This window comes from Micromonospora sp. A200 (assembly GCF_029893845.1).
Taxonomy (GTDB): domain Bacteria; phylum Actinomycetota; class Actinomycetes; order Mycobacteriales; family Micromonosporaceae; genus Micromonospora; species Micromonospora purpureochromogenes.
Genome location: NZ_JARXXY010000037.1, coordinates 1 through 57,671, shown reverse-complemented (window position 1 = coordinate 57,671; position 57,671 = coordinate 1). Strand labels below are relative to the sequence as shown.

Annotated in this window: 49 protein-coding genes; 19 read left to right on the top strand and 30 right to left on the bottom strand. The window is 71.7% G+C overall.

All coding sequences use genetic code 11. From position 1 onward, the window contains the following. Positions 1 to 52: 52 nt before the first annotated feature. The 6 genes from M2302_RS27355 to M2302_RS27330 all read left to right on the top strand — a co-directional run bounded on the left by M2302_RS27355 (position 53) and on the right by M2302_RS27330 (position 5,295). Entirely contained in the window at positions 53 to 409 is a 357-nt protein-coding gene (locus M2302_RS27355; protein ID WP_280840708.1) for a hypothetical protein, read from the top strand. 52 nt (positions 410 to 461) lie between these two features. Beyond that, positions 462 to 965: a hypothetical protein gene (locus tag M2302_RS27350; RefSeq protein WP_280840707.1), complete on the top strand. Its 504-nt coding sequence runs from the start codon at positions 462 to 464 to the stop codon at positions 963 to 965. A 163-nt stretch (positions 966 to 1,128) separates the two neighbouring features. Next, a complete protein-coding gene (locus M2302_RS27345; protein WP_280840706.1) occupies positions 1,129 to 1,530 on the top strand; it encodes a tyrosine-type recombinase/integrase in 402 nt (133 codons plus the stop codon). Positions 1,531 to 1,914: 384 nt separating this feature from the next. After that, a complete protein-coding gene (locus M2302_RS27340; RefSeq protein WP_280840705.1) occupies positions 1,915 to 3,195 on the top strand; it encodes a low temperature requirement protein A in 1,281 nt (426 codons plus the stop codon). 455 nt (positions 3,196 to 3,650) lie between these two features. After that, a complete protein-coding gene (locus M2302_RS27335) occupies positions 3,651 to 3,974 on the top strand; it encodes a hypothetical protein (protein WP_280840704.1) in 324 nt (107 codons plus the stop codon). A gap of 517 nt (positions 3,975 to 4,491) precedes the next feature. Beyond that, positions 4,492 to 5,295: an HAD-IB family hydrolase gene (locus M2302_RS27330; RefSeq protein ID WP_280840703.1), complete on the top strand. Its 804-nt coding sequence runs from the start codon at positions 4,492 to 4,494 to the stop codon at positions 5,293 to 5,295. 157 nt (positions 5,296 to 5,452) lie between these two features. Here the strand turns inward: M2302_RS27330 and M2302_RS27325 are convergent, their stop codons facing one another. Next, positions 5,453 to 6,199: an oxidoreductase gene (locus M2302_RS27325; protein WP_280840702.1), complete on the bottom strand. Its 747-nt coding sequence runs from the start codon at positions 6,197 to 6,199 to the stop codon at positions 5,453 to 5,455. A gap of 213 nt (positions 6,200 to 6,412) precedes the next feature. Here M2302_RS27325 and acs point away from each other — a divergent pair, with 213 nt between their 5' ends. The 5 genes from acs (at position 6,413) to M2302_RS27300 (ending at position 17,430) form a co-directional block, all read left to right on the top strand. Continuing rightward, the gene (acs, locus tag M2302_RS27320; protein ID WP_280840701.1) at positions 6,413 to 8,377 is read left to right on the top strand and encodes an acetate--CoA ligase; all 1,965 of its coding nucleotides are present in this window, start codon (positions 6,413 to 6,415) and stop codon (positions 8,375 to 8,377) included. 270 nt (positions 8,378 to 8,647) lie between these two features. Then, on the top strand, positions 8,648 to 11,431 hold the full coding sequence (locus tag M2302_RS27315) for an immune inhibitor A domain-containing protein (protein ID WP_280840700.1): 2,784 nt from the start codon (positions 8,648 to 8,650) through the stop codon (positions 11,429 to 11,431). 371 nt (positions 11,432 to 11,802) lie between these two features. Further along, positions 11,803 to 14,109 carry an immune inhibitor A domain-containing protein gene (locus M2302_RS27310; protein WP_280840699.1) on the top strand — a complete coding sequence of 769 codons (2,307 nt, stop codon included), beginning with the start codon at positions 11,803 to 11,805 and terminating at the stop codon, positions 14,107 to 14,109. Positions 14,110 to 14,427: 318 nt separating this feature from the next. Further along, entirely contained in the window at positions 14,428 to 16,815 is a 2,388-nt protein-coding gene (locus M2302_RS27305) for an immune inhibitor A domain-containing protein (RefSeq protein ID WP_280840716.1), read from the top strand. Positions 16,816 to 17,019: 204 nt separating this feature from the next. Further along, the gene (locus M2302_RS27300; RefSeq protein WP_280840698.1) at positions 17,020 to 17,430 is read left to right on the top strand and encodes a hypothetical protein; all 411 of its coding nucleotides are present in this window, start codon (positions 17,020 to 17,022) and stop codon (positions 17,428 to 17,430) included. Positions 17,431 to 17,440: 10 nt separating this feature from the next. Here the strand turns inward: M2302_RS27300 and M2302_RS27295 are convergent, their stop codons facing one another. From M2302_RS27295 to M2302_RS27285, 3 genes are read right to left on the bottom strand one after another with little or no spacing between them, the layout of a single operon-like run. Then, positions 17,441 to 18,016, bottom strand: a complete 576-nt coding sequence (locus M2302_RS27295) for a TIGR03086 family metal-binding protein (protein WP_280840697.1) — start codon at positions 18,014 to 18,016, stop codon at positions 17,441 to 17,443. Further along, entirely contained in the window at positions 18,003 to 18,470 is a 468-nt protein-coding gene (locus tag M2302_RS27290; protein ID WP_280840696.1) for an SRPBCC family protein, read from the bottom strand. The genes M2302_RS27295 and M2302_RS27290 overlap by 14 nt, the downstream gene beginning before the upstream one ends. After that, positions 18,467 to 18,814, bottom strand: coding sequence for a metalloregulator ArsR/SmtB family transcription factor (locus M2302_RS27285; protein ID WP_280840695.1), 348 nt, complete (start codon positions 18,812 to 18,814; stop codon positions 18,467 to 18,469). Before M2302_RS27285 ends, M2302_RS27290 begins: the two co-directional genes overlap by 4 nt. 171 nt (positions 18,815 to 18,985) lie before the next feature. Between M2302_RS27285 and M2302_RS27280 the strand changes: the two genes are divergently transcribed. Continuing rightward, complete coding sequence (locus M2302_RS27280; RefSeq protein ID WP_280840694.1) at positions 18,986 to 19,918, top strand: alpha/beta hydrolase; 933 nt, start codon at positions 18,986 to 18,988, stop codon at positions 19,916 to 19,918. A 16-nt stretch (positions 19,919 to 19,934) separates the two neighbouring features. Here the strand turns inward: M2302_RS27280 and M2302_RS27275 are convergent, their stop codons facing one another. Both M2302_RS27275 and M2302_RS27270 read right to left on the bottom strand, forming a co-directional pair. Next, complete coding sequence (locus M2302_RS27275; protein ID WP_154940315.1) at positions 19,935 to 20,300, bottom strand: hypothetical protein; 366 nt, start codon at positions 20,298 to 20,300, stop codon at positions 19,935 to 19,937. Next, on the bottom strand, positions 20,297 to 23,599 hold the full coding sequence (locus M2302_RS27270) for an SseB family protein (RefSeq protein WP_280840693.1): 3,303 nt from the start codon (positions 23,597 to 23,599) through the stop codon (positions 20,297 to 20,299). Before M2302_RS27270 ends, M2302_RS27275 begins: the two co-directional genes overlap by 4 nt. A gap of 140 nt (positions 23,600 to 23,739) precedes the next feature. Between M2302_RS27270 and mycP the strand changes: the two genes are divergently transcribed. Then, complete coding sequence (gene mycP / locus M2302_RS27265) at positions 23,740 to 24,963, top strand: type VII secretion-associated serine protease mycosin (RefSeq protein ID WP_280840692.1); 1,224 nt, start codon at positions 23,740 to 23,742, stop codon at positions 24,961 to 24,963. A gap of 68 nt (positions 24,964 to 25,031) precedes the next feature. Here mycP and M2302_RS27260 read toward each other — a convergent pair whose 3' ends face one another. Both M2302_RS27260 and M2302_RS27255 read right to left on the bottom strand, forming a co-directional pair. Next, positions 25,032 to 25,325 (bottom strand): WXG100 family type VII secretion target, encoded by a 294-nt coding sequence (locus tag M2302_RS27260; protein WP_280840691.1) that lies wholly within the window; start codon positions 25,323 to 25,325, stop codon positions 25,032 to 25,034. Positions 25,326 to 25,350: 25 nt separating this feature from the next. Next, positions 25,351 to 25,668, bottom strand: coding sequence for a WXG100 family type VII secretion target (locus M2302_RS27255; RefSeq protein WP_280840690.1), 318 nt, complete (start codon positions 25,666 to 25,668; stop codon positions 25,351 to 25,353). Positions 25,669 to 25,933: 265 nt separating this feature from the next. On the opposite strand from M2302_RS27255, the gene eccE reads away from it, so the two are divergent. From eccE to rarD, 4 genes are all read left to right on the top strand, one after another. Further along, the gene (gene eccE / locus M2302_RS27250; RefSeq protein WP_280840689.1) at positions 25,934 to 27,751 is read left to right on the top strand and encodes a type VII secretion protein EccE; all 1,818 of its coding nucleotides are present in this window, start codon (positions 25,934 to 25,936) and stop codon (positions 27,749 to 27,751) included. Between the two features lie 55 nt (positions 27,752 to 27,806). Continuing rightward, positions 27,807 to 28,193 carry a phage holin family protein gene (locus M2302_RS27245; protein ID WP_280840688.1) on the top strand — a complete coding sequence of 129 codons (387 nt, stop codon included), beginning with the start codon at positions 27,807 to 27,809 and terminating at the stop codon, positions 28,191 to 28,193. A 112-nt stretch (positions 28,194 to 28,305) separates the two neighbouring features. Continuing rightward, positions 28,306 to 28,791: a GNAT family N-acetyltransferase gene (locus M2302_RS27240; RefSeq protein WP_280840687.1), complete on the top strand. Its 486-nt coding sequence runs from the start codon at positions 28,306 to 28,308 to the stop codon at positions 28,789 to 28,791. After that, positions 28,788 to 29,711: an EamA family transporter RarD gene (rarD, locus tag M2302_RS27235; protein ID WP_280840686.1), complete on the top strand. Its 924-nt coding sequence runs from the start codon at positions 28,788 to 28,790 to the stop codon at positions 29,709 to 29,711. Before M2302_RS27240 ends, rarD begins: the two co-directional genes overlap by 4 nt. A gap of 7 nt (positions 29,712 to 29,718) precedes the next feature. On the opposite strand, the gene M2302_RS27230 is transcribed toward rarD, so the two are convergent. Together M2302_RS27230 and M2302_RS27225 are read right to left on the bottom strand one after the other, a co-directional pair. Beyond that, positions 29,719 to 30,417: a zf-HC2 domain-containing protein gene (locus M2302_RS27230; protein ID WP_280840685.1), complete on the bottom strand. Its 699-nt coding sequence runs from the start codon at positions 30,415 to 30,417 to the stop codon at positions 29,719 to 29,721. Next, entirely contained in the window at positions 30,414 to 30,908 is a 495-nt protein-coding gene (locus M2302_RS27225; RefSeq protein ID WP_280840715.1) for a sigma-70 family RNA polymerase sigma factor, read from the bottom strand. Before M2302_RS27225 ends, M2302_RS27230 begins: the two co-directional genes overlap by 4 nt. Before the next feature lie 234 nt (positions 30,909 to 31,142). Between M2302_RS27225 and M2302_RS27220 the strand changes: the two genes are divergently transcribed. Beyond that, positions 31,143 to 33,263 (top strand): PhoX family phosphatase, encoded by a 2,121-nt coding sequence (locus M2302_RS27220; RefSeq protein ID WP_280840684.1) that lies wholly within the window; start codon positions 31,143 to 31,145, stop codon positions 33,261 to 33,263. A gap of 208 nt (positions 33,264 to 33,471) precedes the next feature. On the opposite strand, the gene M2302_RS27215 is transcribed toward M2302_RS27220, so the two are convergent. After that, positions 33,472 to 34,254: an IclR family transcriptional regulator C-terminal domain-containing protein gene (locus M2302_RS27215; RefSeq protein ID WP_280840683.1), complete on the bottom strand. Its 783-nt coding sequence runs from the start codon at positions 34,252 to 34,254 to the stop codon at positions 33,472 to 33,474. 156 nt (positions 34,255 to 34,410) lie between these two features. Between M2302_RS27215 and M2302_RS27210 the strand changes: the two genes are divergently transcribed. Further along, positions 34,411 to 35,595 (top strand): MFS transporter, encoded by a 1,185-nt coding sequence (locus tag M2302_RS27210; protein ID WP_280840682.1) that lies wholly within the window; start codon positions 34,411 to 34,413, stop codon positions 35,593 to 35,595. Between the two features lie 90 nt (positions 35,596 to 35,685). Here the strand turns inward: M2302_RS27210 and M2302_RS27205 are convergent, their stop codons facing one another. The 19 genes from M2302_RS27205 to M2302_RS27115 all read right to left on the bottom strand — a co-directional run bounded on the left by M2302_RS27205 (position 35,686) and on the right by M2302_RS27115 (position 57,046). Next, positions 35,686 to 36,771 (bottom strand): polyprenyl synthetase family protein, encoded by a 1,086-nt coding sequence (locus M2302_RS27205; RefSeq protein ID WP_280840681.1) that lies wholly within the window; start codon positions 36,769 to 36,771, stop codon positions 35,686 to 35,688. Positions 36,772 to 36,862: 91 nt separating this feature from the next. Further along, positions 36,863 to 38,416, bottom strand: a complete 1,554-nt coding sequence (nuoN, locus tag M2302_RS27200; protein WP_210778789.1) for an NADH-quinone oxidoreductase subunit NuoN — start codon at positions 38,414 to 38,416, stop codon at positions 36,863 to 36,865. After that, the gene (locus M2302_RS27195; protein WP_154940345.1) at positions 38,413 to 39,945 is read right to left on the bottom strand and encodes an NADH-quinone oxidoreductase subunit M; all 1,533 of its coding nucleotides are present in this window, start codon (positions 39,943 to 39,945) and stop codon (positions 38,413 to 38,415) included. Before M2302_RS27195 ends, nuoN begins: the two co-directional genes overlap by 4 nt. 64 nt (positions 39,946 to 40,009) lie before the next feature. Then, positions 40,010 to 41,968, bottom strand: coding sequence for an NADH-quinone oxidoreductase subunit L (gene nuoL / locus M2302_RS27190; protein WP_280840680.1), 1,959 nt, complete (start codon positions 41,966 to 41,968; stop codon positions 40,010 to 40,012). Between the two features lie 11 nt (positions 41,969 to 41,979). Further along, complete coding sequence (gene nuoK / locus M2302_RS27185) at positions 41,980 to 42,279, bottom strand: NADH-quinone oxidoreductase subunit NuoK (protein ID WP_088959269.1); 300 nt, start codon at positions 42,277 to 42,279, stop codon at positions 41,980 to 41,982. Further along, positions 42,276 to 43,046 carry an NADH-quinone oxidoreductase subunit J gene (locus tag M2302_RS27180; protein WP_280840679.1) on the bottom strand — a complete coding sequence of 257 codons (771 nt, stop codon included), beginning with the start codon at positions 43,044 to 43,046 and terminating at the stop codon, positions 42,276 to 42,278. The genes nuoK and M2302_RS27180 overlap by 4 nt, the downstream gene beginning before the upstream one ends. Continuing rightward, the gene (gene nuoI / locus M2302_RS27175) at positions 43,043 to 43,699 is read right to left on the bottom strand and encodes an NADH-quinone oxidoreductase subunit NuoI (RefSeq protein WP_280840678.1); all 657 of its coding nucleotides are present in this window, start codon (positions 43,697 to 43,699) and stop codon (positions 43,043 to 43,045) included. Before nuoI ends, M2302_RS27180 begins: the two co-directional genes overlap by 4 nt. A gap of 1 nt (position 43,700) precedes the next feature. Next, positions 43,701 to 45,047 (bottom strand): NADH-quinone oxidoreductase subunit NuoH, encoded by a 1,347-nt coding sequence (gene nuoH / locus M2302_RS27170; protein WP_280840677.1) that lies wholly within the window; start codon positions 45,045 to 45,047, stop codon positions 43,701 to 43,703. Further along, a complete protein-coding gene (locus M2302_RS27165) occupies positions 45,044 to 47,560 on the bottom strand; it encodes an NADH-quinone oxidoreductase subunit G (RefSeq protein ID WP_280840676.1) in 2,517 nt (838 codons plus the stop codon). The genes nuoH and M2302_RS27165 overlap by 4 nt, the downstream gene beginning before the upstream one ends. Then, a complete protein-coding gene (gene nuoF, locus M2302_RS27160) occupies positions 47,560 to 48,876 on the bottom strand; it encodes an NADH-quinone oxidoreductase subunit NuoF (protein ID WP_280840675.1) in 1,317 nt (438 codons plus the stop codon). The genes M2302_RS27165 and nuoF overlap by 1 nt, the downstream gene beginning before the upstream one ends. Continuing rightward, positions 48,873 to 50,021, bottom strand: a complete 1,149-nt coding sequence (gene nuoE, locus M2302_RS27155) for an NADH-quinone oxidoreductase subunit NuoE (RefSeq protein ID WP_280840674.1) — start codon at positions 50,019 to 50,021, stop codon at positions 48,873 to 48,875. Before nuoE ends, nuoF begins: the two co-directional genes overlap by 4 nt. Further along, positions 50,018 to 51,343: an NADH-quinone oxidoreductase subunit D gene (locus M2302_RS27150; protein ID WP_280840673.1), complete on the bottom strand. Its 1,326-nt coding sequence runs from the start codon at positions 51,341 to 51,343 to the stop codon at positions 50,018 to 50,020. The genes nuoE and M2302_RS27150 overlap by 4 nt, the downstream gene beginning before the upstream one ends. Further along, the gene (locus M2302_RS27145; RefSeq protein WP_280840672.1) at positions 51,340 to 52,077 is read right to left on the bottom strand and encodes an NADH-quinone oxidoreductase subunit C; all 738 of its coding nucleotides are present in this window, start codon (positions 52,075 to 52,077) and stop codon (positions 51,340 to 51,342) included. The genes M2302_RS27150 and M2302_RS27145 overlap by 4 nt, the downstream gene beginning before the upstream one ends. After that, positions 52,074 to 52,751: an NADH-quinone oxidoreductase subunit B gene (locus tag M2302_RS27140; RefSeq protein WP_088959278.1), complete on the bottom strand. Its 678-nt coding sequence runs from the start codon at positions 52,749 to 52,751 to the stop codon at positions 52,074 to 52,076. The genes M2302_RS27145 and M2302_RS27140 overlap by 4 nt, the downstream gene beginning before the upstream one ends. Before the next feature lie 14 nt (positions 52,752 to 52,765). Beyond that, complete coding sequence (locus M2302_RS27135) at positions 52,766 to 53,131, bottom strand: NADH-quinone oxidoreductase subunit A (RefSeq protein ID WP_088959279.1); 366 nt, start codon at positions 53,129 to 53,131, stop codon at positions 52,766 to 52,768. Positions 53,132 to 53,264: 133 nt separating this feature from the next. Further along, the gene (locus tag M2302_RS27130) at positions 53,265 to 54,542 is read right to left on the bottom strand and encodes a geranylgeranyl reductase family protein (protein ID WP_280840671.1); all 1,278 of its coding nucleotides are present in this window, start codon (positions 54,540 to 54,542) and stop codon (positions 53,265 to 53,267) included. Positions 54,543 to 54,676: 134 nt separating this feature from the next. Further along, positions 54,677 to 54,901 carry a hypothetical protein gene (locus M2302_RS27125; protein WP_179802745.1) on the bottom strand — a complete coding sequence of 75 codons (225 nt, stop codon included), beginning with the start codon at positions 54,899 to 54,901 and terminating at the stop codon, positions 54,677 to 54,679. 87 nt (positions 54,902 to 54,988) lie between these two features. Further along, positions 54,989 to 55,699 carry a demethylmenaquinone methyltransferase gene (locus tag M2302_RS27120; protein WP_280840670.1) on the bottom strand — a complete coding sequence of 237 codons (711 nt, stop codon included), beginning with the start codon at positions 55,697 to 55,699 and terminating at the stop codon, positions 54,989 to 54,991. A gap of 111 nt (positions 55,700 to 55,810) precedes the next feature. Continuing rightward, positions 55,811 to 57,046: an LPXTG cell wall anchor domain-containing protein gene (locus M2302_RS27115; RefSeq protein ID WP_280840669.1), complete on the bottom strand. Its 1,236-nt coding sequence runs from the start codon at positions 57,044 to 57,046 to the stop codon at positions 55,811 to 55,813. Between the last annotated feature and the right edge of the window lie 625 nt (positions 57,047 to 57,671).

Sequence of the window (57,671 nt, the reverse complement as noted above, 5' to 3'; positions counted from 1 at the left end):
GTGTCCCAGACAGCCGCGCCGACAAAGGGTGAGACCTGGCAGGATCAGCCCGGTGATGACTTCCGCCGGGTTGCTGCGCTGCGAGGCGATCGCATGGGTCGACGAAGACTGGCCGGGGTGGGTCCGTGTGCGGCTGGTCGACGCCGACGGACGAAGCTGGTCCTTCGTCGACAAGGTCCCGATCTTCTTCACGGATGACGGCATCCTTCCTGGCGCTTCTCTCCCCCGGCCGGCGTTCGTGCGGTGCTACGTCGTCGGCCAGCAGGAGGACGAGGTCCTGGTCGTTAGCACTGATCCAGACCACGTGGAAGCTGAGGACGGAACCACCCAGTTCCGGGTCCGCCCGAATCAGCTGGAGCGGACGAGCCGGGCTGATCAACTTGAACTCTCAGCTTGGAGATCCGAATGATCCACTCCTCGCTGCCCGGGCTGCTCCTGCGGGTCCTGCTGTGAGGCGCCGAGTGGTAGGCACCATCGCCCTGATCGCACTGTCTGTTGCCCAGGCCGGCTGCTCCGAACCGTTCAACTGCCCAGCGCCGGAGGTGACGGTTGACGCGTCCGTTCACACCGAAACCGTGCCAATCGAGCGGGAGCTGCAGCCGCTCGGCGGGGTGCTGGAGGTCCACTGGTGGGAGTGGACTGCGAGCGGCCGCTGCGACTTCAACATCGGCGACCTCATCCTGCTGCGGGAGGGCGTGGCCCGGCTTGCGCCCGCCGACGCCGCCAGGCTGACCCTGCTGACGACATCCGACGCCGCGGAACTCCCCGATCCAGACTCCCGGCTGTCGTCCTGGCTGCCGTCGGCACCGGCCTGGCGTAGCGGGACGGGCCTGGATTGGCGTGAGGGTGAGGAAGGCTCTTTCGTGTCAGCCTCGTATTGGCTGGACCCGGCCAGCGGCGTCGTCTACTTCCTGTCCGACGCCGACCACGACCCGGCGGCCACTCCGACCGCCTCACCCTCCTGACGCCGTCGCGGCGACCCGCCTTGACGACTGCAGCATCGTCCTGAAACCGGCCGGCCTTGAGAAGCCGGGCCGAAACCTAGGTAGAACGTCAACCATCTTCCGTGACCGGGGCGGTCGCCCACTGCGTCGGTCGAACTTCCGCCGCCGGGTCTGGCTGCCCTCGTTGGTCCGCGCCGGGCTGCTCGGCCCGGTCGTCAACACCGGTCCGCACCGGTACCACGCGGTCTGGCCCGATCGGGAGGGCGTCGAGTGGTCGGCAGAGTTCACCACCGAGCGGGAGGCCGTCGCCTGCGTGGCGGCCGAGGCCGTCGGCGGGATGCGGTTCCACGACGTGCGGCGCGCCTACGCCACGTGGCTGGTCACGGACGGCGTCCCGATCAACCTGGTGCAGCGAGTCATGGGGCACGAGCAGGCGTCGACGACGTTGGATCGTTATACGCACACGCCGGCCGGCTATGCCGCTCGGATCTTGGATGCCTTCACGCTGCCTGCTGACGATCTGCTGACTCCGGACCGGGCAACACCCTCTGAGAGCGCGTTGGATGAGGGCGAGGAGGGCCTGTGAGCTGGGCTGGAGCGCTGATCCGAATAGGGACGACCCCCGTCGGGGGGATGCGGACCGAAGTTGTCGGCTGCTGCGGACTGGTAGCGGCTCGTGTCGGGGAGCAGGTGCGGCTTGCCGTCGGTCGACTGGAACCCTGAACCCCTCGCGGCGGCTCAGCTTCGTTTCGAATCGGGCGGATCGGCGCTCTGGCCTGCGTCGGCTCTTCCGCTGCCTTACAGCAGTTGACAGCCCTTGCCGGCGTCAGTTGTGCCCGGCTTGTGTCCGATGATTTAGCCAATCCCTGACGCGCCGTCCAGGATCCGGCCTCGGCTGCGCCCCCTCAAGGTAGAGCGTGTTTTGCGGGTTCTGCGGTTGTTCGGTTCGTGCGGACTGAAGACTGGCTCGGTGACCGAGGGTGGGGCCGGTGGCCGGCGGGATGAAGGGGGAGGGCGGAATCCGGATCCGCCCGGCCAAGACGTGGCGAGGACTGAGAGCGCCGCGCGAGACCACCGCCGGGCGAACTTCCTGGAGTTGTTCTTCGATCTGGTGCTGGTCTTCGCGTTGTCGGGTGTCGTCTCGCGGGTGGCGCCGGACCTGTCCTCAGAGGCCGTCGCCCAGCGGTGGGCGGGGCTGCTTTATATCCTGGTGCTGGTCCTGCCGATCATGTGGCTGTGGACGACGACCGCCTACATCACGAGCCGCTTCGACCCGCGCCGGCCAGCAGTCCAAGCGATAGTGCTGCTCACCGCGTTAGGCGTGGTGTTCATGGCGTCGTCGTTGCCGTACGCGTTCTTCGAGCGCGGCTACGCGTTTGCCGTACCGTACGTGGTCCTTCAGGTGGGACGACCGTTGGTCCTCATCACGCTCGTGCGGGATCGTGCGCAACGAGCCCTCTACGCACGGTCGGCGATCTGGTTCACCGTATCGGCCGTGCCGTGGCTGGCCGGCATCCTCGTTCAGGACGTGGGCCGGGTAGGTCTGTGGTCACTGGCCATCACGATCGATCTTCTGTCGGCCCGCTCCGCCTGGCCGGTACCCGGCATGGACCGGCAACTTGAGAGCGCTTGGGAACCCACCAAGACTCATCACCTCGCCGACCGGTACGAGCAACTCCTGTTGATCGCACTCGGCGAGAGCGTGCTGTCTCTCGGGATCGCCTACACGGACACGCCGGTGTCACTGGCCTCGACACTGGCGCTGCTAGTCGGCTTCGCCACCACCGTGCTCCTGTGGCGGATCTACTACTACCGGGCCGGGCAGGTGCTCCCCGAAGCCGTCGATTTAGCCGGCGACCAGCTCAGAGCCGGCCAGAACACCGGACGCGCCCACATCCTGATGGTCCTGGGCATCGTGCTCGTGGCGACCGGCTACGAAACCGTCCTGGCCCACCCGGGCGGCCCCGTGCGGCCAGCCTGGCTGGTCGCGATCCTCGGCGGGCCGATCGTCTACGTCGTCGGCCGGATCGTATTGGAACGCGTGGTCTTCAACCGGCTAGCCCGGCGCAGACTCATTGGCATCGCGGCCCTGGTCGCCGCGGCACTGCCGCTGGCCTTCACCACACCGCTGATCGCGGCCACAGGCGCCCTCGCAATCATTCTCGGCATGGCCCTGGCCGACGCCCGACAGGCCTGGGGCCGACCACCAGAAGCCCCATCACCAGCCGGTACCCAGCCGGAGAGCACCTGATTCCGCAAAGCCGCAACGACATCACTCTGGTGGCTCTTCGCCCTCAGCGCCGCCAGGTACGTCGTCCAGGACGTCAGCAACCAGTCAACGGGCTACTGCCCAGATCCCGATTGCTGGCCGGCGGTCGCCGCAGCACTCGATGGTCTGGGCATACCGCATCCCGGCGGCTTCACCGAGGCAGTGACCTTCCGACGCTGCACAGCCTGCGGGGAGCGCAACATCGTGCGAGACGACGACTTCGTGTGCGCCCTCTGCGACGGCGTCCTGCCCCCGAACTGGAACTTCGAGTCGACCTGATTGCCAAGATCCTCTAGCTCGGAATGTCACCCGTCATCCGACACTGATCCGTCACGCATCAACTGGATCCGACACGCCGGCAGGCGGCCTGTCCGTACCCCGGAGGGCGGACGAGGTTTGGCTGACCCGAGGGCGGGCAGGCGGGGGACGTGCGCCCCATGGACATGCACAGGGAAAAGGCCGTCGCGGAGTTCTGGGAAGGGATGCGGGAGGTGGCCGCTGCTGCCACGCGGCACGGGGACGACGATCTTTTCAAGGCGCTCCGCAAGATCGGCAGGGCGGTCGTCCTCCGAGGCGTTCAGATCCCGGGTGGCGGGCTGTTCGTCCCATGCCCGGTGTGCAACTCCGTGCCCGGCCAGAGCTGCATCAACGTGCCTGGGCACCCTCTGGACGGCGAGCTTCACCCGGAGCGGGTAGAGCTGGCCGAGAAGGCGATTGCTGGAGAAGTGCAGATTCCTGAACACGAATTGCCGACCCCCTGAGCACGAGGCTCACGGCGGATGCGGCGCTCTCAACGGCAGGCGTCTGCCCGGACGTGGCCCCCGCACCACGGTGGGAGGTCGGCTGCCCAGACCCGCCAGCCGCTGGCGTCTCGCCGCGTCTGGAACCGCCACTGGTGGGCTGCGCCGCTGAGGTTCGTGTTGTGACCTGCGCCGGAGCATTCACCCCGAATAGGGACGACCCCCGTCGGGGGGAGACGGGGGTCGTCGGGAGGTTCGGCTCCGGGGGGGTTGAGCCGAACCACTCAGCGGTCACGGGGGGTGCAACCGCCGAGGGCCTGCGAGTTGTCCGAGATATGAATACTCGTCGTGAGGACAAGCATGCCCGAGCAGAGTGTTCACGTCGAGTGGTGTCGACCCCACTCAGGGCGAAAATGTGACCACAGCGTGTGATTGCCGTCACGTAGAGCAGGGGTTGCCACGGCTGGCCCGCAGGTCGGAGGGGCTGGTGACCCCGGGCACCCGCCGACCTTAGACCATCGGGCTAGACTTTCGCGCCGTGGGCCGAAGTGCCGCTTTCTTCGATCTGGACAAGACCGTCATCGCCAAGTCGAGCGCCCTGGCGTTCGGTCGGCCGTTCTACCGGGACGGGCTGATCACTCGGCGTGACGTCGTCAAGTCGGCGTACGCGCAGCTGATGTTCCGGCTGGGCGGCACCGACGAGCAGACCATGGCCCGGACCAGGGACTATCTCGCCACGCTCTGTAAGGGCTGGCAGGTGGAACAGGTCCGTCAGATCGTCGCGGAGACGCTGCACGAGCTGATCAACCCCTACGTGTACGCCGAGGCCGCCGCCCTCATCGAGGAGCACCAGGCCGCCGGCCGGGACGTCGTGCTGGTCTCCGCCTCCGGCGAGGAGATGGTCCGCCCCATCGGTGAGCTGCTGGGCGTGACCGACGTGATCGCCACCCGGATGACGGTCGAGGGCGGCCGCTACAGCGGCGAGGTGGAGTTCTACGCCGCCGGCCCGAGCAAGGTCGACGCGGTCAGCGAGCTGGCCACCGCCCGGGGCTACGACCTGGCCGACTCGTACGCCTACTCCGACTCGTACAGCGACCGGCCGTTGCTGGAGTGCGTCGGCCACCCCACGGTGGTCAATCCGGACCGGGCGCTGCGCAAGCTCGCGGTGGAGAACGCCTGGCCGGTGCTGGAGTTCCGGCACCCGATCCCGCTGGGCCGGCGGCTGCGGGAGCGCCCGGGCGTGCCGGTGGCCGCAGCGGCGCTCGGCGTCGGCGTGGGAGTGGCCATCGGCATCGCCTGGTACGGCCGGCACCGCCGCGCCAAGGCCACCCCCGTCGCCTGAGCACACCCGCCGGCCCGAGCGCGGCCAGGGAGGCGGCAGGGACCGCCCAGCGGAGCAGGCAGGGAGGCGGCAGGGACCGCCGATCGGAGCGGGCAGGAAGGCGGCGAGGACGCCGGCAGGGGCGACAGGGCCCCCGCACGGGTCAGCCCAGAAGGGGTCAGGCGGCGGCGAGGATCTCGTCGCCGATGACGGTGAGCTGGTCGGCGCCCACCTCGACGGCCGACATGTAGTGCCGCAGCCAGGAGCGCAGCCCGTCCGGCGTGCCGGTGGCGAAGGCGCCGGCCGCGCCGACGTACTCCGGCTCCCGCTCCCGGTGCCCGACGTCGACGGCGACCAGCCCGCGCGGGTCGAAGCCGCGGGACATCAGCACCAGCCGGGCGGCGGCGCGGGCCACCACGCCGGACGGGCCGGCGAACGGACGCAGGTTCAGCAGCTCGCCGTGCACGACGGCGGCCAGCACCAGCGGGGGGACCTTGGTGCCCCCGGCGACCAGCCCGGCGAGGCCGTCCAGCCGCGCGCCGACCACCGGGTCGACCACCGGACGGCCCAGTTCGTCCTCGGTCACCACGTTGCGGGCGGCGAGCACGTGCAGCTTGGCCAGCGCCTGCCGGGGCGCCTTGGGCCAGAGCTCGGTCAGTCCGGGCAGCGCCCCGGCCACCCGCAGCGCCCCCTGGAGCACCGGCTCGGTCACCGTGCCGGCGCGGACCGTCTCGCGCTCGTGGGCGTACCCCTCCAAGGCGGCGCTGGCCACCGCGGACCTCAGGCTGGCCTCGGCCGCGACCTGACCGCCGTGCCGGCGCAGCGCGCGGTGCCGCATCGCCTCGTCGACCCGCTCGCGGGCCCGCTCGACGGCGGGGGCGATGTCGGCGAGCGCGAGCAGCGGGGCGAGCGGGTCCGTGGTCACCCCGCCACGCTAGCGACCCGGCGGCCCTCACCGGCCGCCACCCGCCGGGAACGCGACCCGCGCCACCGCCCCGCGCCGGGCAGCGGAAGCCGCCGGGCGCGCGGTGCGGGCCGCTCGGCGCGTACCGGCCGGACGAGTTGTCGCGGCCTTCCGGGCCCACGACTACCCTCAGCCGGGTAGGAGACGCAGGTCACCCGACGAAGGAGTCACCGCATGAGCGAGGCATTGGCCAACCTGCTGAACGAGACGCGCCAGTTCCCGCCGCCGGCCGCACTCGCCGCGGAGGCCAACGTCACCGCCGACGCGTACGCGGAGGCCGCCGAGGACCGGCTGGCCTTCTGGGAGCGCCAGGCCGGGCGGCTGGCCTGGGCGAAGCAGTGGGACCAGGTGCTCGACTGGTCGAACCCGCCCTTCGCGAAGTGGTTCGTCGGCGGCCGGCTCAACGTGGCGTACAACTGCCTGGACCGGCACGTGGAGGCGGGTCGGGGCGACAAGGTGGCGATCCACTGGGAGGGCGAGCCGGGTGACAGCCGCACCCTCACCTACGCGGACCTGCACAAGTTGACCTGCCAGGCGGCGAACGCGCTGACCGAGCTCGGCGTGACCGCCGGCGACCGGGTGGCGATCTACCTGCCGATGATCCCGGAGGCCGCGGTCGCGATGCTGGCCTGCGCCCGGATCGGCGCGACGCACAGCGTGGTCTTCGGCGGCTTCTCCGCCGACGCGCTGACCAACCGGATCCAGGACGCCAGCGCCAAGGTGGTGATCACGGCCGACGGTGGCTACCGGCGGGGCAAGCCGTCGGCGCTGAAGCCGACGGTGGACGAGGCGGTGGCGAACTGCCCGTCGATCGAGCACGTGCTGGTGGTCCGCCGCACCGGCGAGGACGTCGCCTGGTCGGCGAAGGACCACTGGTGGCACGAGACGGTGGAGACCGCGCCGGCGGAGCACACGGCGGAGGCGTTCGACGCCGAGCACCCGCTGTTCATCCTCTACACCAGCGGCACCACGGCCCGGCCGAAGGGCATCCTGCACACCACCGGCGGCTACCTGACCCAGACGGCCTGGACGGCGCACGCGGTGTTCGACCTGAAGCCGGAGACGGACGTCTACTGGTGCACCGCCGACATCGGCTGGGTCACCGGGCACTCCTACATCGTGTACGGGCCGCTGGCCAACGGCGCCACCCAGGTGATGTACGAGGGCACCCCGGACACCCCGCACAAGGGCCGGTTCTGGGAGATCGTCGACAAGTACCGGGTCACCATCCTCTACACCGCGCCGACGCTGATCCGCACCATGATGAAGTGGGGCGAGGACATCCCGGCCGGCTTCGAGCTGTCCTCGCTGCGCCTGCTCGGCAGCGTCGGCGAGCCGATCAACCCCGAGGCCTGGATGTGGTACAGGCAGCACGTCGGCCGGGGTGAGCTGCCCATCGTGGACACCTGGTGGCAGACCGAGACCGGCGCGATCATGATCTCGCCGCTGCCCGGCGTCACCGCGGCCAAGCCGGGCTCCGCGATGACCCCGCTGCCGGGCATCAGCGCCGACGTGGTGGACGACCAGGGCAGGTCGGTGCCGAACGGCGGCGGCGGCTACCTGGTGCTGCGCGAGCCGTGGCCGTCGATGCTGCGCACCATCTGGGGTGACGACAACCGGTTCATCGAGACGTACTGGAGCCGGTTCGAGGGCATGTACTTCGCCGGTGACGGGGCGAAGAAGGACGACGACGGACACATCTGGCTGCTCGGCCGGGTCGACGACGTGATGCTGGTGTCCGGGCACAACATCTCCACCACCGAGGTGGAGTCGGCGCTGGTGTCGCACCCCTCGGTCGCCGAGGCGGCGGTCGTCGGCGCCACCGACCCGACCACCGGCCAGGCGATCGTCGCGTTCGCCATCCCGCGCGGCACGACGGACACCGCCGGCGAGGCGGGCGAGAAGCTCATCACCGAGCTGCGCAACCACGTGGCGAAGACGCTCGGGCCGATCGCCAAGCCCCGGCAGATCATGCTGGTGCCGGAGCTGCCGAAGACCCGCTCCGGCAAGATCATGCGCCGGCTGCTGCGGGACGTGGCGGAGCACCGTTCGCTGGGCGACGTCACCACGCTCCAGGACTCCTCGGTGATGGAGCTGATCTCCTCGGGGATGGGCGGCGGCAAGTCCGACGAGGACTGACGGCAGGCGTACCCGATCGGTGGGTGACGGTCCGCGCGGACCGTCACCCACCGTCGTTTTCTGACGGGTACGTCGCGCGGCGTGCCGTCGGCGTCACATCGGTCGGTCGGATGAGGCAAGAGAAGCTGAACGGCCACAGGAGACCTCCAGCACTGTCGTTCATTGTCTTTCTGATTTAGTTTCACGCAGGTCAGGTCGGTTCGATGGACATCACATCGATACAGTGCGCCGGCCGACTCCTCCCTCCCCATGCCCGAGAATTGGAGCGGCATGAACACATCTCCCCAATCCGGGTCGCGTCGACGCCTACTCGTCGCGCTGCCCGCCATCGCCCTCGCGGCCACGTCACTGACCGTGACGGGGACTGCGGCGGCCCAGACGTCCAGCCCCGCCAGGGCCACCATCGGGGCGGACGAGTTCTACATCAACTACTCCGAGCCGGCCGTCCAGCCGGACAGCGACGGCCGCGAGGTCAAGGGCAAGGGTGGCATCCACGCCCCGGCGGTCGAGCAGGCGCGGACCTACGACCGCAAGTTCGCTCGCGGTAACCCCGTCACGGCGCGGCAGCTGGCGAAGACCGAGGCCGAGGCGATCAAGACGGGCAAGAACCCGCGGCAGATCAAGCAGGCCAAGGGCACCCAGACCGCCAAACTGTTGACCCTGCTGGTGGAGTTCAACGACCAGGCGAACGACGACTTCACCGATGTCATGGTCCCCAAGACGGTCTTCGAGGACCGGAGCTGTGTCCTCGGCACCGCGCAGAACGGGCCGAAGCACAACAACATCCCGGACCCGGGCAGCCTGCCGCACGAGGACAACAACTCGATGTGGGTGCCGGACTTCTCCCCTGAGCACTTCGACAAGATGCTCTACACCAAGGAGGGGATCACCGAGCGGGTCCGCAAGGACCTGACCGGGCCGGACGGCAAGCCGGGCGTCGACATCGCCGGGCGCACCATGCACAACATGTACCTGGAGATGTCCAAGGGCGCGTACACGGTGGACGGGCAGGCCAGCCCGTGGATCACCGTGCCGCACTCCGAGGGCTGGTACGCGGCCTCGCGCTGCTTCCAGGACGAGAACGGCAACTGGGTCGCCGGGCGTCAGCAGTCGATGAACGGTCACCCGGACAACCCGCAGGGCGCGGGCCGGCTCGCCACCGACGCGGTCGACACGCTCGCGAAGATGGACCCTGACTTCCCGTGGGCCGACTACGACATCGAGGACCAGGGCGACCGGGACGGTGACGGCAACGTCTTCGAGCCGGACGGCGTGATCGATCACCTGGTGCTGGTGCACGCCGGCCAGGGCAAGTCCCGCGGCGGCGGCGCCGAGGGCGTCTACGCGGTCTGGGCGCACTCCTCGTCGGTTCCGGGCGGCTACCGGATCCCGGGCACCGACCTGCAGGTCTCGAACTACATCGTGCAGCCCGAGGATGCCGGTGTCGGCGTCTTCGCCCACGAGTTCGGTCACGACCTGGGCCTGCCGGACCTCTACGACACCTCCGGCAACGCCGACTCGGACGTCGACTTCTGGGACCTGATGGCCTCCGGCTCGCACTCCGGTGAGATCTTCCAGGCGCTGCCGACGCACATGGGCCTGTGGGACAAGTGGGTTCTCGGCTGGGCCGACCCGCTGAACGTCAACCCGGGTGCCGACCCGCATGACGTGCAGCTGGGCCAGACCTCGCGGACGCCGGTCGGCACCAAGGACGGCATCAAGATCAACCTGCCGAACAAGGTGATCACGCTGGCCACGCCGCACAGCGGCGCGAACATGTGGTACACCGGCGCCGACCAGGACTGGGCCGACATCAAGCTGACGCGTTCGGTGGCGGTGCCGGCGGCGGCCGACGCGAAGTTCTGGATGTGGAACAACTACGTCATCGAGGAGGACTGGGACTACGGCTTCGTCGAGGTCTCCACCGACGGTGGCACGACCTGGGCCGAGCAGAAGGTCTACGACTCCACCGGCGCGCTGGTCACCACCAACGATGGCTACGCCGACCCGAACGGCCGGATGGTGGACTTCGGCAACAAGAAGTACGGCCTGACCGGTGACAGCCACGGCTGGCGGCACGACTACGTCGACCTGTCGGCGTACGCCGGGCAGACGGTGCAGCTGCGGCTGCGCCAGGCGACCGACGAGGCGTTCCTGGAGCGCGGCTGGTTCGCCGACGACTTCTCGGTGACCGCCGGTGGCGCCACCACCTGGAGCGACAACGTCGAGGGCGGGGCAAACGGCTGGACCCAGACCGGCGGCACCTTCGTCGACACCACCGGCCCGGGCTGGCGGATCGACGGCGGCACCTCGAACCAGGCGCACTACTACCTGGCCGAGTGGCGCAACTTCGACGGCTTCGACAACGGCCTGAAGTACGCGTACGACACGGTCTACTCGCGCGACGCCTGGAAGGTCGACAAGCTCTCCTACAACGCGCCGGGCATGCTGGTCTGGTACCGGGACACCGCGCTGGGCAACGTCAACCACGTCACCGCGCAGCTGACCTCGCTGCCCAGCTACGGCGCCAAGGGCGGCCTGCTGATCGTGGACTCGCACTTCGACCCGTACCGCCGGCAGGGTGAGGCGGCCGTCAAGGACCCGTCGACGCTGGACAACCTGCCCAGCCGTCCGCAGTCCGCCAACGCGGCCTTCTCGCTCAAGCCCACGTACGGCTTCAAGGAGTGCCTGGAGGCGGCGAACGAGCCGTACAGCGAGTATTGCACCACCTTCGGTGCCCAGCCGGCGGTGCCGGGCTTCACGGACGCCAAGGGCTGGTACCCGGGCATCGAGGTGCGGGGCGGCTCGCTCTTCGCCCGGGACAACGACGCCTCCGTGGTGATCCCGTCGAAGGGCAACCTGCCCTACACCACCCGGATCACCAACCCGGACGGCAGCCCGGCCACGGGGCTGTACGGCACGAACCTCGGGTTCACCGTGCTGGGCTCGGGCAACCCGGGTGACCAGGGTGCCGCCTACGGCGTCACCATCACCATCAAGCGGACGGCGAAGGACAACTCGTACGCCACGGTCCACGTGACCCCGGCGAACTGATCCGTCCCGATTCGTCCGACGGGACACACGGTGGGGCCCGCCCGGAGCACACTGCTCCGGACGGGCCCCGCTCTCTTACGCCCTCCTACATCTCCCGGCAATCGGTGTGACATTTTCGCGACCACCAGCGCTCCATGTTGGGGACTCCATAACCGCCGTCACTCTAAGTGATCGTGGCCGAACCGTAACGAAAGTTGACGGTTGATTTGCGGGCTGGTTGGTGTCGATTTGACCTGGAATGATGGGCGCTTCTCGGCGTAATTGCCCCGTGACAACTGCGTGAACCTCTGTCATGGTGAGTGACGCATGACATGACAGAGACGGCTCTGGTTGTCCCCGTCATGTAACAGTTCCACAAAGGAGGAGGACCTTTGAGGAGACGAGTCACAGCCGGTCTGGCCTCGGCCGCGGCCGCGCTGCTGGCAGCCGGCGTCGTCACGGCCCCGGCGTCCGCCGCCCCGGCGGCGGAGCCCACCCCCGGCGCCGACAAGGCGAAGCACGGCAAGGACAGCCTCCCGGATCCGAAGGCGGATCAGCAGCGGGAGGTCCGCAAGCAGGCCATCGCGGACCTGCTCTCCGGCAAGGCCAAGCTTCAGACGCGCAACGGCTCGAAGGTCATCCAGGTCAAGGACGACCTGTTCGTTGAGTACCAGCAGGCGCCGAAGACGGACCCGATCTTCACGATGCTGGTCGAGTTCGGCGACAAGACGGATCCCCGGACCGGTGGAGTTGCCGGCCCGGTCCGTAACCAGATCCCCCAGCCGGACCGCAACTGGGACGGCGGCGCCACCGACGACAACAGCACGCTGTGGCGGTCCGACTTCAACCGGGCCCACTTCCAGGACATGATGTTCGGTCCTGGCGAGTCGATGCGGGACTTCTACTTCCAGCAGTCCGGCGGGCGCTACACCGTCAGCGGTGACGTGAGCGACTGGGTCAAGGTTCCCTACAACGAGGCGCGGTACGGCAGCAACGCCATCTCCGAGGCCGACGGGTACTGGAACTTCGTCAAGGACACCGCCACCTCCTGGTACAACGCCCAGGTCGCGGCGGGCAAGACGCAGGCCCAGATCAAGGAGTACCTGGCCCAGTTCGACATCTGGGACCGGTACGACTTCGACGGCGACGGCAACTTCAACGAGGCCGACGGCTACATCGACCACTTCCAGGCGGTGCACGCCGGTGAGGGCGAAGAGGCCGGCGGCGGCGCCGAGGGCGAGGACGCCATCTGGTCGCACCGGTGGGCCGCCTTCCCGAACCTCGCGGGTTCCGCGGGTCCGGCGGGCAACCTCTCCGGTGGTGTGCAGATCGGTGACACCGGCATGTGGATCCGGGACTACACCACGGAGCCGGAGAACGGCGGTCTGGGCGTGTTCGCCCACGAGTACGGCCACGACCTCGGTCTGCCGGACCTGTACGACACCGCCGGCGGCGACAACGGCGTCGGCTTCTGGAGCCTGATGTCCTCCGGATCGTGGCTGAGCCGCGGCAAGGACGACATCGGGTCGACCCCGGGCTACATGGACCCGTGGTCGAAGCTGTTCCTCGGCTGGCTGAACCACGAAACCGTCGAGTACGGCAAGGGCAGCACCCAGGTGACGCTCGGGCCGGCCGGCGACAGCAACGGGCCGAAGGCCCAGGCTGTGGTGGTCAACCTGCCGGCGCAGACCCAGACCACCTCGTACAACACCCCGTTCGCGGGTGCGAACGAGTGGTGGGGCGGCAGCGCGGACGACCTGAACACCACGCTGACCCGTCAGCTGGACCTGACCGGTGCGACCTCCGCGTCGATCACCGCGAAGGCCTGGTACGACATCGAAGAGGACTACGACTACCTCTACGCCGAGGTGTCCACCAACGGTGGCGCCACCTGGGCCCCGCTGAGCAACTCGCTCATCGACTCCGGCGAGACCGGCGTCGACGGCTCTACCAGCGGCAACTGGGTCGACCTGACCTACGACCTGTCCGCGTACGCCGGGCAGACCGTGCAGTTCCGCTACCGCTACCAGACCGACGGCGGCGTGCACCTCGCCGGCGCGTTCCTGGACAACGTGTCGCTGGTCAAGAACGGCTCCGCCGCCTGGACCGACGACGCGGAGACGCTGGACGCCGCGTGGACGGCCAAGGGCTTCACCCGGATGACCGGCTCGGTGACCGACACGTACCCCCGCTTCTACATCGCGGAGAACCGTACCTACTTCGGGTACGACGACACGCTGCGGACCGGTGGGTACAACTACGGCTTCACCAACACCCGCCCGAACTGGGTGGAGCGCTTCTCCAACCACCAGGGCATGCTGGTCTGGTACGTGAACTACGCGTACGGCGACAACAACACCTCGGAGCACCCGGGCTACGGCCTGAACCTCCCGGTGGACGTTCGCCCCGACAAGATCAACGTCGGCGGCCAGGGCACCATCAGCAACCGTCGCAACGGCTTCGACGCGACGTTCAGCCTGTACGCCAAGCCGGCACAGACCTTCCACCGCAACGGTGTGGCGGTCACGCTGCCGGAACTCGCCCCGAACCCGATCTTCAGTGACAAGGGCATCGGCAAGTACTGGACCTCGGGCAACGCGTGGAACTCGGTCAAGGTGGCCGGCACCGGCACCACGATCCAGATCCTGGAGCAGGGCACCAACCCGACCGACGACATGGTCGTGAAGGTCAGCAACTGACCAATGTGTTAACAGTGGGGCCGGTGGCGGTGACGCCACCGGCCCCCTTGTTTGCACCCGCCGCAATCTGATCGAAATCTGTCACTATGATCAACCGCTAGCGCATTCGTCCTGCTCATCGCATTGATGAACCGCACCGGTGTGACGGTGAAAAGCATTCCCAACAAAATCTTGCAACAAATCGACGCGTCCGTCTTCCCACGCGTCGCAGGAGTGTCTATCTTCACCATCAGTCCCACTAGTGGGACGACTTCACCGGCCCGTACCCCCGTTGGGCCGGTTCCCTCACACCGGAGGTACCACGTGCGCAAAGTCGCAGTGGGTCTGCTCGGGCTTTCGCTGACGGCAACAGGACTGGTGGCGGGCACGTCCGCCAGCGCCGCGCCGACGCCGAAGTTGCCGGCGGCCGCCCCGTCGGTCGCCGAGCCTGCCCATGTCGACCACGATCTGCCCAACCCGCTGGAGGACAAGCGGCGGGCGCTGCGCCAGGAGGGCCTGAGCGAGGTCCTTTCCGGCAAGGCCAAGGCACAGAGGATCAACGGCAGCACGGTCGTCAAGGTCGGCAAGACCCAGGCCGAGGGGCAGGCCGCCCGCACGGCCACGGCCGCCAGCCTGACGCAGGACCAGTATGTCGAGCTCTCCAGGGAGCGGACCGACAAGATCTTCGTGATCCTGGCGGAGTTCGGCAACGATCGGCACCCGAACTACCCGGACCAGGACACCGACCCGGACACCGCAGGTCCGACCCGGTTCGACGGGCCGCTGCACAACGAGATTCCGGCCCCCAACCGGGCGGTGGACAACTCCACCGTCTGGCAGGCCGACTACAGCGCTGACTACTTCCGCAAGATGTACTTCGGGACAGGTCAGGGCGACGAGTCGCTGAAGCAGTACTACGAGGCCCAGTCCTCGGGTCGCTACAGCGTCGAGGGTGAGGTCACCAACTGGGTCAAGGTCAAGTACAACGAGGCCCGGTACGGCCGCTCCGGCGGGCAGCCCTGTGCCTCGAACGTCTGCACCAACACCTGGGCGCTGGTCCGGGACGCCGCCAACCAGTGGGTCGCCGACCAGAAGGCGCAGGGGCGCTCCGACGCGGAGATCGCCGCCGACGTCAAGGCGATGGACGAGTGGGACCGCTACGACTTCGACGCCGACGGCAACTTCAACGAGTCGGACGGCTACATCGACCACTTCCAGATCGTCCACTCCGGCGGCGACGAGGCCGACGGTGACCCGTACCAGGGTGAGGACGCCATCTGGAGCCACCGCTGGTACGCCTTCGCCTCCGACCAGGGCAACACCGGCCCGGCCAACTTCCCGGCCGGCGGTACCCAGATCGGCAACACGGGCGTGTGGATCGGTGACTACACCATCCAGCCGGAGAACGGCGGCCGGAGCGTCTTCTACCACGAGTACGGCCACGACCTCGGTCTGCCGGACGACTACAACGTCACCAGTGGTGGGGACAACAACAACGAGCACTGGACCCTGATGGCCCAGAGCCGGCTCGGCGCCAAGAACGACGGTGGCATCGGCGAGCGGGGCGGCGACCTCGGCGCCTGGAACAAGCTCCAGCTCGGCTGGCTCGACTACGAGGTGATCGTGGCCGGCCAGCAGCGCACCCTGGAACTCGGGCCGCAGGAGTACAACACCGCCAAGGCCCAGGGCGCCGTCGTGGTGCTGCCGCAGCGGGAGTACACCTTCCAGAACGGCAAGCCGTTCGAGGGCACCAAGCAGTTCTTCTCGGGCAACGACGACGACCTGAACACCACGATGACGCGGACCATCGACCTCACGGGGAAGACCAGCGCCGCGCTGTCGATGAAGGGTCGCTACAACATCGAAGAGGACTTCGACTACGCCTTCTTCGAGGCGTCCACCGACGGTGGCCAGACCTGGGCGACGCTGCCGGGTACGGCCAACGGCAAGGCCCTCAAGGAGATCTCGCCCGGGCGCTTCGCCCTGGACGGCTCCAGCGGCGACAACTGGGTCGACGTCAACATCCCGATGGACGTCCTCGCCGGCAAGGTCGTGCAGTTCCGGCTGCGCTACCAGACCGACGGTGGTGTCTCCTCGGGTGGCTTCTACGGTGACGCGATCACCGTCACCGCCGACGGGCAGACGGTGCTCACCGACGGTGCCGAGGCCGGCGCCACCGGCTGGACCCTGAACGGGTTCACCGTGGTGGAGGAGACCTACAAGCGCAAGTTCGACAACTACTACATCGCCGGCAACCGGTCGTACGTCTCGTACGACCAGTACCTGAAGACCGGCCCGTACTTCTTCGGCTACGCGAACACCCGGCCGGACTACGTGGACCACTACGCGTACCAGACGGGTCTGCTGATCTCCTACTGGAACCTCCGGTGGGCCGACAACGACACGTTCGTCCACCCGGGCGAGGGTCGTAACATGATCATCGACGCGCACCCGCGGCCGATCTACAACCTGACCGGCAACCCCTGGCGGGCCCGGGTCCAGGTCTACGACGCGCCGTTCAGCCTGAAGAAGGCCGACTCGTTCACGCTGCACATCAACAGCCAGCCCTCCTACATCCGGGGTCAGGCCGCGCAGCCGCTGTTCGACGACACCCAGAAGTACTGGTACGCGGAGCTGCCGAACCACGGCGTCAAGCTCCCGGCCACCGGCACCAAGATCCGGGTCCTGGAGCAGGACGGCACCTCGCTGAAGGTCCGCTTCTCCTGAGCCACTGATCAGCGCTCCACCGATGCCCGGGCAGGTCACCTGCCCGGGCATCGCCCTTTCCGCCGCCGGTCCGCTCCCGGAACGGAACCGAGGAGGCCCCCGGCGAGTCCCATCCGGGTGACACCACGAACCGCCGCCCTGCCGGCCGCTCTCGCGCTGGCACTGCTCGTACCCCTGGCAGGCTGCGCCGGGAAGGGAGACTCCGTGTCCGACGACCCGACGCCGGTCAACCCGCCCGCCTCGGCCGGCGCGGCGTCCCCGCCGCCGTTCCCGCCCGCGACCGCGCCCTCCGGCCCCCCGGTCCCGTCGGCGGGCCGGCCCACCCCGCTCTCCGCGACCGAACCGCCGACCCTGCCGCGACCCCCCGGACCGCCGAAGAAACCCACCGACAGCCGGGTGACCGACGTGCTCGCCGGCCGGATCACCCGCGGCGGCTCCGGCCCCTGCTACGGCCTGGTCACCGACGACGGCCGGGAGTACGCCCTGCACGGCAGCGGGATGGGCGTCTTCGGCACCGGGACCACGGTGCTGGTCACCATCGCGCCGGGCGACCCGGCACACGACTGCGGGCCGGGTACCCGCGCGAGCATCGTCAAAATCAGCCGGGTCGGCTGAAATACCTCCCCTAGGCGGGCGTCCAGAGCGGGTCGCGGCCGATGAACCCGATCAGCCGGGTTTGCGCGTCGGCGTCGTCAGGGGTGGGGACGCCGAGGCCGTATTGGCCTGACGAACGGATCACGTCCTCGATCGGCTCCATCCCCGCCAACAGCACCGCGCAGAAGTCGGTGTCGAGCTGATCGTCCTGCCCGGTGGCGCGGGCCAGGTCCCAGGTGTGCATGAACACGTCGGAGGTGTAGAACCTGTCGATCGCCTGGTCCAGTGGCACCTCGCCGAGGTGCCGATTCGTGAGCATCCGTAGCGCGGTATCCGGATCGTCCAGCAGCGCCTGCACCCCGTCGCAGTGTGCCTGCCAGGCGGCGACCGGGTCGTCGTGCACGCTCGGCCCGCTGGGCAGCTCGACGCCGGCGCCGGCGGCGAGGAACGGTGGGAACCATTCGACGAGGTGGCCTACCACGTCGCGGGCCGTCCAGCCGGGCACCGGCGAGGGGGCATCCCAAGCCTTGGCATCGCGGACGCGGTCGGTGAACGTGGCCGCGATGCGGCGGTGCCGCTCCGCGGGTTCGAGGTCAGACAGCGCCATCGGCCAGCATCCTCTCGAGCTTGGTGTAGCCGTCCTCCACGCCGATCTCCATGCCGCTCTTCAGCCAGGCGTCGCGGCTGGCGAAACTGTCCACGAGAGACTGGGTACGGAGCCTGGTCCGGCCGTTGCCGAGATCCTCAAACCAGAGCGTCTCCAGGGCCACCCCGTCCGGGTCGCCCTCGAAGGTGAACGTCTGCACGATGCGATCCGGCCGTATCTCGTGGAAGCAGCCACGGAAGCCGAACTCCGATCCGTCCCGGATGGAGACGAACCGGAAGCTACCGCCGGTACGCGCGTCCCAGTGGTCGATGCGGGTGTGCATGGTGTTCGGGCCGACCCACTGGGCGAAGAGCTCCGGGTCCGTGTGCGCCCGCAGCAGCCGTTCGGGTGTGGCCTGGAAGTCGCGGGTGATCCGGATGATCGGAACCGTGGGATCCGCTTCCACCGTTGTCATGACTGGCTCTCCTCCTCGTTGGTGTCGCTCATCGCGGCCAGGACCCGGTCGAGGCGCTGGTAGCGATCTTCGGCCTGGCGGCGGTACCGCTCGATCCATTCGTCCATCAGGTCGAGCGCTCCGATCTCCAGGTGCACCGGGCGCGGCTGCGGGCCTGGTGATCGGCTCACCACACCCGCCTCCTCCAGCACCCGCAGGTGCTTGTACACCGCCTGCACGCTCATCTGGTACGGCTCGGCGAGCTGGTTCACCGTGGCGTCGGCGACCGAGAGTCTCGCCACGATGTCGCGACGCGTCGGGTCGGCGAGGGCCGCGAAGACCTTGGACAAGGTGTCGAGCGACATCGGCGTCCCCCGTTTCAACCGATTGGTTTAAAGACACGGTAGGCGGCCGGTGTGACGAGGTCAAGGACATGCGGCACCAACACCAGGGACCGCCATCCGCACGCGGTGGGGCCGAGACGAGCAGGAACGCCCTTTGCTGATTCGCAGGACAGAACACCTAGGCTGTGCCCCATGACCGAGCAGCGCCGCGGACCCGTCGACGAGTCCTGCGTCCTGACCGAGGGGCCGTGGACGCACCGGTTCGTCGGCGCGAACGGCAGCCGGTTCCACGTCGTCGAGGCCGGCGCCGGCCCGATGGTGCTGTTCCTGCACGGCTTTCCCGAGTACTGGTGGGCCTGGCACCAGGTGCTGCCGGCGGTCGCCGACGCCGGCTTCCGGGCGGTCGCCGTCGACCTGCGCGGCTACGGCGCCAGCGACAAGCCACCCCGGGGGTACGACGGCTACACCCTCGCCGCCGACGTCGCCGGACTGATCCGGGCGCTGGGCGAACGCTCCGCGACCGTGGTCGGCACCGGCGCGGGCGGCCTGATCGGCTGGACGGCGGCCTCGTTCCACCCCGCCCTGGTCCGCCGGCTGGTGGTGCTCGGCGCGCCGCACCCGCTGCGCCTGCGGGCCGCCATCTTCGCCGACCCACGCGGCCAGTTCGCCGCCTCCACGCCCACCCTGAAGTTCCAGCTGCCCCGCTACGAGCACCTGCTGACCCGGGACGGCGGGGCCGCCGTCGAGGAGATGCTGCGCCGCTGGGGCGGCCCGCAGTGGACCCGGGGGCCGGAGTTCGACGCGTACGCGCGGAGCTGCCGGGAGGCGATCCAGATCCCGCAGGCCGCGTTCTGCGGGCTGGAGGGCTACCGCTGGGCGTTCCGGTCGGTGCTGCGGCTGCACGGCTACCGGTTCGTCCGGCTGATGCAGAAGCCGCTGGTGACCCCGACCCTGCAACTGCACGGGGCGCTGGACACCGCCTCGTTGCCGCGTACCGCCCAGGGCTCCGGCCGGTACGTCACCGCCGAATACGAGTGGCGGCTGCTCGACGGCGTGGGGCACTTCCCGCACGTCGAGGCCCCGGAGACGGTGCTCGGCGAGATCCTCCGCTGGTCGAAGTCGTGACCGGGCGGGCGGCGGATCAGACCCGCTGCTCGCGCAGGTCGGCCACCTCGCTGGCGGGTGCCCAGCCCTGGTAGACCCCGAAGTCGAAGACCTCCAGGCCCATCGCCTGCGCCACCGGCCAGCGCCCGCCGGTGTACTCCACCCGTAGCCAGCCGTCGTGCTCGCCGAGCACCACGAACGGCTGCCCCTGCCAGGTGCAGGTGGTGCGCACGTACGCCAGGTCCTCGACCTCGCCGGCCGGGACCACCCGGACGTGCCGGCCGGGGCGTACCTCCTCGAAGCCGTCGCCCGGTTCGGGCTGGTAGATGCGGACGTCGTCGCCGTCCGGGCTGGCCTGGTACTCCCGCCCGCGCCACCGGGCCACGTAACCGTCGCGCATCACGGCTCACCCACCTGTCGCCAGAGCAGCGCGTCGGTGTCGAGCAGGGCGACCACCCGCTCGGTGCCGTCCGCGCCGATCCGCCACAGCTGCGCGCCGTGCGGCAGCCGGGCGCTGTCCACCTTGAACTCGGCCACCACCTCGGTGCTGTCGCCCGGGGCGAAGCCGTTGCCCCGGAACGGCGGGCGCTCGATGACCCAGCCCTCCATCGCCCGCATGGCAGCCTCGTTCTGCCCGCCGTACGGGATCCGGTAGAGGCTCGGCCGGTACGCGGGCCAGCGCAGCACGTAGATCCGGTCGGCGTCACGCGCGAACGGCGAGTCCGGGTAGCCGAGACCGAGCGCGTCGTGCAACTGCGCCGGGGTGTTGAGGTGCGCCAGCTCGTTGGCCCGGTGCACGAAACCGGAGACCCGGTCGTACCCGCGCTCCAGGTAGTAGGCGAGCTGGCTCGGGGCCACCGCCTTCTGCATGGTCACCGGCCGGGTCGGGTCGGCGACCTGCGGGGCGTACCGGGGCCGCTCGGCCGGTTCCTCGACCGCGACCGCCTCCGGCTCGCTCTCGGTGTCGTCACCGAGCCCCACCTCGGCCGCCCAGTTGGCCAGCCCGACGATCTGCTCGCCGGGCAGTTTCGCCCCGATCGGGCTGCCGGGGTTGACCGCGAAGGACCACACCTCTTCCGGCCAGCGCCGGATCAGCTGCACGAACCGGACCTCGACGGTCTCCACCGGCTCCGGGCAGTGGTCGGCCAGCCGCTCCGGCGAGGTGTGCACCACCACGTACGGCTCGCCGTCGAGTTCCTCCGTACGCCACACGAAACCGGGATCGCCGGGACGGCTGCCGGGCACCGAGTCCGGTGCCACCGGCAGGAGCACCCGGGCCAGGAGCAGCGTGGAGAGGAAGGTGTCGGTGCTGCCGGAGCCGGCCGCGTCCAGCAGGTCCTCCTCGACCACGTTGGCGGGCTGGAACGCCTCGGCCGCCTGAGCCGGAGTGACGCGGCCGGCACCGCCGGACGACGGAGCCGCCTCGCCCAGCCGGGTGTGCTCGGCGACGGAAGGGCCGGCCGGGGTCGGCCCGGCGGGCGCGGCCTCGGCCACCGGAGTCCCCGCTGGCGCGCCGCCGGAGGCCGGGGCGACGGGCGGGGTGGGCACGGTCGCCGCCGGCTGACCGCCGAAGGCCGGCGAGACGGGCGCGGCGGGAGACGGCGCCGCCGCCTCGGCCCGGCCACCGGCGGCCGGCGATACGGATGCGGTGGCGGTCGGCGCACCCTCGGCTGGGCCACCGAAAGCCGGCGAGAGGGGGGCGGCAGAGGGCGGCGCGCCCTCGGCCCGGCCATTGAAGGCCGGCGACACGGGCGCGGTCGGGGCCGCGAAGAGCGACTGCGTGCGGTCGTCGGAAACCGGGGCGAGGGGCTCGGTGGGTTCCTCGTCGTCCGGAGCGGCCTGCGCCGCGGACCCGCCGCCCGGCACCGGAACGATCGGCTCTGTCCGCTGCTCGGGAGCCGGGAAGACCGGCCCGGTGCGCTGCTCGGCAGCCGGAAAGACCGGTTCCGTCCGCTGCTCGCGAGCCGGGAAGACCGGTTCCGTCCGCTGCTCGGGAGCCGCGAAGAGCGGCGAGGTGCGCTGCTCGGCGGCCGGGAAGACCGGTTCGGTGCGCTGCCCGGGGGCGGGGGAGATCGGCTCGGTGGGGTCGTCGGCGGACGGGGAGGCGAAGGCCGGGCGGGGGAAGGTCGTTCCCGCCGGGCCGGAGGCGGCGAACTGCCCGCCGCCGGCGGAGCCGTTCATGCTGGCGCTGTTGTCCAGGCCGGCGGTGGCCGGCGGGATCCGGTCCGGCGCCGGGGCGACGGGCAGGTCCCGGGACTCGATGACGGTGCCCTCGATGACGATGGGCGAGAAGCCGCGACGCGGTGCCGGCGGCCCGGAGACCGGCTCGGCGATCGACACCGGCAGTTCCTCGACCGGCGGGGGGGTGGGCCGCGCGGACGGGTCGGGAAGGCGCTGGGTCTGCTCCTCGGCGGGCTGCGCCGCTGGCGTGCCGTGCCGTCGCGGCAGCGCCTGGGTCGCCTCGGCGTCCGGTGCCGGCACCCGGAACGCCCGGGTGGACTCCTCCGCCAGCGGGTCCGGCCGTCGGTCCGCGGGCGCGGGGGGCGGTGCCTGCCCGTCGGGCCGGTCGAACTGGAACGCCCTGGTCGGTTCCTCCCCCGGCGGCGCGGTCGCCGGGCGGCGCCGGGGGAAGGCCTGGCCACCGAGCCCGGGCCGCGGCGGCGGCGCGGCCCGCTCACCGGTACGCAGCGGGTCCCGCGACGCGCGGGGCGAGGCACCCCGCTCGGAGGCCGGCTCGAAGAACGAGCTGCGGCCGTTGGGGCCGCCGTCCCCGGCGAGACGGGCGCCCAGCCCCTCCCCGAGGAGCCGACGCCGGGGCGAGGTCATCCAGGGCGCGACGGGCGGCCGGGGCGCCCCGTCGGAATCGGACGCTGGCGCGGCGGCCGGCCGGCCGTTGGCCGGGTCCGCCGGTGGTCGAGGCTCGCCGCCCGGGCGCGTCCCCCCGACGGCCGGCACGACCTCCGGGTACGACGCGGCCGCCGGCACCTCCGGATACGACGCGGCGGCCGGCACCACCGGGTCCGTACCCGACGGGCGCGGCCGGTCCGGTTCCGGGCGGTACGGCGCGGTCGAGGGGCGGGCGGGGTGCGGCACCCGCGCCGGCCCGGGAGCGCCGGGGCGGGCGGCCGAGGCGTCCGGTCCCGCGCCGATGGCGGGCGTGGGGGTCGGCGGCGCCACCGGGCGCGGCTGCGACCGGGCGACCGGGCCGGAGTCCCGCGCCTCGGTCCCCCGGGCGGGGCCGGTGGTGTCGGCCTGACCGTGGGCCGCCGACTCCACGCGCTCCAGGCGGGCGCGGGCGCCCATGGTCCGACCGGGCAGGCGGACGTCGCCACGGGAGAGCTGGGAGACGAACCACGCCGGCAGGTAGCCCTCGATCGGCAGCCCCGGGTTGACGGCCAGCCACCACTCGTGGTTGGGCCAGGTGGCGGCGAGGTCGGCGTACGGGGCACGGCGGGTGGGACCCGCCGTGGCACCGAGGCAGGCGCGCAGTGCGGCGGTGGAGGTGAAGGCCAGCACGTGGGTGCGGCCACCCGTGGTCCAGGTGCCCCAGCCCAGCGGTGCCTCGCCGGCGAGGGCCTGTGCGGAGACCGGCAGGAACAGCTCGGTGCCGGCCAGGATGCGGAAGTAAAGTTCCTGGTCGTTGGCGTGCAGCGCGTCGCGCATCGCCGTCTCGGCCTCGGTAGCCGGCTCCCAGTCGGTCACGGCCACCTCTCCTCCCGCTAACAGGCCATAGGCATCGCGTACAACCTACAAGGTACGAACAAGATCACAATGGGCTGACCGCGTGCGGTCGCGAGGCGATAACATCGCGTTCCGGAGTCGACACGATACGGAGGCGGTCGATGTACCGGCCCAGCGCGCGGTCGACCTTCGCCGGCCTGGCGGCGGTCCTGCTGACCGGCCTACCGGCGCTCGCCGTGTCGTCGGCCACCCCCGCCCGGGCCGCCGCGCCGGCCTGCTCCGCCCCGCTCGCCCCGGCCCGCTCGGTCACCGGCGTCCCGTGGGCCCAGCGCCGGTACGCCCCGGAACGGCTGGTCCCGCTGGCCACCGGCGCGGGAGTGACCGTCGCGGTGATCGACTCGGGGGTCGACCGGCGGCACCCGCAACTGCGCGGCCGGGTGCTCGACGGCACGGACTTCCTCGACCCGGGCGGCGACGGCACCCGCGACTGCGCCGGTCACGGCACCGGGGTGGCCAGCATCATCGCGGCCGCGTCCGTCGACGGCGTCGCCTTCCACGGGCTGGCACCCCGGGCCCGGATCCTGCCGGTACGGGTGAGCGAGCAGCAGGTGGTCGAGGGACGGGAGTCGGGGCGCACGGTCGGCGCGGCGGACTTCGCCCGGGCCATCCGGTGGGCGGTGGACCACGACGCCGACGTGCTGAACCTCTCCGTCGTGCTGTACGCGGACAACCCGGCCGTCCGGGAGGCGGTGAGCTACGCGGTGCGCCGGGACGTGGTGGTGGTGGCCGCCGCCGGCAACCTGCACGACAGCGGCGACCCGCGCCCGTACCCGGCCTCGTACGACGGGGTGCTCGGGGTCGGCGCCATCTCCCCGGACGGCACCCGCGCCACCTTCTCCCAGACCGGCTCCTACGTCGACCTGGTGGCGCCCGGCAGCGACGTGCTGATGGCCGCGCCGGAGCAGGGGCACCACCGGGCCGAGGGCACCAGCTACGCCACGCCCTTCGTGGCCGCCACCGCGGCGCTGGTCCGGCAGTACCGGCCCGAGCTGAGCGCGACGGAGGTGGCGCGGCGGATCGTCGGCACCACCGACCCGGCGCCGGGCGACGGTCGGGGCGGGTACGGCGCGGGCGTGCTGAACCCGTACCGGGCGGTCACCGAGACCGGGGCGGCCGCGACGGCGGGGGCGCGCGGGGCGGCGGCCCTGCCGGCGGACCGGCCCGATCCGGCGCTGCTGGCCCAGCGGGCGCGACGCGCGGCGGCACGGGATCGGGCCCTGCTGGTCGCCGGGGTCACCGGCGCGGCCGTGGTGGCGGCGGTGCTGCTGACCCTGGTGCTGCCGCGCGGCGCCGGGCGGGGCTGGCGCCCGGCCGGACCGGCCTGACCCACCGGTGGCCGGACACGGCGACGGCGGCGCCCACGGGATCGTCGGGCGCCGCCGTGCGGCCGGGCTCACTGGAACAGGCCGACGTTCTTCTTCTCCGTGTCGAGGTAGTCGGTGGCGGAGTCGTCCACCGCGAGCTTGATGTCGCGCAGCATGGTCTGCAGGTCCTGCGAGGCGGACCGCCACCGCGCCTGCCGCTGCTCGTACGCCTGCTGCGCCTCGCCGGCCCAGCTCGCCACCAGCGGGGCGGCGTCGCGCTCCAGCTGGCCGAGCTGCGAGTCGAGCGTGTTCAACGCCTTCTGGATGTCCGCGCTGGCCTGTTGCAGCGCGGCGAAGTTGACGACCAGGACACCGTGGTCCATCGGATGCTCCTCCCCCTGGGTGTGGTTACAGCGGCAGTTGGATGCCGCGGTTGGTGCCGGAGACCCGGCTGGCCGCCTCGTCGTCGGAGACGTCGTACTGCCGGCCGGCGGTGCGGATCGCCGACGCGGTCTCCCGCAGGGCGCGCTGCAACGTCGCCTGGTCCTGCGACCACTGCTGCTTGACCTGTTCGAACGAGCGGCCACCGGCGCCGCGCCAGGCCTGCTGCAACACCTCCAGCTCGGCCATCAGGCCGCTGAGCATGCTCTGCAGCGACTGGTCCACCTGCTCGAACTTCGCGGCGGTCTGCTGCATCACCGCGGCTTCTGCCTGGGTCTGGGCCACCCGGACGTCACCTCGTCTCTCCGTCGTGGCTGCCGCCGGACGATCCATGGACGCCTCGGGGCGGGGCCCACGGCGGCGACGGTCAGCCGAACTCGTCGCTGACGGTAGCGGCCCGATCGCCGTTGTGCTACCCCCTCGCCCTCCCCTGTGGACAACCGGCACCGGCGACTCCCCTTACCATGGGTCACGTCGCCGTCGCGGTACGGTGCGCACCGGTGGTCCGGCGGCGACCTGGCGGCCCGACACGTCGAGCGGAGGAGACGCGGTGACGGCGAGCACGACGGCACGGCCGGCCCACCGCCAGCCCCTCCCGCCACAGTGGAACGCGGTTCCCGCCCCCCGGTCGACCGCCGTCCGCGCCGGTCAGGTGGTGGCCGCGCAGGTCGCGCTGGCGCTGCCGGTCGCGGCCGTCGGCCGGGGCGCGGCAGTGCTCGCGCTCGTCCTGCTCGCCGCCGGGCTGCTGCTCGCCACGGCCTGGGTGCGCTGGCGCGGCCGGTGGCTGTTCGAGTGGCTCGGCACCGGCGTCGGTTACGCCACCCGCCGACGGCTGCTCGCCCCGGCCGCCGGTCCGGCCGCGCTGCTGGACCTGGTGCTCCCCGGCGCCGTGGTGCGGTCGGTGGAGCTGGCCGGCCGGCCCGCCGCCGTGATCGACGACGCCGCCGGGCTGACCGCCCTGATCGAGCTGGGCGATCCCGGCGACCTGCTCGGCGACGGCCCACGCGCGCTGCCCGGGCCGGCCGCGCTGCTGCCGCCCGCCACGACCGAGCACCCGCCGCTGCGGGTCCAGCTCCTGCTGCACGCCGCCCCGGCCCCGGCGCCCGGCGCGGCGGGCGGGACGGCGGGGACGTCGTACCGGCAGCTGACCGAGGGACGGCTGCCGGGCCAGGAGCGGGCGCTGCTCGCCGTCCGGGCGCTGCGGGTGGACGGCTGGTCGGACGAGGAGCTGCGCCGGGCCCTGTCCGGCACCGTACGCCGGCTGGTCCGCCGGCTCGGACCGGTCGGCGCCCGGCCGCTCGGCGAGCACGCGGCGCTGCGCGTACTCGGGGAACTGGCCCACCACGACGGTGGCCGGCCGACCCGGGAGACCTGGCCCGCGGTGCGCTCCGCCGACCTGCTCCAGGCCGGCTTCCGGCTGGCCCGCTGGCCCGACCCGGGCACCGAGCTGGGCCGGCGGCTGGTGCCCCGGCTGCTGGCGTTGCCCGCCACGGCGACCAGCGTGTCGCTCTGCGCCGGTCCGCGCACCGCCGCCGACGCCGCGCCGGTGCCGGCCGAGCTGACGGTACGCCTCACCGCCCGGACGCCCGACGAGCTGGCCCTGGCCGGCCAGGCGCTGCACCGGCTCGTCGTCGACGCCGGCGGCGAGGTACGCCGGCTCGACGGTGCGCAGCTCGCCGCCCTGGCCGCCACGCTGCCGCTGGCGGTGGCCGCCGGCCCGGTGGCGCCCGGCCCGGACCCGGAGCCGCTGGAGCTGTCCCTCGGCGACGCCGGGCTGATGGTCGGCGCCAACCGGCACGGCGGCGCGGTGACCGTCCGAATGTTCCGCGCCGAGGGCACCCGGCTGGTGCTCGTCGGCGGGGTCCGCGCGGCGCAGTTGCTGGTGCTGCGGGCGATGGCGCTCGGCGCCCGGGTGGCGGTGCGCACCGGCCGGCCCCGGGCCTGGGAACCGTTCGTGCGGGGAGTCGGCGGCACCGGGGGCGGCATCGCGGTCCTCCCGCCGGGCCGCCCGCTGGGCGGGGCGCCCGGTTCGCCGCTGTGTCCCCTGCTGCTGGTGGTCGACGCGGGCGCGGCGGCCGACGACCGCGGGCCGGGACCGGCCTGGCGGGCGACCCTGGTGGTCCGGGACGAGCTGACCGCGGCCGACGCGGACACCCTGGGCCGGGCCGACCTGGCGGTGCTGCAACCGCTGGACCAGCGGGAGGCGGTGCTGGCCGGCGCGGCGCTCGGGCTCGGCGGATCGGCGGAGTGGCTGACCCGGATCCGGGACGACATGGTGGCGGTGGTCAACCGCCGGGCGCTGCGCTGGGCGCTGCTCTCGCCCACCCCGATCGAGTCGCAGCTGATCGGCCGGCCGGCCCGTCGCTGAAGCCGGGGTACGCGGAGGGTTCCCCGAGTGGGCCGTGCGTGGCACGATCCCCGCCATGGGTTTTCTGAAGGGCCTTCTGATCCGGCTCGGCTCCACCGCGGCCGCCTTCTGGCTGGCGACGCTGCTCATCCCGGGCATCACCCTGGACTCCGACTCGGCCGTCGAGACGGTCACCACGCTACTGCTGGTGGCGGTGATCTTCGGCGTGGTCAACGCGGTGCTCCAGCCGGTCATCAAGTCCGTCGGCTGCGGCTTCTACCTGCTGACCCTCGGCCTGATCGCGCTGGTGGTCAACGGCCTGCTGTTCCTGCTGACGAGCTGGATCGCCGGCGAGGCCGGGCTGCCCTTCCACGTCGACAGCTTCTGGCCCGAGGCGGTGCTCGGCGCGCTCTTCGTCAGCATCGTGACCTGGATCCTCGGCGCCATTCTCGACCGCGACTGACCCCTGCGACGCCCGGGCGGGACGCGCAGGCGCGACGCCCGGGCGGGAACGGCGGCCAGTGGCCGGGAATTGGCTGGCGCGGGCCGGGGGCGTCCCGGCTAGCGTGGCCGGGGTGTTCACGCTGACCCGCGACGACGGCTACCTGCTCAGCACCGACCCCGACCGGATCGACCTCGACCGGGTGCACCGCTGGCTCTCCACCGACGCGTACTGGGCGCTCGGCCGGAGCCGGGAGACGGTGGCGGCCTCCTTCGCCGGCTCGATCCCGTACGGCGTCTACGCCGCCGGCGAGCAGGTGGCGGTGGCCCGGGTGATCACGGACGGGGCCACCTTCGCCTGGCTCTGCGACGTCTACGTCGCGCCGTCTGAGCGCGGTCGCGGGCTGGGGACCTGGCTGGCCACCGCCGTCCGGGACCACCTGGCCGGGCTGGGGGTGCGCCGGATCCTGCTGGCCACCCTCGATGCCCACGGGGTGTACGCGAAGGTCGGCTTCGCCCCGGTCGAGCCGGGCCGCTGGATGGAGTTGGACCACCGTCCGGTGAAGCCGGTCACCGGAAAGGAACACCCACCCGCCGCGCCCCTTACGGTGGAGGGGTGAATCCAGTCCGGCTCGGCTACCTGTACGGCTTCGGCGCGTACCTGCTCTGGGGCTTCTTCCCGATCTATTTGAAGCTGCTGCGCCCGGCCGGACCGGTGGAGATCCTGGCCCACCGGATCGTCTGGTCGGTGGTCTTCGTCGCGCTGCTGCTGGCCGCGATGCGCAACATCGGCTTCCTGCGCGCGCTGGCCCGCCGCCCCCGGACGCTGGCCGCCATCGTCGTCGCGGCCGCGCTGATCGCGGTGAACTGGGGCACCTACATCTACGGGGTCAACTCCGACCGGGTGGTGGAGACGGCGCTGGGGTACTTCATCAACCCGCTCGTCGTGGTGCTGATCGGCGTCTTCGTGCTGCGCGAGCGGCTGCGCCCGGCGCAGTGGGCGGCGCTCGGCGTCGGCGCGGCGGCCGTGGTCGTGCTCACCGTCGACTACGGCCGGCTGCCGTACCTGGCGTTGACGCTCGCGTTCAGCTTCGCCGGGTACGGCCTGGTCAAGAAGCGACTCGGGCTGCCCGCCGCGGAAGGGCTCTTCGTCGAGTCCGCGGTGCTGGCGCTGCCCGCCCTGGCGTACCTCGGGTGGCTGGCGCGGCGCGGCGAGTCGACCTTCGGGCACGTCTCGCTCGGGCACACCCTGCTGCTGGTGCTCGCGGGCGCGGCCACCGCCGTCCCGCTGCTGCTCTTCGCCGGCGCGGCCAACCGGCTTCCGCTGTCCGGCCTGGGCATGTTGCAGTACCTCGCGCCGATCCTCCAGCTCGGCTGCGGGGTGCTGATCTTCCACGAGCCGATGCCGCCGGCCCGGCTGGCCGGCTTCGCGCTGGTCTGGGTGGCGCTGATCGTCTTCACCGTCGACGCGGTCCGGCACACCCGCCGCACCCGGGCCGCCGCCCGCACCCCGGTCCCGGCCACCGCCGCCACACGGTGACCGGAACTCAGCGCACGTCGTAGCCCAGCACGGCGGTGCCGTCGGCGCGGACCAACTCCAGCCGGACCAGCTCCGCGTCGGTGAAGCGGGTCGCGCCGCTGAGGCGCACCTCGTCGCCGGGCGCGGCCAGCCAGGAGCCGATCTGCTCCGTGGCGCCGTCCGGGCCGTGCGCCACCAGCCGGAACGTGTACGCCTTGCCGTAGCCGGCGGTCGCGTCGTACCCGCAGCGCATGGTGACCTCGGTGCCCCAGTCGGTGCCGGTCAACCCGATCTCGGCGTGCACCGGGGCCTTCGCCGCCACCGGCTGCATGGCGACCATCCGCACCGCCTGGACGGTCGGCCCGGGCGGTGTGGGAGGACGCAGCACGGCCGCGCCCCCGACACCCACGACCAGGGCGAGCGCGGCGGCGGCCAGGGCGGTCAGCGCGTACCGTCGGCGCGCGCCGGACCGCTCCCGGCGCCGGCGGTCCCGGGCGGCGGCGAGCAGCGCGGGCACCCGGTTCGGCTCCTGCGGCGGGGGCAGGAACTCGTCCAGCGCGGCCGGGTCGAGCCGGCCGAGCAGCCCGGGCAGCACGGCGATCTCGGCGACCGCCTCCCGGCACGCCGCACAATCGGCCAGGTGCCGCTCGTAGGCGGCGCGGTCGCCGGGAGCGAGGGCGCCCAGCACGTACGCGCCGTCGTCGTGCGCGAACTCGCAGCGGGTCATCCGGTCACCCCCATCTCGGCCAGGACCAACCGTAGTGAGCGCAGCGCGTAGTGCGTGCGGGACTTGACCGTCCCCGGTGGCACTCCCAGCCGGGCGGCGGCCTCGGCCACCGAACGGCCCTGGTAGAAGCACTCGACCAGCACCTCCCGGTGGGTGGGGCTGAGCCGGTTCAGGGCCTCGGCGACGGTCCACGCCTCCACCGCGCGCTCCGCTTCGTCGACCGCCTCCGGCGGCTCGGGCAGTTCGTCGGTGAACACCTCACCGACCCGGGTGGACCGGCGCCGCCAGGCGTCGATCGCCAGGTTCCGCGCCGTGGTGAAGAGCCAGGCCCGGACGGAGCCGCGCCGCGGGTCGAGCGACTCGGGGTGGCGCCAGGCCCGCAGCAGGGTCTCCTGCACCAGGTCCTCCGCCCGGGTACGGTCGCCGTTGACCAGTCGGAGCGCGTGCGCGTACAGCGCCTCCGCGTGCTCGTCGTGCAGCGCGCGCAGCAGTTGGGCGTCGTGGTCGCTGATGGTGATCCCCTCGCTCTCCGCGGCGAGTGCGGCGAATGCGTTCGCCCGTGGATACGCGCCGTGACGCGGATCGGTTCACCTGCGACCGCTGTTCACATCCGGTTCACACCGAGTCCGGCGACCGCTCACCGCGCCCTGGCAGCCTCCGGCCGGTACGCACGTCGATCGGGTGATCCGGCGTGCCACCGACCTTGCTTCCAGGAGGCTCCTGAAATGAGCGACCGTCCCCGGCTGCTCCCCCTGCTGGGCGCCACCCGCCACGGCAGCCGCGATGCGATGACCTGTCTGTACCGGTGCGGCAACGCCTGCGACCACCCGGTGCCCAATTCTTCCGACAACGCGTACTTCGGGGACCTGGTGGAGGCCGAGGTGTCCCGGCGCGGCGTGGTCCGGGCCGGCGCGGTCGGCGCGCTGGTGCTCGGCTTCGGCGGCGCGGCCGCCGGCGCGCTCGCCGGGGCCGCCCCGGCCGCCGCCGCCCCCGGCACGCCGGTCGTGCCCGAGGTGACCGACTTCGGCCGCCCGCAGCCGTCCACCGGCGCGCTGACCTTCAAGCCGATCCCGCCGAACCAGCTCGACACCCTGGTCGTCCCCAACGGGTACGACCACGCGGTGGTCATCCGCTGGGGCGACCCGGTGGTCCCCGGCGCCCCCGAGTTCGACCTGCACGGGCAGAACGCCGCCGCGCAGTCGAAGCAGTTCGGCTACAACAACGACTTCGTCGGGGTGCTGCCGCTGGACCGGCGGGGCCGGCGGGCGCTGCTCGTGGTCAACCACGAGTACACCAACGAGGACCTGATGTTCCCCGGCTTCATGGGCCTGGACGCGCTGACCGTGGAGCAGTTGCGCACCGCGATGGCCGCGCACGGCATGTCCGTGGTGGAGCTGGAGCGGGTCGACGGCACCGGGCAGTGGCGTCCGGTCGCGGGCGGCCGCCGGCCGTACAACCGGCGGGTCACCGCGCTGGGCACGAAGTTCGAGCTGACCGGCCCGGCCGCCGGCTCGGCCTGGCTGCGCACCGCCGCCGACCCGAAGGGCCGTACGGTCGTCGGCACGCTGAACAACTGCGCCGGCGGGGTCACCCCGTGGGGCACGGTCCTCTCCGGCGAGGAGAACTTCAACCAGTACTTCGTCGGGGCGGACGCCGCCCCGGAGGAGCTGAAGCCGAAACTGGCCCGCTACGGCATCACCACCACCGCCCGCTACCTCAGCGGCAGCCGGAAGTGGGAGCGGGCCGACGAGCGCTTCGACCTGGCGAAGCACCCGAACGAGGCGCACCGCTTCGGGTGGATCGTGGAGATCGACCCGTTCGACCCGGAGAGCCGCCCGCGCAAGCACACCGCGCTGGGCCGGTTCAAGCACGAGGGCGCCAACGTCATCGTGGCGAAGAGCGGGCACGTGGTCGCGTACATGGGCGACGACGAGCGCTTCGACTACCTCTACAAGTTCGTCTCCGACAAGAAGTTCCTGCCGGGCGACTCGTGGGTGGCCCGCAAGCACAACCTGACCCTGCTGGAGTCCGGCACCCTCTACGTGGCGCAGTTCGAGCAGACCAGCGCCGCCGAGATCGACGGCTCGGGCAAGCTCCCGGCCGACGGCGCGTTCAACGGCCGGGGCCGGTGGATCAAGCTGGTCAGCGGCAACCGCTCGTACGTCGACGGGATGACCGCCGCGGACGTGCTCACCTTCACCCGGCTCGCCGGGGACAAGGTCGGCGCGACCAAGATGGACCGGCCGGAGGACGTCGAGCCGAGCCTACTCACCGGCAAGGTGTACGTGGCGCTGACCAACAACACCGACCGGGGCAAGCCCGGCAAGGCGCCGGCCGACGAGGCCAACCCGCGCAACCTCAACAAGCACGGCCAGATCCTGGAGCTGGTCGAGGATCGGAGCGACAACACGGCGGAGAGCTTCGCCTGGTCGCTGCCGATCGTCGCCGGCGATCCGACCGACCCGTCGACCTACTTCGCCGGGTACGACAAGACCAAGGTCTCGCCGATCTCCTGCCCGGACAACGTCGCCTTCGACGCCGCCGGCAACCTCTGGATCTCCACCGACGGCAACGCGCTGGGCAGCAACGACGGCCTCTTCGCCACCGCGGTCGAGGGTCCGGAGCGGGGGCACCTCAAGCAGTTCCTCACCGTGCCGGTCGGCGCGGAGACCTGCGGGCCGTTCATCACCGGCGACAACCGCTCGGTCTTCGTGGCCGTGCAGCACCCCGGTGAGATCACCGGCGCCTCCGTGGAGAAGCCGGCGTCCACCTGGCCGGACGGCGACTACGCCAAGCCGGGCGTGGTCGTCACCTGGCGGCTGGACGGCGGCCCGATCGGCAGCTGACGTTCCCCTCGGTGGCCCGGCGCCGGGCCACCGGTCGAAGGGCCCCGCTCCCCGCCAGGGACGGGGCCCTTCCGACGTCCAGGTCAGGGGTCGATCGACTCCGTTTCGGCGACATGGCGGCATCGGCTGCGGTGGGATGCCGCCAGTTCGGCGAATCGCAGTCGATCAACGCCGGGCCGGCCGCGCACGCGCAGGGCGGGCCGGGGGGTCAGGCGTCGGCGGCGATGCCGTCGGCGACGGCGCGGGCGACGGTGAGCAGCTTGGCCCGGACCACCCGGGCCGAGGTCATCATCTCGCTGGCCGGCAGGGCGCAGGCCAGCGCGACGCGGCGTTCCATGTCCTTGTCCGGGGTGACCAGCACCGCCGCGCAGGCCACCCCCTGCCGGAACTGCCCCAGCTCCAGCTGCATGCCGCGCCGGTCCCCGGCGGCCAGGTCCGCCTCGAACGCCTCGACGGTGGTCAGGGTGGCCGTGGTGAACGGGCGCATGCCGTACTCGCGCAGGTAGCGGAAGCGCTGCTCGGTGGTGAGGGTGGCCAACAGGCACTTGCCGAGCGCGGTGGCGTGCGCCCCCTCGTCGAAGCCGGGGACCAGGTCCTCCAGGTGCGGCGAGCGCGGCCCTTCGGCGACCGCCGTGACCGCCACCTGCCCGCCCACGAATCGGCCGAGGTAGTGGCTCCAGCCGGTGTCGGCGGCGGCCCGGCGCAGCGTCTCCCCGACCGCCGGCGGCCCCCGGAAGGCGGTCACCAGCTCCCGGTACCGGTCGGCGACCTCCAGCCCCACGATGTAGGTGCCGTCCTCCCGCCGGATCACGTAGCCCTCGTAGGCGAGGGTGCGGACCAGGTGGTACGTCGTCGCGACGGTCAGCTCGCACCGCCGGGCGATCTGTTTGACGGTCAACCCCTTGGGGGCACGACCGACCGACTCGAGCACGCGTAGCGCGCGGGAGACGCTCCGGATGAGATCCGAAGGCTCCGCCAGGGGGTCGCGCACAACCACCTCCGCAGCCGGGGACTTACACCATATGAAAAACCGCCCAGGGACGGAACGCCCGTTCGGGTCGAGGATTCCAGATCAGACCGCGAGTGGCGTGTATCGCTGCGACACGCCGGGCGCCCGTGAGCTGGGCTCACGTAGGTTGACCAGACGATGACCGACACCGCGCTCACTCCCTCGCCCAGCCCGCCCGCCGTTGCCCCGCTGCGGGCCGGCGCCGGCGCCATCGCCACCACCGTCGCCTCGGTACTGCCGGTGTTCCTCGTCGGCGGCCTGGCCGTGCAGATGGGTGACGATCTCGGCTTCTCCCCCGCCGGTCTGGGTCTGGCCGTCTCGGTCTACTTCGGCATCAGCGCGCTGGCCTCGGTGCCGTCCGGCCGGCTGGTCGAGCGGTACGGCCCGGCGGTGGTGGCCCGGGCCGGCATCCTGCTGGCCGCCGGCTGCCTGTTCGCCATCGCGGTGCTGGCCCGGTCGTACCCGGTGCTGGTGGCCCTGCTCGGGCTGAGCGCCGCGGCGAACGCGCTCGGGCAGCTCGCCAGCAACGCGGCGCTGGCCCGGCACGTGCCGGCCCGGCGGCAGGGCCTGTCCTTCGGGGTGAAGCAGGCGGCCATTCCGGTCTCCACGCTGCTGGCCGGCGCGGCGGTGCCCACCATCGCACTCACCGCCGGCTGGCGCTGGGCGTTCGTGGCTGCCGCCGGGGCCGCCCTGGCCGCCCTGCCCGCCGTACCCCCGGGGCAGCCCGGACCGGCCGGGAAGGCTGCCGGGGCGCGCGGCGGGCGGGTCACCTCGGCCCTGGTGGTGGTCGGTGTGGCGGCGACCCTCGCCGCGGCGGCCGCCAACGCGCTGGGCACCTTCGTGGTGGACTCGTCGGTGGCGCGCGGCCTCGCGCCGGGGCTGGCCGGGCTGACCCTCACGCTGGGCAGCGCGGTCTGCGTCACCGCCCGGATCGGGGCCGGCTGGCTCGCCGACCGGCGGGCCGAGGGGCACGTGGCGGTGATCGCCGGGATGCTGGTCGTCGGCGCGGCCGGGCTGGGGCTGCTCGCCCTGGCCGGCGCGGTGCCGCTGGTGGTCGGCGTGGTGCTCGGCTTCGGCCTGGGCTGGGCGTGGCCGGGGCTGATGAACTTCGCGGTGGTCCGGCTGCACCCGCAGGCCCCGGCCGCCGCCACCTCGATCACCCAGACCGGGGTGTACGCCGGCGGCTGTCTCGGCCCGCTCGCCCTGGGCGCGACCGCCAGCGCGGCCGGCTATCCGGCGATGTGGCTCACCGCCGCCGTCGCGATGCTGGCCGCCGCCGCGTTCATGCTGCTCGGCAGCCGGATGCTGACCCGCACCCCCTGACCTGCGACCGGTTGACCTCAGGTCGAGGTGGTTCGGCAGGTGCGGTCCACCTCGTGATCGACCGGTGGAGCGGCTCCCGGGCGGGAGCGGTCAGCTGGTGCGGTCGGCGATGTAGTCGCAGAGGGATTCGAGGGCGCCACGGGCGGGGCTCTGCGGGAGCGGGGCGAGCTGGGCGCGGGCGTCCTCGGCGTAGCTGCGGACGGTCTCCCGGGCCCGCTTGAGCGCCGGGGACTCACGGAGCAGGCCGAGCGCCTCAGCGTGCAGGGCGTCGTCGACCAGCGGACCGGTGGCCAGGATCTCCCGCAGCCGCACCGAGGCCGCGTCGGAGTCGTCGGCCGCCCGGGCGTAGAGCACCGGCAGCGTCGGCACGCCCTCGCGCAGGTCGGTGCCGGGCGTCTTGCCCGACTGCACCGACTCGCTGGCGATGTCGAGCAGGTCGTCGGAGAGCTGGAAGGCGACCCCGATGGTCTCGCCGTAGCCCGCGAGGGCCTCGGTGTGCTCCGCCGACGCCCCGCCGAACATGCCGCCGAAGCGGGCCGAGGTGGCGATCAGCGAGCCGGTCTTCTCGGCGATCACGTGCAGGTAGTGCGCCACCGGGTCCTCGCCGGCCCGGGGGCCGACGGTCTCGGCGATCTGGCCGTGCACCAGGCGGGCGAAGGTGCGCGCCTGAAGGCGGACGGCCTCGGTGCCCAGGTCGGCGGCGAGATCCGCGGCGCGGGCGAAGAGGTAGTCGCCGACCAGGATCGCCACCGAGTTGGTCCAGCGGGAGTTGGCGCTCGGGGCGCCCCGCCGCACGGCGGCCTCGTCCATCACGTCGTCGTGGTACAGCGTCGCCAGGTGGGTGAGCTCCATCACCACGGCGGCCGGGACGACCTGCGCGTCCGCCGGGTCGCCGAACTGCGCCCCCAGCGCCACCAGCAGCGGCCGGAACCGCTTGCCGCCGGCCTCCACCAGGTGCCGGGCGGCCTCGGTGACGAACGGATCGGCGCTGGCCACACTGGCCCGCAGCTCGGCCTCGACGCCGTCGAGCACGCCCAGCACGGAGGCCTCGACGCGCGGATCGGTGAGATGCACCCCGAGCGCGCCGACCTGACTCGTGCCCGCCCGGCTCCGACGACCGCCGGAGCCGACGACGCCTGAACGCTCGCCAGCCGGAATCACCACGCCTTCAACCATGCCACACCCGTTCGACCTGCTCCGGAGCGGGGATACAGGCGCGGGGCCGGCGCGCCGTCGCGCACCGGCCCCGCGCCCTCGGGCCGACGTGTCACCGCACGAACGCTGCGGCGTCCGTGGCCAGGTCGAGCAGCGGAGCCGGGGCCACGCCCAGGACCAGGGTGGCCACCACGCCGATCATGAGCGCGGTCGCGGTCAACCCGCCCGGCACGGCGACGGTCGGGGTGCTCTCGCCCGGCTCGGAGAGCCACATCATCACCACGACCCGCAGGTACGGGAAGGCCAGCACCATGCTGGTCAGCACGCCGGCCACCACCAGCCAGGCGTGGCCGCTCTCCAGCGCCGGGCCGAAGACCGCGAACTTGCTGGTGAAGCCGCTGGTCAGCGGGATACCGGCGAAGGCCAGCAGGATGAAGGTGAAGATCCCGGCGTAGAACGGCGACCGGCGGCCCAGCCCGGCCCAGCGGGACAGGTGGGTGGCCTCGCCGTCCGCGTCCCGGACCAGGGTCACCACGGCGAACGCGGCGAGCACCGAGAAGCCGTACGCGGCCAGGTAGAACATCGTGCCGGAGACGCCCTCGCCGGTCGGCGCGAGCACGCCGACCAGCAGGTAGCCGGCGTTGGCGATCGAGGAGTACGCCAGCAGCCGCTTGATGTCGGTCTGGGTGACCGCCAGCACCGCGCCGACCAGCATGGTGAGCACCGCGACCGCCCCGAGGACCGGGGTGAAGTCCCAGGCCGCGTCGGCGAACGCCACGTGGAACACCCGCAGCAGGGCGCCGAAGGCGGCCACCTTGGTGCAGGCCGCCATGAAGCCGGTGACCGGCGTCGGGGCGCCCTGGTAGACGTCCGGGGTCCAGACGTGGAACGGCGCGGCGGCGGCCTTGAAGAGCAGGCCGATGGCGAGCAGCGCCATCCCGGCGAAGAGCAGCACCTCGCTGGCGGGTGACTCCTTCACCGCGGCGTGCACGGTGGCGAAGTCGACGCCGGCCGACCGGCCCGGGATGCCGGCGGTGAAGCCGTAGATCAGCGCCACGCCGAACAGGAAGAACGCCGACGCGTACGCCCCGAGCAGGAAGTACTTCATCGCCGCCTCCTGGCTCAGCAGCCGCCGGCGACGGGCCAGCGCGCAGAGCAGGTAGAGCGGGAGCGAGAAGACCTCCAGCGCGATGAACATGGTCAGCAGGTCGTTCGCCGCCACGAAGATCAGCATGCCGCCGATCGCGAAGGTGGTCAGCGGGTAGACCTCGGTGGCGCCGTTGCTCCCCTCGGCCTGCCGCCGGTCGTCGGCCGACTCGGCGGTGACCGCGGCCTGGGCGACGAACGCCCCGCCGCGCTCCACCGTGCGGTCACCGATCAGCAGCAGGGCCATCGCGGCGAGCACCAGGATGGCGCCCTGGAGGAAGAGCGTGGGGCCGTCCACCGCGATCGCCCCACCGGCGGTGAGCAGCCGGTCGTCGGCGTTGAGCACCGTCATCACCAGCGCGGCGAGCACCGCCAGCAGGGCGAGCGAGAGCTGCACGACGTGTCGCCGGCGGCGCGGCACGAAGGCCTCCACCAGCACGCCGAGCAGGGCGACGCCCAGCATGATCAGGATCGGAGCGAGGGCCGCGTAGTCGATCGACGGCAACTTCAGCTCGGTCATTTTGCGGCCTCCTGGACGCTGCCGACCGTCGGGGCGGGATCGGTCCGGCCGACGTCGTTCATGGTCGCCTGGACGGCGGGGTTGATGACGTCGGTGACCGGCTTGGGGTAGAAGCCGAGCAGCACGATCAGGGCGATCAGCGGTGCGACCACGACCTTCTCGCGCAGGCTGAGGTCACGGCGCATGGCCTCGACCTCGGTCAGCTCCGGGTTGAGCGTGCCCTGCGTGGTGCGCTGCACCATCCAGAGCACGTACGCGGCGGCCAGGATGATGCCGAGCGTGGCGATCACCGCGACCGGCTTGTTCACCGTGAAGGTGCCGATCAGCACCAGGAACTCGGAGACGAACGGCGCGGTGCCGGGCAGGGCCAGGGAGGCCAGACCGGCGAAGAAGAGCACCCCGGCCAGCAGCGGCACCAGCTTGCCCGCCCCGCCGAAGTCCTTGATCAGGGCCGAGCCGCGGCGGGCGATCAGCATGCCCACCACCAGGAAGAGCAGGCCGGTGGCGAGGCCGTGGTTGAGCATGTAGAGCACCGCGCCGGTGCCGGCCTGGGTGGTGAAGGCGAAGATGCCGACGCCGATGAAGCCGAAGTGCGCGATCGACGTGTACGACACCAGCCGCTTCAGGTCGGACTGGCCGACCGCGAGCAGCGCCGCGTAGATGATGCCGATCAGGCCCAGCGCCAGCGCCCACGGGGCGAACCACTTCGACGCCTCGGGGAACAGCGGCAGGCAGTAGCGCAGGATGCCGAAGGTGCCGACCTTGTCGAGCACGCCCACCAGCAGGGCGGCGGCCCCGGCCGGGGCGGCGCCACCGGCGTCCGGCAGCCAGGTGTGGAACGGGAAGAACGGCGCCTTGATCGCGAAGGCGAGGAAGAAGCCGAGGAAGAGCCAGCGCTCGGTGCCGGTGGAGATGTCCACCTGGGTCAGCGCCTGCCAGTCGAAGGTCTTCCCGCCGACCACCCAGAGGCCGATCACCGCGGCGAGCATGAACAGCCCGCCGACGAGCGAGTAGAGGAAGAACTTCACCGCCGCGTACTGCCGCTGGTGGCCGCCGTAGCTGCCGATCAGGAAGTACATCGGCACCAGCATGACCTCGAAGAACACGTAGAACAGGAAGACGTCGGCGGCGGCGAAGACGCCGATCATCGTGCACTCGAGGACCAGCAGCAGGGCGAAGTAGACCGGCACCGACCGCTTCGACGACTCGGCGTCGTGCCAGGAGGCCAGGATCACCAGCGGCACCAGCACCGCGATCAGCATCAGCATGACCAGCGCGATGCCGTCGGCGGCGAAGGTGAAGTTGACGCCCCAGGTCGGGATCCAGGCGTACGACTCACGGAACTGGAGCCGGTCGCCGTCGGCCTGGAAGGAGACCCACATGACCACGGAGAGCACCAGCACCAGCAGCGACCAGCCGAACGCCACCTGCTTGGCCAGTTCCGGCCGGCGACGCGGCAGGAAGGCCACCACCAGGGCGCCGACCAGCGGTGCCACGGTCAGCACCGAGAGGAACGGGAAGTTGGACATTATTCGGCCTTACCTCCGTCGTCACTGCGTGGTCCGCCGGCGGGGGCGGCCGGGAAGAGGTCGATCACGCCAGCCACCCCGCCTGCACGGCCAGGAACGCCGCCATCACGAGCAGCGCGCCGGTGAGGATGGACGTCGCGTACGACCGGACGAAGCCGGTCTGCAGCCGCCGGAGCCGGCCCGAGCCACCGCCGACCGCCGCGGCCAGGCCGTTGACCAGCCCGTCGACGCCCCGGTTGTCGAGGAAGACCAGCGCCCGGGTGAGGAAGATGCCCGGCTTCTCGAAGACCGCCTCGTTGAAGGCGTCGGTGTAGAGGTTGCGCCGGGCCGCGGTGACCAGCACGCCGGCCGGCTGCGGCGCGGTGGCCGTGCCGTTGCGGAACAGCATCCAGGCCAGGCCGGCGCCGAGCACGGTGACCAGCAGCGACAGCGCGGTGATCACGCCGTGCGACAGCACCGCGTGGTGGCCCGCCTCCTGGCCGCCGAGGCCGGCGGTGGCCTCCAGCCAGTCCGGCACCGAGGTGGCCAGCAGGAAGCCGGCCCCGACCGAGCCGATCGCCAGCAGGATCAGCGGGATGGTCATCAGCTTCGGCGACTCGTGCGGGTGCTCGATGTCCTCGGTCCACCGCTTCGGCCCGTGGAAGGTGAGCACGAAGAGCCGGGTCATGTAGAACGCGGTCAGCCCGGCGCCGAGCAGCGCGGCGCCGCCGAAGAGCCAGGCCGTCCAGCCCTCCCGCTCGAAGGCGGCCACGATGATCGGCTCCTTGGAGAAGAAGCCGGAGAACGGGAACATGCCGATGATGGCGAGCCAGCCCATCATGAAGGTGATCCAGGTGACCTTCATGTACTTGGACAGGCCGCCGAAGCGCCGGATGTCCACCTGGTCGTTCATGCCGTGCATGACCGAGCCGGCGCCGAGGAACATGTTGGCCTTGAAGAAGCCGTGCGCCAGCAGGTGCACGATGGCCAGCGCGTACGCCGCGCCGCCCAGTCCGACGCCGAGGAACATGTAACCGATCTGGCTCACCGTCGACCAGGCCAGCACCCGCTTGATGTCGTCCTTGGCGGCGCCGATGACGCAGCCCATCAGCAGGGTCAGCGCGCCGACGCTCACCACCACGAGCTGGAGCGTGGCGTTGGCGGTGAAGATCGGGTTGGACCGGGCGATCAGGTAGACGCCCGCGGTGACCATGGTGGCGGCGTGGATGAGCGCCGACACCGGGGTCGGGCCCTCCATCGCGTCCGGCAGCCAGGCCTGGAGCGGGAACTGGCCGGACTTGCCGGCCGCGCCGAGCAGGAGCAGCAGGCCCAGCGCCAGCACGGTGCCGCTGGCCAGGGCGCCGACGCCGTTGAAGACCTCGTCGTACTGGGTGGTGCCGAGGGTGGCGAACATGATGAAGATGCCGATCGCCAGGCCGGCGTCGCCGACCCGGTTCATCAGGAACGCCTTCTTGCCGGCGGTGGCCGCGCTCGGCCGCCCGTACCAGAAGGAGATCAGCAGGTACGACGCCAGACCGACGCCCTCCCAGCCGAAGTAGAGCATCACGTAGTTGTTGCCGAGCACCAGCAGCAGCATCGCGGCGACGAACAGGTTGAAGTACCCGAAGAACCGTCGCCGGCCCTCGTCGTGCGCCATGTACTCGACCGCGTAGAGGTGGATCAGGAAACCCACCCCGGTGATCAGCAGGACGAAGACCGCGGCCAGCGGGTCGAAGAGCAGACCGAAGTCCACCTTCAGGTTGCCGACCGTGATGAAGTCCCACAGGCTCAGCTCGACGGACTTGTTGTCCAGGCCGCGGAGCTGGAAGAAGTAGCTGAGGCCGAGCACGAACGCGGCGCCGATGGCGGCCACGCCGAGCCAGTGCCCCCAGCGGTCGGCCCGCCGGCCGAGCAGCAGCAGGATCGCCGCGCTGACCAGCGGGATCGCCACCAGCAGCCAGACGCTGCTCAGCAGGCCACCAGCCGGAGCGTAGGCGACGGCGCCGGTTGGCTCTGCCTGGGCGTACGTCAGAATCTCATCCACCGCAGGGCCCCTCAGTACTTCAGCAGGTTGGCGTCGTCGACGCTCGCGGAGCGCCGGGTCCGGAAGATCGACATGATGATCGCGAGCCCGACCACGACCTCGGCCGCGGCCACCACCATCACGAAGAACGCCATGATCTGGCCGTTGAGGTCACCGTTGATCCGGCTGAAGGTGACCAGCGTCAGGTTGGCCGCGTTGAGCATCAGCTCGACGCACATGAACAGCACGATCGCGTTGCGCCGCACGAGCACGCCGACGGCGCCGATGGTGAAGAGCACGGCGGCGAGGATCAGGTAGTAGTCCGGCGTCATTTGTCCGTCCCCTTCAGCATGGTCTCCTCGGCGGTCAGCTCCCGCTGCGGAAGGATCGCCGGGGTGCTGCGGTCGGTCAGCCGGCCGTCGGGCAGGCGGGCCGGGGTGGCCACCGAGGAGGAGGTGGCGAAGACGCCGGGCCCGGGCTTCGGGCCGGGGTAGTTGCCGGGGCGGAACCGGGACCGCATGGTGGCGACCTGGTCCATCTTGTCCTCCCGGCGCCGCTCGATGTGCGCCAGCACCATCGCGCCGACGGCCGCCGTGATCAGCAGCGCGGAGGTCAGCTCGAAGGCGAAGACGTACTTGGTGAAGAGCAGCCGGGCGATGCCCTGGACGTTCCCCTCGGCGTTGGCCTGCTCCAGGCCGACCGCGGTGACCCCGTTGAGCCCCCGGTAGAGGCCGGTGCCGACCAGGCCGGCGAAGCCGAGCCCGAGCAGCACCGCAGCGACCCGCTGGCCGCGCAGCGTCTCGATCAGCGAGTCGGAGGCGTCCCGGCCGACCAGCATCAGCACGAAGAGGAAGAGCATCATGATCGCGCCGGTGTAGACGATGATCTGCACCATGCCGATGAACGGACCGGCCTGCAGCACGTAGAACACGCCCAGGCAGAGCATGGTCAGCACCAGCCAGAGCGCCGAGTGCACGGCGTTGCGGGCCCAGACCATGCCGATCGCGCCGATCAGCGCGAGCGGGGCGAGGATCCAGAAGGTGACCTCCTCGCCGCCGGACACCTGGCCCGCCGCGGCGAGCACCGTCTGCGTGGTCATGCTCCCGCTCCCTTGCCTGCCGCGGACCCGTCGGCGGCGGCCCGCTGGGCGTGCTGCTCCGCGCCGGGGAAGGTCACCCCGGGGTGCTCCTCGACCTGATACCGACCCGGGCTGTTGGCCGCGTGCTCGGCACCGGCCGAGGTGCCCGGGTTGGTCAGCGCGCCGACGTAGTAGTCCTTCTCGCTGTCACCCAGCCGCATCGGGTGCGGCGGCTGCTCCATCCCCGGCAGCAGCGGCGCGAGCAGCTGCTCCTTGGTGAAGATCAGATCCTGCCGGCTGTCCCGGGCCAGCTCGTACTCGTTGCTCATGGTGAGCGAACGGGTCGGGCAGGCCTCGATGCAGAGCCCGCAGAAGATGCACCGGGCGTAGTTGATCTGGTAGACGCTGGCGTACCGCTCACCCGGCGAGAAGCGCTGCTCATCGGTGTTGTCGCCACCCTCGACGAAGATCGCGTCCGCCGGGCAGGCCCAGGCGCACAGCTCGCAGCCGATGCACTTCTCCAGGCCGTCCGGGTGCCGGTTGAGGATGTGCCGCCCGTGGTAGCGCGGCGCCGACACCGGCGGCTTGAACGGGTAGTCGGTGGTGACGACCTTCCTGAACATGTGCGAGAAGGTGACACCGAAGCCCTTGAACGTTCCGGTGATCGCGCCCACGTCACACCTCCCTGGAGTCCGAGCCGGCGATGTTGGCCGGCTCCCGCTCGGCGACCACGCGCTTGGTGCGCGGGCTCGGTGGTACCTGAAGGTCCATCGGGGGCAGCGGGAAGCTGCCGTGCGGCCGACTGTTGACCTGTTCCTGCACGGTCGGCTTCCGCTCCGGCCGGCGACTCGGCCAGAAGAGCGTCACCAGCAGCAGCACGCCCGCGCCGATGGCGGTGGCGAGCAGCCGGTCCCGGGACTGCCAGTCCTCGATCGAGCGCAGCCCGGACAGGACCAGGATCCAGACCAGGTTGATCGGGAGCAGGACCTTCCAGCCGAAGCGCATGAACTGGTCGTAGCGGAGCCGGGGCAGCGTGCCCCGGAGCCAGACGAAGACGAAGACCAGGATCAGCACCTTGCCGAAGAACCAGAGCATCGGCCACCAACCGGAGTTGGCCCCGGCCCAGAAGGTGGTGATCGGCGCGGGTGCCCGCCAGCCGCCGAGGAAGAGCGTCGTGGTGACCGCGGACATGGTCACCATCGAGACGTACTCGGAGAGCATGAAGAGCGCGAACTTCAGCGAGCTGTACTCGGTCATGAAGCCCGCGACCAGCTCGGACTCCGCCTCGGGCAGGTCGAACGGTGCCCGGTTGGTCTCACCGACGGTGGAGATGAAGAAGATGATGAAGCTGGGCAGCAGCAGGATCGCGTACCAGCCGGGGGCCGGGAGGTCGAAACCGCCGATGCTGAGCTGGGTGCCGTTCGCCTGGGCGGCGACGATCCCGCTGGTCGACATCGTGCCGGCGGTCATGAACACCGCCACGATGCTCAGCCCCATCGCGACCTCGTACGAGATCATCTGGGCGCTGGAGCGCAGGCCGCCCAGCAGCGGGTACGTCGAGCCGGAGGCCCAGCCGCCGAGCACGATGCCGTAGATGCCCATCGAGGAGCAGGCCAGCAGGACCAGCACCGCCACCGGCACGTCGGTGACCTGCAACGGCGTCCAGTGGCCGAAGATGCTCACCATCGGGCCGAACGGCACCACCGACAGCGCGGTGACCGCGCAGATCACCGAGATGGTCGGCGCGAAGAAGTAGACGACCTTGTCGGCGGTCCGCGGGAGGATGTCCTCCTTGAAGGCCATCTTCAGGCCGTCGGCGAGCGTCTGCAGCAGGCCGAACGGGCCGACCTGGTTGGGGCCGGGCCGCACCTGCATGTAGCCGACGACCCGCCGCTCGAACCAGACGCCGAGCAGCGTGGCCAGCAGGCCGAAGACGAACGCGAAGACGATCTTGCCGAGGACCAGCCACCACGGGTCCTTGCCGAAGTCGGCCAGCGTCGGGTCCTGCGCGAGGAAGGTCATGCGACACCCCCGGAGTTGAGGAGCGGACCCGGGCGGCCGGTCTCGTCCGCCGCGACCCGCCCGGCCGGGATGGCCGTGCCGGTGGCGGCGGGGACGGAGATCCGTACGACCGCGCCGGACGTCGCGCCGAGGCTGCGCCGGACGGTCGAACCGGGTGAGTTGGTCGGCAGCCAGACGACGCCGTCCGGCATCTCGGTGATCTCCGCCGGCAGGGTCAGCGCCCCCCGGTCGGTGCCCACCGTCACCGGGTCGCCGTCGGCGACGCCGAGCGTCTCGGCGGTGCCCTTGCCCAGCCGGACCACCGGCGGGCGGGCGGTGCCGGCGAGGTGCTCGTCGCCGTCGGTCAGGCTGCCCAGGTCGATCAGCTGGTGCCAGGTGGCCAGCACGGCCTCGCCGGCGCCGGGCTGCGGTACCGCGGCCGGTGCGACGGACGGCGCGGCCGGGCGCTCGACCCGGGTCGGCGGCAGGCCGCCCAGCTCGCGGCGGACGCTCGGCACGTCACCGGTGCCCAGCCGGACGTCGAGCTGCGCGGCGAGGGCGTCCAGCACCCGGCCGTCGGTCATCGCGGCGGTGTGCAGCACCGCCTCGAAGGTGCGCAGCCGGCCCTCCCAGTCCAGGAAGCTGCCGGCCTTCTCGACCACCGGGGCGACCGGGAAGACCACGTCCGCCCGGCGAGCCACCGCCGAGTTGCGCAGCTCCAGGCTGACCAGGAACGGCACCGCGTCCAGGGCCTGCTCGGCCAGGCGCGGGTCGGCCAGGTCGGCCGGGTCCACGCCGGCCACCACCAGGGCGCCGAGCTGGCCGTTGGCGGCCGCCGCGAGGATCTGGTCGGTGTCCCGCCCGGCCTGGCTGGGGATCACCCCGGCCGGGATGTCCCAGGTCTCGCCGAGCTCGGCGCGGGCGGCCGGCTCGGTGACCGGACGCCCACCGGGCAGCAGGTTGGGCAGGCAGCCCGCGTCGACCGCGCCGCGGTCACCCGCGCGCCGCGGCACCCAGGCCAGCTTCGCCCCGGTACGCCGGGCCACGTCCGCCGCGGCGGAGAGCGCGCCCGGCACGGTGGCCAGCCGCTCGCCGACGAAGAGGATGGCGCCCTCGGCGCTGAGCGCCTCGGCCACCGTGTCGTGCTCGGCGAGCACGCTCGCCTCCTCGCCCGGCACCACCCGGGCCAGCTTGGCCCCGAGCTTCTCCAGGCCACGGGTGGCGAACGGGGCGATCGCGTAGACCGTCAGCTTCTTCTTCAGGTACGCCTTGCGCAGCCGCAGGAAGAGGATCGGGCACTCCTCCTCCGGCTCCAGGCCGACCAGCACCACCGCCGGCGCCTTCTCCACGTCGGCGTAGGTCACCTCGGTGGCCCCGGCGACCGTGCTGGCCAGGAAGTCGGCCTCCTCACGGGAGACCGGCCGGGCCCGGAAGTCGATGTCGTTGGTGTGCAGCGCGACCCGGGCGAACTTCGCGTACGCGTAGGCGTCCTCGACGGTCAGCCGGCCACCGGTCAGCACCGCGGTGCCCCGGCCGGAGTCCCGGGCGTCGCGCAGCCCCTCGGCGGCCCGGGTCAGCGCCTCGCTCCAGGAGGCCTCGCGCAGCTCACCGGTGCGCTCGTCACGGACCAGCGGGGTGCTGAGCCGGTCGAAGGCGCGGGTGTACTGGAAGCCCCACCGGCCCTTGTCGCAGTTCCACTCCTCGTTCACCGCCGGGTCGTCGCCGGCCAGCCGGCGCAGCACCTTGCCCCGCCGCCAGTCGGTGCGCTGGGCGCAACCGGCCGAGCAGTGCTCGCAGACGCTCGGGCTGGAGACCAGGTCGAACGGGCGGGCCCGGAACCGGTACTGCGCGCCGGTCAGCGCGCCCACCGGGCAGATCTGCACGGTGTTGCCGGAGAAGTAGGAGTTGAACGGCACGTCGCCGCTGTCGTCGCCGGACTCCGCGCCGTACGCGTCGTCCCGGTAGATGTTGATCTCCTCGGCGGACGACCGGCCCATCAGGTCGATGAACTTGTCGCCGGCGATCTCCTCGGAGAACCGGGTGCAGCGCTGGCAGAGCACGCAGCGCTCGCGGTCGAGCAGCACCTGGGTGCTGATCGGCATCGGCTTCTCGTACTCCCGCTTGTGCTCGTGGAACCGGGAGTCGGTGCGGCCGGTGGACATGGCCTGGTTCTGCAGCGGGCACTCGCCGCCCTTGTCACACATCGGGCAGTCGAGGGGGTGGTTGAGCAGCAGCAGCTCCATGACCCCCTCCTGCGCCTTCTTGGCGACCGGCGAGGTGAGCTGGGTGCGTACCACCATGCCGTCGGCGACGGTCTGGGTGCAGGAGGCGACCGGCTTGCGCTGCCCCTCCACCTCGACCAGGCACTGCCGGCAGGCACCGGCCGGGGCCAGCAGCGGGTGGTCGCAGAAGCGCGGGATCTCGGTGCCCAACTGCTCGGCGACCCGGATCAGCAGCGCTCCCTTGGGGGCGGTGACCTCGACGCCGTCGATGGTGAGCGTGACGGTGTCGGGGGCCTTTACGACGTCAGTCATCAGTGCGCTCCCACCAACTGCTTGTCCGACAGCTTCGGCGCGGTACGTCCCTCGATGTAGTCGAGGTAGTCCTGCTTGAAGTAATTCAGCGAGGAGGTCACCGAGCTGGTCGCACCGTCACCGAGGCCGCAGAACGAACGGCCCAGGATGTTGTCGCAGGTGTCGAGCAGGGTGTCCAGGTCCTCGTGGGTGCCCTGACCGGCGAGGATCCGCCGGTAGACCCGGACCATCCAGTAGTTGCCCTCGCGGCACGGGGTGCACTTGCCGCACGACTCGTGGTGGTAGAACTCCAGCCACCGGTAGGTCGCGTAGACCGGGCAGTCCTGGTCGGAGAAGATCTGGGTGGCCGTGGTGCCCAGGATCGAGCCGGCCGCCGCCACCCCCTCGAAGTCCAGCGGCACGTCCAGGTGCTCGGCGGTCAGCAGCGGCGTCGACGAGCCGCCCGGCGTCCAGAACCGCAGGTTGTGCCCGGGCTGCATGCCGCCGGCCAGCTCGATCAGCTCGCGCAGGGTGATCCCCATCGAGCACTCGAACTGGCCCGGGTTGGCGATCCGGCCGGAGAGCGAGTAGATCATCGGGCCGGAGGACTTCTCCGTGCCCATGGTCTTCCACCAGTCCGCGCCGCCCAGCACGATGTACGGGACGCTGGCGATGGTGCCGACGTTGTTGACCACGGTCGGGCTGGCGTACAGGCCGTGGGTCGCCGGGAACGGCGGGCGCAGGCGGGGCTGGCCCCGGAAGCCCTCCAGCGAGTCCAGCAGCGCGGTCTCCTCACCGCAGATGTACGCCCCGGCGCCGGAGTGCACCACCAGGTCGAGGTCGAAGCCGCTGCCCTGGATGTTGCGCCCGAGGTAGCCCTTGGCGTACGCCTCCCGCACGGCGTTGCGCAGCCGGCGCGCGGCGTGCACCGCCTCGCCCCGGATGTAGATGTAGGCCCGGTTGGCCCGAATCGCGTACGACGCGATGATCACGCCTTCGACCAGCGAGTGCGGGTCGTGCGTCATCAGCGGCAGGTCCTTGCAGGTGCCCGGCTCGCCCTCGTCGGCGTTGACCACGAGGTAGTGCGGCTTGCCGTCGCCCTGCGGGATGAACCCCCACTTGAGACCGGTGGGGAAGCCGGCGCCGCCACGACCGCGCAGGCCGGAGTCCTTGATCAGCTGGATCAGGTCGTCCGGGTGCGCCTTGAGCGCCTTGCGCAGCGCCGCGTAGCCGTCGAGCTTCTCGTAGGTGCCGATCCGCCAGGCGTCCGGCGACAGCCAGCGCTTGGTGAGCACCGGCGTGAGCTTGGCCAGCGTCTCCGGCCGAGGCGTGGTCACTTCTGGCCCCCCGTTTCGCTCGCGACGGCGGGGCCGGCGTTGGCTCCCGCCTCCGCATCCTTGAGGTTGCGCTGCTGCGCACCGGCCTCGTCGCCGGCGGGCTTGCCGTCGCCGGCCGGCGGGTTGGCCGCCACGCCGGCGGCCTGCGCCTCCTGCGCGTCGCGCGGCGCCGGGGCGGTGTTGTCCGTCGGGACCTTGGTGCCCGGGGCGTCCGGCACCGCGGTCTGCGCGTCGGGCTGCCGGGTCTCGGCGGTACGCACCTGCGGCGACTTGTCGTCCGGCGCCTTCACGTCCGGGGCGGTGCTGCCGCTGGCCGCGGCGGCGGAAGCCGGCTCGCCGGTGCCGGCGTTGCCGGGCGTACCCGGCTTGGCGCCGTTGCCGCTCGCGGGCGGGGCCTTGGCCGGCTCGGCCTTGGCGGCTTCCGCGGCCTTCGCCTGCGCGGCGGCCTGGTCGGCCTCGGCCTTGCTCCGGATCGGGGTGTTCGGGTCGAAGCCGGGCACCGAGATCCCGTGCTGCTCGGCCAGGCGCAGGCCGCGCAGGGTCGGCTCACCCGGCCCGCCGTCGGCGACCGCGCCCTCGCGCTCGTCGGCGAAACCGGCGAGCTGCACCGCCATCTCCTTGAGCGTGCAGAGCCGGGCGCCCCGGGTCGGCATCGGCCGGCCACCGGCGCGCAGCTCCTCGACCACCCCGAGCGCGCCCTGCGGGTCGACGCCGTCGAAGAAGTCGTAGTTGACGGTCATCACCGGGCCGTAGTCGCAGGCCGCGAGGCACTCGGCGTGCTCCAGGGTGATCCTGCCGTCGGCGGTGGTCTCGTCGTGCCCGACGCCCAGGTGCTCGGCGAGGGTGTCGTAGACCTCCTGGCCGCCGAGCACGTTGCACATGGTGTTGGTGCAGACGCTGACCAGGAAGTCGCCGGTCGGCTTGCGCTTGTACATGGTGTAGAAGGTCGCCACGGCGCCGACCTGGGCCTTGTTCAGCCCGAGCACCTCGGCGCAGAACTCGACGCCGGCCGGGGAGACGTAGCCCTCCTCGGACTGCACCAGGTGCAGCAGCGGCAGCAGCGCCGACCGGGACCGGTCGGCCGGGTACCGGGCGATGATCTCCCGCGCCCGCTCCCGGGTCTGGTCAGTGAAAGTCGTCGTCATCGGTCACATCCACCCATCACGGGGTCCAGCGAGGCGCCACCGGCGATCACGTCGGCGATCAGGCCGCCCTCGGCCATCGCCGGGAGGGCCTGCAGGTTGACGAAGCTCGGCTCCCGGTAGTGCACCCGGTAGGGCCGGGTGCCGCCGTCGGAGACCGCGTGCACGCCCAGCTCGCCGCGGGGCGACTCGATGCCGACGTACACCTGGCCCGGAGGAACCCGGAAGCCCTCGGTGACCAGCTTGAAGTGGTGGATCAGCGACTCCATCGACTGACCCATGATCTTGGCGACGTGCTCCAGCGAGTTGCCCATGCCGTCCACGCCGATGGCCAGCTGCGCCGGCCAGGCGATCTTGCGGTCGGCGACCATCACCGGGCCTGGCTTCAACCGGTCCAGCGCCTGCTCGACCAGCTTCAGCGACTCGCGGATCTCGGCGAGCCGGACCTGGTAGCGACCCCAGACGTCGCCGTCGGGGTGGGTCGGGACATCGAACTCGTACGTCTCGTACCCGCAGTACGGCATGGTCTTGCGCAGGTCCCAGGCCAGGCCGGCGGAGCGGAGCACCGGGCCGGTCACGCCGAGCGCGACGCAGCCGGTCACGTCGAGGACCGCGACGCCCTTGGTCCGCTCGGTCCAGATCGGCTGGCCGGAGAGGAGATCCTCGTACTCCTTGAGCTTCTTCGGCATCATCTTCAGGAAGTCGCGGATTTTGGCGACCGCCGCGTCCGGCACGTCCTGCGCGACGCCGCCCGGCCGGACGTACGCGTGGTTCATCCGCAGGCCGGTGATGGTCTCGAAGATGTCGAGGATGTACTCCCGCTCGCGGAAGCCGTAGAGCATGATCGAGATCGCGCCCAGCTCCATGCCGGTGGTGGCCAGCCAGACCAGGTGCGAGGAGATCCGGTTGAGCTCCATCATCAGGACCCGGATGGTGGTGGCCCGCTCGGTCACCTCGTCGGTGATGCCGAGCAGCTTCTCCACCGCCAGCGCGTACGCCGTCTCGTTGAACAGCGGGGCGAGGTAGTCCATCCGGGTCACGAAGGTCGAGCCCTGGACCCAGTTGCGGTATTCGAGGTTCTTCTCGATCCCGGTGTGCAGGTAGCCGACGACCGAGCGGGCCTCCCGGACCGTCTCGCCCTCCAGCTCCAGGATCAGCCGGAGCACGCCGTGCGTCGACGGGTGCTGCGGACCCATGTTGACGACGATCCGCTCGTCGTTGATCGGGTCGGTGCCGGCGACGACCTGGTCCCAGTCCCCACCGGTGACGGTGAAGACCCTGCCCTCGGTGGTCTCGCGCTCGGTCGCGTAGTTGGACGTGGTCACTGGTAGGACCTCCTACGGTCCGGCGGGGGAATTTCCGCGCCCTTGTACTCGACGGGCACGCCGCCGAGCGGGTAGTCCTTGCGCTGCGGGTGCCCCTCCCAGTCGTCCGGCATCAGGATCCGGGTGAGGTTGGGGTGGCCGTCGAAGACGATGCCGAACATGTCGTACGCCTCCCGCTCCTGCCAGTCGGCGGTCGGGTAGACAGCGGTGACGCTCGGCAGGTGCGGCTGCTCGGCGGAGACCGCGGCCTCCAGCCGGACCCGACGCCGGTAGGTCATCGAGGTGAGCTGGTAGACGACGTGCAGCCGGCGGTCCTCGGCACCCAGGTAGTCCACTCCGGAGACCGAGGAGCAGAGCTCGAAGCGCAGCGCCAGGTCGTCCCGCATCACCTGGCAGACCTCGGCGATCCGCTCCGGGCGGACGTGCAGGGTCAGCTCGCCGCGGTCGACGACGACCTTCTCGATCGCGTCGCCGAAGGCCGGGTACGCCTCCTCCAGCGCGTCGCGGACCTCGTCGAAGTACCCGCCGTACGGCCGGGGGGTCTCCTCGATCGGCCGGCGCTGGCGGACCAGGCCGCCGTAGCCGGAGACGTCACCGCTGCCCTGGTTGCCGAACATGCCTCGGCCGGCCGGGCTGGACGGCGGGTGCTCGGCGGGGGCGCCGCTGCTGGCCCCCGCCGGGGTGACCGGTACCGGCACCCCGCCGTCGTTGGTCCTGTCGTTCGGTGCGGTCACTTCGGGCCCCCGTGCGCGTGGAGGTGGTTCTGGGCGTTCATCCAGTTCTCGATCCGCAGCTGCTCCTCGCGCCCCTCGCGGACGGCCTTCGTCCACTCGGCACGCCGGGCCTTGTCGTTGCGGTACGAGGACGGCATCGAGCCGTACGGCACGACCGGGACGTCGCCGCGCTCCTGGCGGGCCTGGAGCATCTTGCGGCCGTTCGCGCCCAGCGGCTCGTACATGATCTTCTCGCGAAGCTTGAGGATCGCGTCGATGAGCATCTCGGGCCGGGGCGGGCAGCCGGGGAGGTACATGTCCACCGGCACCACGTGGTCGACGCCCTGGACGATCGCGTAGTTGTTGAACATGCCGCCGCTGCTGGCGCAGACGCCCATGGAGAGCACCCAGCGGGGCTCCGCCATCTGGTCGTAGATCTGGCGCAGGACCGGAGCCATCTTCTGGCTCACCCGGCCGGCCACGATCATCAGGTCGGCCTGACGCGGCGAGGCCCGGAAGACCTCCATGCCCCAGCGGCCCATGTCGTAGTGCGGGCCACCGGCGGCCATCATCTCGATGGCGCAGCAGGCCAGGCCGAAGGTGGCGCCCCAGACGGACGACTTCCGCGACCAGTTGACCAGCTTCTCCACGGAGGTGAGCAGGACGCCGGCGGGGAGCTTCTCCTCGATGCCCATCTGACGTACCTCCCTCAGTCCCAGTCCAGGCCGCCGCGCCGCCACACATAGGCGTATGCGACGAAGACCGCGACGATGAACATGACCATCTCCACGAAGCCGAAGATCGGCAGGGCGTCGAACGAGACCGCCCAGGGGTAGAGGAAGATGATCTCGATGTCGAAGACGATGAAGAGCATCGCCGTCAGGTAGAACTTGATCGGGAACCGACCGCCGCCGACCGGCTGCGGGCTCGGCTCGATGCCGCACTCGTACGCCTCGAGCTTGGCCTTGTTGAAGCGCCGGGGACCGGCGAAGCGGGCGGCGGCCACGGAGAACAGCGAGAACCCCGCGGCGAGGGCGAACAGCCCGATGATCGGTGCGTAAGGCGAGAGCGACATCTTTTCTCCTGCTCGTCCTTCCCCTGCCCCTGGTGCTTGACGAAAATCACACTATTCACGTCCCGCGCCGGGTCCTCCAGCGGGGGTCGATCTCTGTCCCCGTCCGGGCCGGCACCGGCCCGGACGTGGTCGTTCAGACGGCTGGCGCCGCCTTCGTCATCGCGTTGATGACCCGGTCCATCGCGTCCCCGCCACGGGGGTCGGTCAGGTTGGCCAGCAGCTTGAGCACGAAGCGCATCAGCGTCGGGTGCGGCATGCCGTGCTTGGTGGCCATCCGCATGATCTCCGGACGGCCGATCAGCTTCACGAAGATCCCGCCGAGCCGGTAGTAGCCGCCGAACCGCGCCTTCAGCTCCGTCGGGTACGCCGCCAGCGCGCGCTCCCGCTCCGGGCCGGCGGGCCGGGCCAGCGCCTGCACCATCACCTCGGCGGCCAGTTCGCCGGACTCCATCGCGTACGCGATGCCCTCGCCGTTGAACGGGTTGACCATGCCGCCGGAGTCGCCGACCAGGAGCACGCCCCGGGTGTAGTGCGGAACCCGGTTGAAGCCCATCGGCAGCGCCGCGCCGAGGATCGGGCCCTCGGCGTTCGTCTCGTCGGTCATCCCCCAGTCCTCGGGGGTGTTGGCCAGCCAGTCGGTGAGCAGCCGGCGGTAGTTGGTCTTGCCGAAGGCCGAGGAGGAGTTGAGCACGCCCAGGCCGACGTTGACCCGGCCGTCGCCGAGGCCGAAGATCCAGCCGTAGCCGGGCAGCAGGTTGTCGCCGCTGTCCTTGCTGCGCAGCTCCAGCCAGGACTCCAGGTAGTTGTCGTCGTGCTTGGCCGGCGAGCGGTAGTAGCGCCGGACGGCCACGCCGATCGGCCGGTCCTCCCGCTTGGCCAGCCCGAGGGCGAGCGGGAAGCGGCCGGAGACGCCGTCGGCGGCGACCACCAGCGGCGCGTGGAAGGTGGCCGGCTCCTTCTCCGGGCCGACCTCGGCCTGCACGCCGATCACCCGGTCGTCGGCGCCGAGCACCGGGCCGACCACGTTCACGCTGGTGCGCAGCTTGGCGCCGGCGGCGACCGCGCGCTGGGCGAGCAGGTCGTCGAAGTCCAGCCGGGTGCGGACCAGCCCGTAGTTGGGGAAGCTGGCCAGGTCGGGCCAGTCCAGTTCGAGGCGTACTCCGCCGCCGATGACCCGCAGGCCCTTGTTGTGCAGCCAACCCGCCTCGGGTGAGGTGTCCACACCCATCCGGACGAGCTGCCGTACGGCGCGCGGGGTGAGCCCGTCGCCGCAGACCTTCTCCCGAGGGAACTCGGTCTTCTCCAGCAGCAGCACACGCACGCCGTGCCGCGCCAGGTGGTACGCGGTCGCCGATCCTCCGGGACCGGCGCCCACGACGATCACGTCGGCGTCGTTCTCCACCGCGGTCATCTGCGCCTCCTCCCGCATGCTCGTGAAATGCTTCACAAGCCGATCGGGTTGGAGTCTATGACCGGCGTTACACCACCGCCGGATGAGGGGTACCTAACTCGCCGGAAATCCGCCGTTCGGGGTCGACGTCGAGGTCAGGGGCGGGCCGGCGCGGCGGTGTCCAGGCCGGCGTCGACCCGGATCGTCTCGGGCAGGTGCTCGCGCAACGCCCCACCGGCGGCGCGGTCCAGCGCGGCGAGCACCTCGGCGACGACCTGACGGACGTCCGCGGGATCCGCGCCGGCCAGCTCCTTGAGCTGGGCGATGAGTTCGGCGGCATCGTCGTCGGTGGCCCCACCCACCTGGTCTGGTCCCGTCATGGGGGCGAGCCTACGGGGCAAAGTGGACCAAAGGCGGATATTCACGAAAGAAGGCGGTCTGACCGGATTTTCGCCGGCCCGGCGTCGTCAGTCGCGGATCGCCCGGTGCAGCGCCACCACTCCGCCGGTCAGGTTGCGCCAGGCCACCCGCCCCCAGCCGGCCGCGCCGACCCAGGCGGCGAGCGCCGCCTGGTCCGGCCAGGCCCGGATCGACTCCGCCAGGTAGACGTACGCGTCGGGATTGCTGGACACCGCGCGCGCCACCGCCGGCAGCGACCGCATCAGGTACGACAGGTAGACCGTGCGGAAGGCGGGGTTGACCGGGGTGCTGAACTCGCAGACCACCAGGCGGCCACCCGGCTTCGTCACCCGGGCCAGCTCGCGCAGCGCCGCGTCGGTGTCGTTGACGTTGCGCAGCGCGAAGGAGATGGTCACCGCGTCGAAGCTGGCGTCGGCGAAGGGCAGCTTCAGCGCGTCACCGGCCAGCAGCGGCACTCCCGGCCGGGTCCGCTTGCCGGCGTGCAGCATCCCCAGCGACAGGTCGGCGCCGATCGCGTACGCCCCGGACTGGGCCAGCTCCTCGGTCGAGACCCCGGTGCCCGCGCCCACGTCCAGCACCCGCTCCCCCGGCCGCAGGTCGAGCGCGGCCCGGGTGGCCCGCCGCCAGGACCGGTCCTGCCCGAAGGAGAGGACGGTGTTGGTCAGGTCGTAGCGGTCCGCCACGCCGTCGAACATCGCGGCGACCTCGTGCGGCTGCTTGTCCAGGCTGGCGCGCTGGCCCTGCGGGGTACGGCTCACCCCTCCACTCTGCCAGCCCGGCTCCGCCCCGCGGCCGCTGGGTCGGCCGGCCGGCGGGTACGCGAAAGGGCGGGATGGTCGCCCACCCCGCCCTCTCGTCGTGGCGTCGGATCAGTCCTCGGACTTCTCGTCACCCGGGGTCACCAGCACCACCTTGCGCCGGCGGGAGAGCACCAGCAGTGCCCCGCCCGCGAGCAGCACGGCACCGCCGATGCCACCGATCAGGCCGACCTGCACGCCGGTCACCGGCAGGCCGCCGTCACCGCCACCGGTGCCGCCGCCCGAGGTCGGGGTCGCGGTCGGCTGGCCGCTCGGCGTGGCGGTGGGCTGGCCGGTCGGGCTCGGGCTCGGCGACGGCCCGGTGCTCAGGTCGACGAAGACGTCGAACTGGGCGGTGTTGTCCAGGTCGTCGGTCTCGGTGAACGCCCGGCGTTGGCCGAGGCTGGCAACCTGCGGCTCCTCCTCCGGCTGCCCTTGGGCGGCGTCGAGACCGGCGGCGAAGACGAAGCCCGGCCGGAGCACCTTCTCGGTGACGTCCGCGCCGACCTTCACCCGTACGTTGGAGGTGTAGAACTGGCCCGGCCGCAGCACCGCGCCGGCGTCCTCGCAGTACGCCTGGGCGAGCCCGCCCAGCTCCTGCTCGACACAGCCCTCGGGCACCTCGGCGAAGGTGACGCCGGCCGGCAGCGTGATGCCGTACGCGACGCCGGTCGCCTTCCGGCTGCCGTCGTTGTAGATCGCCCAGTCCAGCGGGGCGGTGTCGCCGGGCTTGACCGGCTTGAGGCCGGACTCGCCGGCCTCGTCGCCGTCGACCGTCACGTCGGCGTACACGTCCTGCACCCAGGTGGTGAGGTCGTAGCCGGGTCGGGCGACGGTGATGCCGTGCTCGACGCTGTTGTTCTCCAGGTCGGGGTCGGCGGTGGCCGCGCTGATGGTGACCGTCAGCGTGCCGGCGTCACCGCGGCCGCCCGTGGAAAAGAGCGGGATGCCGAAGTCCTCAGTGGTGCCGGCGGTCAGGTCGCCGAGCAGGCAGGTGAAGCGGGTGTCCTCGACCTCGCAGCCGTCCGGGACGACCACGCCGACCTTGCCGGCCTTGAGGCCCTTGGTCTCGACGGTGACCGCGACGTCCTTGGCGTCGACGGCGCCGGGCGTGTTGTCGACCTGGAACTTGAACGGCTTGGCCTTGGCCTCCTTGACGCCCTTGGCCAGCTCCTTGCTGATCGGGATCAGCTCGAGGTCCGCCTGGTCGGCGGCGTGCGCCGGGGCGGCGACGGTGGCGAGACCACCGGCGGCGAGCAGGGCGACGGCACCGGCGCGCGCCAGGGCCGTGCGGTGGAACAGTGTCATCGATCCCCCGGGGGTTAGGGACAGTGGAATGGGTTGCGGACCGAGCGGACGGTATCGGAGATCGACGGACGTACGCCAGCGTCGCCGCGCGATTCGCGGCCGTCGGTGCCCCGTCCGGACGAAACAGTGGGGGCGGGATGGTCACCCATCCCGCCCCCGCTGCCGTGCGTTATATGTGAACGGCCCTCATGGGCCGATGGAGGACGTGCCCCCGGGCTGCCCGCTTCCCGCCGCCGGCGAATCCCGGGAAACAGCAGGTGCGCCGGCCGGGACGTTAGCGGTCGCCGACGGGCGTCGCCATAGCTGCGCGCCGATCGTTTCCGAGCTGTGCCCCACCCGCTACCAGGCGATTGTCCGGATAATCGGGTCTTGTACCGGATGTTTGCCGGGAACAATCCCCCGAACGGTGGCCCTGAGTGTCCTTCCGACCGCCGCTGCCGGACTTCCGGTCGGTCACCGGGAGGCCCGGCCGGTGACGCGACGTGGGGGGGGGGGGGGGCCCCCCCCCCCCCCCCCCCCCCCCCCCCCCCCCCCCCGGGGCCCCCCCCCCCCCCCCCGGCCCGCCCCCCCCCCCCCCCCCCCCGCGCCCGGGCCGCCCCCCCCCCCCCCCCCCCCCCCCCCCCCC

Coding starts and splice junctions, on each gene's coding strand:
- M2302_RS27335 (WP_280840704.1), top strand. CDS start 3,651: ATGGACATGCACAGGGAAAAGGCCGTCGCGGAGTTCTGGGAAGGGATG.
- acs (WP_280840701.1), top strand. CDS start 6,413: ATGAGCGAGGCATTGGCCAACCTGCTGAACGAGACGCGCCAGTTCCCG.
- M2302_RS27315 (WP_280840700.1), top strand. CDS start 8,648: ATGAACACATCTCCCCAATCCGGGTCGCGTCGACGCCTACTCGTCGCG.
- M2302_RS27295 (WP_280840697.1), bottom strand. CDS start 18,016: ATGGCGCTGTCTGACCTCGAACCCGCGGAGCGGCACCGCCGCATCGCG.
- M2302_RS27290 (WP_280840696.1), bottom strand. CDS start 18,470: ATGACAACGGTGGAAGCGGATCCCACGGTTCCGATCATCCGGATCACC.
- M2302_RS27285 (WP_280840695.1), bottom strand. CDS start 18,814: ATGTCGCTCGACACCTTGTCCAAGGTCTTCGCGGCCCTCGCCGACCCG.
- M2302_RS27280 (WP_280840694.1), top strand. CDS start 18,986: ATGACCGAGCAGCGCCGCGGACCCGTCGACGAGTCCTGCGTCCTGACC.
- mycP (WP_280840692.1), top strand. CDS start 23,740: ATGTACCGGCCCAGCGCGCGGTCGACCTTCGCCGGCCTGGCGGCGGTC.
- M2302_RS27260 (WP_280840691.1), bottom strand. CDS start 25,325: ATGGACCACGGTGTCCTGGTCGTCAACTTCGCCGCGCTGCAACAGGCC.
- M2302_RS27245 (WP_280840688.1), top strand. CDS start 27,807: ATGGGTTTTCTGAAGGGCCTTCTGATCCGGCTCGGCTCCACCGCGGCC.
- M2302_RS27230 (WP_280840685.1), bottom strand. CDS start 30,417: ATGACCCGCTGCGAGTTCGCGCACGACGACGGCGCGTACGTGCTGGGC.
- M2302_RS27220 (WP_280840684.1), top strand. CDS start 31,143: ATGAGCGACCGTCCCCGGCTGCTCCCCCTGCTGGGCGCCACCCGCCAC.
- M2302_RS27210 (WP_280840682.1), top strand. CDS start 34,411: ATGACCGACACCGCGCTCACTCCCTCGCCCAGCCCGCCCGCCGTTGCC.
- M2302_RS27205 (WP_280840681.1), bottom strand. CDS start 36,771: ATGGTTGAAGGCGTGGTGATTCCGGCTGGCGAGCGTTCAGGCGTCGTC.
- nuoN (WP_210778789.1), bottom strand. CDS start 38,416: ATGACCGAGCTGAAGTTGCCGTCGATCGACTACGCGGCCCTCGCTCCG.
- M2302_RS27195 (WP_154940345.1), bottom strand. CDS start 39,945: ATGTCCAACTTCCCGTTCCTCTCGGTGCTGACCGTGGCACCGCTGGTC.
- nuoK (WP_088959269.1), bottom strand. CDS start 42,279: ATGACGCCGGACTACTACCTGATCCTCGCCGCCGTGCTCTTCACCATC.
- M2302_RS27180 (WP_280840679.1), bottom strand. CDS start 43,046: ATGACCACGCAGACGGTGCTCGCCGCGGCGGGCCAGGTGTCCGGCGGC.
- nuoH (WP_280840677.1), bottom strand. CDS start 45,047: ATGACCTTCCTCGCGCAGGACCCGACGCTGGCCGACTTCGGCAAGGAC.
- M2302_RS27165 (WP_280840676.1), bottom strand. CDS start 47,560: ATGACTGACGTCGTAAAGGCCCCCGACACCGTCACGCTCACCATCGAC.
- nuoE (WP_280840674.1), bottom strand. CDS start 50,021: ATGACGACGACTTTCACTGACCAGACCCGGGAGCGGGCGCGGGAGATC.
- M2302_RS27140 (WP_088959278.1), bottom strand. CDS start 52,751: ATGGGCATCGAGGAGAAGCTCCCCGCCGGCGTCCTGCTCACCTCCGTG.
- M2302_RS27135 (WP_088959279.1), bottom strand. CDS start 53,131: ATGTCGCTCTCGCCTTACGCACCGATCATCGGGCTGTTCGCCCTCGCC.
- M2302_RS27130 (WP_280840671.1), bottom strand. CDS start 54,542: ATGACCGCGGTGGAGAACGACGCCGACGTGATCGTCGTGGGCGCCGGT.
- M2302_RS27125 (WP_179802745.1), bottom strand. CDS start 54,901: ATGACGGGACCAGACCAGGTGGGTGGGGCCACCGACGACGATGCCGCC.
- M2302_RS27115 (WP_280840669.1), bottom strand. CDS start 57,046: ATGACACTGTTCCACCGCACGGCCCTGGCGCGCGCCGGTGCCGTCGCC.